Below are 57671 nucleotides of genomic sequence, written 5' to 3'. Positions count from 1 at the left end.
ACCGCAGCAGCTGATCCCCGGCTTTAAACACGTAGCGGTAAGCTTCCAGACTCCATTTTTCCGGAATGATCCGGTAGCCGTTGCGCGCCAGCGTCCCTTCGTCCGTAAACGAAATGATCGTAACAAACACGAAAGGAAATACGCATAGAAAAGCCAAAATTCCGGCAATCAAGTTGAAAATGACGTTCCAAAACGGAGACAGATGATGAAAATCCCGGCTTCGTTTCATCGTTCGTGCGGCCACAGCCACTCCCTCCTTTATCCGTAATGATTAATACAACGCGTTGTCTTTATTGAATCTGCGAACAATGGCATTGGAGGTAATGACGAGCACGAAACCGACGAACGACTGATACAGACCGGCCGCGCTGGTCATGCCGATTTCTCCGGTAAATTTCAAGCCGCGGTATACGTACGTATCAATGACGTTGGTAACCGAGAACAGCGTACCCGAATTGCGAGGTACTTGATAGAACAGCCCGAAATCCGCGTAAAAAATACGTCCGATCGCAAGCAGCGTCAGAATGGTAATAAGAGGCGTCAGCATCGGCACCGTAATGTGGCGGATTTGCTGCCATTTGTTCGCTCCGTCGATCATCGCCGCCTCGTACAGCGATTTGTCGATCCCCATAATAGCTGCCAAATACACGACGCTGTTGTAGCCGATCGATTTCCACAGAAAGACGAGCGTCAGAATAAGCGGCCAATACGTCGGATCGTTATACCACTGCGTGGCGGTGAGCCCGAACGCTTTGGCGATTTGGTTGACCATGCCTTTGTCGAAGCTGAGGAAGCTGAATACGAAATACCCGACGATAACCCAAGACAAGAAGTAAGGCAGGAACATCCCTGTCTGATACAGCTTGGCCAGCTTCTTATTGGCGATCTCCGCCAAAATAATAGCCAGCCCGACGGCCAAGACGAGGCCGATTACGATGAACACGGTATTATACAGCAGTGTGTTCCGTGTAATGAGAAAAGCGTCCTTCGTGCTGAACAGAAATTCGAAGTTTTTGAGCCCGACCCACTTGCTGTTCACAATGCTGGCCAGAAACCCGTCACGGTGGTACCGGTATTCCTTGAAAGCGATAACCGTCCCGGCCATCGGCAGGTAAGAGAAGAAAAGAAACCAGATCGTGGCGGGAAGCACCATGATGAGCATGGCTTTGTTCCGGCTAATATCCTTGAGCACACCCTTCACATTCATCACACCCTCGCGTTCAAAGAGACGGGGCGAATGAATGCCATTCGCCCTGTGTCCCGTTCTTATCGTTCACCCGAGAAAGCTTCCGTCAAGAAGCTCTGTTGCCTTTAGAAGCTTGATTACTTTTTGGTTGCTTTCCATGCATCGATTTGACGCTGTGCTTCTTCCATAATTTTGTCGAGGCCGGCAGCTTTAAGCTTTTGGTTGGCCTGCGGAATAATTTGATCCGGATCGACCGTACCGGTCATCAGCGGCGCCCAGAATTCTTCTTTGACGTTCTGAACCGCTGCGATTTCGCTCGTCACTTTGGACGGATCGAAGTTGAACCCGAGCAGCGCAGCAGGCTTACCGGTATCGTTGAATTTCTTGAAGCCTTCCCATTTGTCCTTCGGATCGGTCGGGTTCAGGTACGTGATCATCAGGTTACCCAGCGAGAACGTCGGCATATCGTAGTTTTTCGATTCCGGCAGGTTCTCCATCACGTTGTCGCTGACTTTTTTGTAGTGCACGTTTTCGATCCCGGAGTCGACCATGTTGCGCAGCACCGGATCGGTGTTCAGCAGGTTCAGGAACTCCATCGCCTTCTCCGGATTTTTGGAGTTCGCCGAAATCGCTTGCATCGAGCCCATAACGGACCAGTTGTAAATGTAAGCCGGGCTGGCTGGCGTGGAAACGACCGGATATCCGTAGCTGGCCGACCACAGGTTGTCCGCGAATGGCTGCGTCGTTGCTTTGTCTGCAAACCATTTGCCGGTTTTTTGCACGTCCGTCGAGGAAACCATCGTTGCCGCTTCCGTAGGAATGTAGCCGGCTTTGTAATATTTGTGCATCGTTTGGAGCGTTTGCTTCATTTCCGGCGTGTCCAGGATGTTGACGACCTTGTAGTCTTGGTTGTCAACTCTGACCGCCATCGGCATTTTCTCGATCACGTAATCGTACGGTACGAATACGCCGTAGTTTTTGTCGACGGAGAACGGAATAACGCCCGGATCTTTTTCTTTAATCGTTTTCAAGAGCGGCTCCAGGCTTTCCAGCGAGTTGACGTTCTTGATGTCGAGGTTGTACTTGTCGAGCAGCTGCTTGTTGAAGCGCCATACCTCTTGCGCCGGCAGCTCTTTGTTGGCCGGAATGCCGTAGTTGTGGCCGTCGACTTTGGAACCGCTTAAGAAGGCGGGATCAAGCATGTCCTTGATGCCTTTGCCTTGTTTCTCAAGCAGATCGTCGATCTTCATGAACGCGCCTTTTCTTGCGTTCTGAACGTAATCGAACGCCCAGGAAGACGTGAACATAATGTCCATCGGCGTACCGGAAGCAGTCATGACCTGCATTTTTTGCGAGTAATCGCCAAAGTCGATCATGTTCATTTTGACGGTAACTCCGATTTTTTCTTTCGTATATTTGCTGACCTCTTCCATGACCCGGTCAACGTCCTTTTGAGGCGTGCCGATCGTATACCAAATCAGCTCAACAGGTTTGCCCGCGGCGCCCCCTGCGTCCTGCGCGCTGTCCTTGCTGCCTCCGCATGCGGTCAAGACGACCGAAGCAGACAGCATGAGCGCGAGTCCGGCAAACAGGCTTCTTTTTTTCATTTTCATGTTCGCAGATACCTCCCTTTTTCTTTCAAGCAGCCGTTGAATCGTTTCAATGGCTACCTTTACATTAACTCAAGAAAGCATTTACAAATAGGCAAGAAACTAAAGGTATGCTGTACAAAATAAAGAAAGGGTCTGCTGGATTTCACCCTTCACAGCAGCCCTTTGTAATCCGTCGGAGAAATCCCGACATATTTTTTGAATTGTTTGTAGAAATAACTGGTTTCCCAATACCCGACGGTTTTGGCGATTTCCTGAACTTTCAGATGCGTCTCCTTCAATAAGGCCTTCGCCTTCTCGATGCGGTACTTGTTGATATATTCCGTAAAGTTCTCGCCCGTTTCCTTATGGAACAAGTGGCCGAGATACACCGGATGAATATTGAACTGCCCGCTGAGCGTCTTGAGCGACAGCTCTTCGGCATAGCTATCGTGAATCAGCTTCAGCACCTGCTGTATGACGGGGCTGCGGACGTCCTGGATCAACGAGTCGACGGTTAATCCCGCCACCGTCTTCACGGCGTCGGCCATCCGGTCCACCGTTCCGGCATGCAGCACGCGGTCGAAGGCTTCCTGGTAAAGCTCGGACGAATCCGTATGCTTAATCGCTTTCAGCTCCATCTTGAAGCGGATCATCAGCTCGATGGAGATTTGCTGGAGCCGGGCAGGCGTCATGCCCTCCTGTGCCAGGAGCCGTTCGTAATCCTGATCGATGCGGGCGAGTAAGCTATCTTTATCTTTGGCTAAAATAAGCTTGGAATATTCCGCCCACTCCAGCGGAAAATCGAGTCCGGCCGTCTCGCCGGACACCGCGACCTCCGCGTAATCCAGAATGTCACGGTCGGGATAGAGCAGGAAGAACTCCTGCGCCTTCTTCGCATGCGCATAGCTTTGCGCCGCCTCGTAAGGCAGCCGCTCCACGCTGCCAAGCGAAATGCGGCAAGCCGCGGCGCAATCCGCCTTCATCCGGGCCAGCATCTCCAGCGCAGCGCGCTTGCCCTCCGCCGGCTCGTCCAGCGTAAAGACGACGACCAGTTCGCCGTCCATATTGTGAAACGGGATGACCGACAAGCCCGGCCGCCTCTGTTCCGTGGCGAGGTCGGCGTCTCCCGCGTCACCCTCTGGAAAACGGACGAGCGCCACAAGCACAAAGGGACGGTTCAGCTGCAATTGCAGCAGCTCGGCGCGCTCGTCGAATTCGTTCGGCGCGATCTGGCCGGTCAGCCACCGGTGCATAATGTGCTCCTTCAGAATGCGCATGTCCTGTTCGCCCAAGACGCGCTCGGCCTGCGCGGCGTTCAGCTTGTCCGTCGTCGTGGTCAGCGTGGAACGAAGCTCCTGCACGTCGATCGGCTTGAGCAAATAATTTTCGATCCCAAGGCGCATGCCTTCCTTCAAATAATCGAACTCGTTGAAGCCGCTCAAGATGATAACCTTCAGACCCGGATTCCATTCCCGGACGGCGCGGACAAGCTCCAGCCCCGTCATGACCGGCATCGAGATATCCGTTATCAGAATGTCGGCGGGCGTGCGCTTCAAGGCGTCCAGCGCCTTCTGCCCGTTCCCCGCGTGACCGACGATTTCGAGCCCCAACGCGGCCCAGTCGATAATATCGTACAACCCTTCAATAATGAAAGGTTCGTCATCCACCAAAAACACTCTATACATTGGATTCTCCTGCTCCTTCCTTTTCCGGGAACCACACGGTCACGGTCGTACCGGTCCCGGGCTTGCTCTTCAGCTCCATCCCGGCCCTATTTCCATGCAGCAGCTTGAGCCGCTCGTAGACGACCCGCAGTCCGAACGATCCGCCGACCTCTTCGGGCGCTCCGAGCGCTTCCTTGATCTCCTCGAGCCGCTGCGGCTCGATCCCTCTGCCGTTGTCCTCCACCCGGACGCGAATCGTCCCGTTCTCCCGAGAGAACCGGATGACGGCGCGGTTATCGTCCCGGTCCGCCTCAATGCCGTGAACAATGTAGTTTTCGATGATCGGCTGGAGGAACATTTTGACGACGGGAATTCCATACAGCTCCCGGTCGCATTCGATGGCGTAAGTAAATCGATCTTTATACCGGATACGGAACAGCTCCAAATACAGGCGGCACGCCTCCAGCTCGTCCTTGAGCGTATAGACGGCCTTCTGCTGCACCACGTTGCGGAACAGCGCCGACAGGCTGAAGATCATCTCGCCTACGTCATGCGCGCCTTGGGAGATGGCCCGCATCCGGATCACTTCGAGCGTGTTGTACAGAAAATGCGGATTGACCCTCGCCTGAAGCGCGGCGAATTCCGTATGCTTTTGCCGGATTTCGGCTTTATACACCCGCTCGATGTAGCGGTTCAGCTCGTCCAGCATATCGTTGAAGCTGCGGGAAATTTGGCCCAGCTCATCTTCCTTCGGCTCGATGATGCGCGAGGTCAGGTCTCCGGTCTCGACCTTTTTCATGAACCGGATAATTTTGTTCGTCCGCTTGGCGAAATTGATCACCACGAGCGACGGGAACAGGATGGCGATCAGAATCCCCAGCACGCTGGCGATAATAATCGTTCGTCTCCAGCCTTGGGAGGCGGCCGCGATCTCTTGCTTCGGAATCGCGCCGACTACGACGTAGCCCGCCTGGTTTTGCGCCAGCGTCGTAATATACGATTCCTGCTCCAGCATGCCCGTCTCCTGCTGAATTTGGTTCATATAAGGATAAGACTTGCCGTAATACGTGCCCGAGGAATCGAAAATGACATGCCCGTCCGGGGTCAGCACGAGAATCGTCCCCTTGAGCGTCTCTTTGTAGCTGGCCAGCGACTTCCAAATGCCGTCGGAGTCGAAATAGATCAAAAGCTGCCCGATATATTTCAGCGAGTTTTTATCGTTCATGGCAGTCCGGACGGCAAACAGCCGGGGGTCCCATTGATCGATTTCCTTGCGGATCCACGGATTGGGCACGGAGACGTTCTTGTTGTCCAACGCCATCGCGTCCGGGACATACGAATGGACGGCATTGGTCACATGAAGCTTCGCCGATTTTTGCCGGTTGTACACATACAAGGACTGCTTCTCCGCGCTGTACAGCATCAGATTCCGGATATCCGGATCGTCCTCCAGCCGGTTGGCGAAATAGGACAAGCCGTACGGAGCGACATCTTCTTCATAATATCGGTTCAAGCCGTGCTCGATATAATCCCGAAAATCATGCTGCAGGAAATACGAGATGTCGGCAGCCAGCCTCGGATCGCGGTATACGCCAAGCACCATCGATTGCACCGACTCGTATTTTTCGCTCAAAAATGCGTTTACGCTTTCCATCGCCTTCTTCTGGTTGTCCATCTCCCGCTGTACGACAGATTGCGACATCACGTGATACATCATGTACGAGAGCGTGATGATGGTCAGAATCGTAATGAGGGCAAACGAAAGCAGCAGCTTCATGAACAAGTTGTTTTTAATATATCTCCGGTATACGCTTCCAATCATTCGTCCCACCCCCTGCTGCCGTTCCTATGCTACGATCCCTAAATTATAGCATGTCTGAAAATGAATCGGGACATGTTCCAAAATAGTTCAAAAGTTCGGATTTTCACAAACATAATCCCGGGACTACTGTGATCTAAGTCATATTTTCCGGGACAAGCTTTCCTCACAATAGAGATAGACCATGACAATCCTCACAGCAATCCGTGACGGTTTGCCAAAACAACAAGTTCAGGAGAAAGGTGGAATAGGAATCCCATGGATGTAGTGATGCTCTCGCGCATACAGTTTTCCGCAACGACGATTTTTCACTTTATTTTCGTGCCCATCTCGATCGGATTAGCGCTGATGATTGCGATTATGGAGACGATGTACGTAGTCAAAGGCCAGGAAGAATATAAACGGATGGCTAAGTTCTGGGGCAAATTGTTTCTGATCAATTTCGCCGTCGGCGTGGTCACCGGGATTTTGCAGGAATTCCAGTTCGGCATGAACTGGTCGAGTTATTCGCGGTTCGTCGGGGACGTCTTCGGCGCTCCGCTGGCCATCGAGGCGCTGCTGGCGTTCTTCATGGAATCGACGTTCATCGGCTTGTGGATCTTCGGATGGGAGCGGCTGTCGAAGAAGGTCCACTTGGCCTGCATCTGGCTGGTGTCCATCGGCACGACGCTGTCAGCGTTCTGGATTCTCGCGGCCAACTCGTTCATGCAGCGTCCGGTAGGCTTCACGGTCAATAACGGACGAGCGGAAATGAACGACTTCCTCGCTCTGATCACGAACGGCCAGCTGTGGTGGGAATTCCCGCATACGGTGTTCGGCGCTTTTCTGACCGGTTCCTTTCTGGTGGCCGGGATCAGCGCCTGGAAGCTGCTGAAGCGCCAAGACGTGTCTTTCTTCAAAAAGTCATTCCAACTCGCGATCGTGATCGCCTTGATCTCCTCCGTCGCCGTCGCGCTGTTCGGTCACCAGCAGGCGCAATACCTGGTTGCCACCCAGCCGATGAAAATGGCGGCCAGCGAAGGCCTCTGGGAAACGAGCAGCGATCCTGCGCCTTGGACGGTCACGGCGTTCATCGATCCGGTGAAGCAGCAGAATACGATGGAAATCAAGGTTCCGTATCTGCTCAGCTATTTGTCGTACAGCAAGTTTTCCGGCAGCGTGCCGGGGATGAAAGACCTTCAAGCGGAATACGAGCAAAAGTACGGTCCGGGCAACTACATTCCGCCGGTGCGCACGACGTTCTGGAGCTTCCGCATTATGGTAGCCGCCGGCTCTCTCATGATTTTGCTGGGCCTGTACGGCTGCTATCTCGCGGCCCGCAACAAGCTGGAGCAAGCGGGCAAATGGTTCCTGCACGCGATGGTGTGGGGGATCTCCATGCCGTTCATCGCCAACACGTCGGGCTGGATTATGACGGAGATCGGCCGTCAGCCGTGGGCCGTATTCGGGCTTATGCGCACCGAGGACGGGGTGTCCCCGAGCGTCAGCGCCGGACAGGTGCTGTTCTCGCTGATCTCGTTCACCGCCGCCTATACGGTGCTCGCTATCGTCATGGCCTACTTATTCATCCGAGTGATCAAAAAAGGGCCGAATGCCGTCGATCATGCCGAAATCGCGCATGCGGACGATCCATTCGACAGGGAGGGACAACATGCTTTCTCTAAATGAGCTTTGGTTTATTCTTGTAGCGGTTTTGTTCGTCGGCTTCTTCTTTCTGGAGGGCTTCGATTTCGGGGTGGGCATGTCTGCGTCGCTGCTGGGCAAAACCGACGGACAGCGCCGCGTACTCATTAATTCGATCGGCCCGTTCTGGGACGCGAACGAAGTCTGGCTGCTGACGGCGGGCGGCGCGATGTTCGCGGCTTTCCCCAACTGGTACGCCACGCTGTTCAGCGGCTTTAACACGCCGCTTGTCGTTCTTCTGCTGGCCTTGATCGGCCGGGGCGTCGCCTTCGAGTTTCGCGGCAAGGTCGACAATCAGCGCTGGAAGAAGACCTGGGACGGCGTCATCTTCATGGGCAGTCTGCTGCCTCCGTTCCTGCTCGGCGTCGTCTTCGCCTGCCTGCTGAAAGGCCTGCCGATCGACGGGCAGATGGAAATGCGCGCCGGATTGTTCGATATCGTGAACATCTACAGCGTCATCGGCGGAGTGACGGTCACGGTGCTGTGCCTCGTGCACGGCCTGATGTTTACGACGCTGCGGACGACGGGAGACTTGCAGGAGCGGGCGCGCGCGCTGGGCGGCCGGCTGCTGATCCCGCTTGCGGGGCTGCTGGCGGTATTCGGGGCGATGACCTACGCGATGACGGACGTATTTCAGGTCCGCGGCGGAATTTTGACGGTCATGGCCGTTGCCGGGGTCGCCGCGTTCGTACTGGCCGGCGCCTTTAACGCCAAGAAGAAGGACGGCTGGGCGTTCGGCATGACGGGAGCCGTGATCGCTCTGGCGATCGTTGCCGTGTTCATCGGACTGTTTCCAAGGGTGATGATCAGCTCCATCGACAGCGCGTTTAACCTGACGATCCACAATGCGGCTTCCGGTCCGTATTCGCTAAAAGTGATGACGTATGTCGCTTTGGGCCTGCTTCCTTTCGTGCTCGGCTATCAGATCTGGAGCTACTTCGTCTTCCACAAACGCGTGCACGAAAAGCAGCACCTGGAGTACTAATATGGGAAAGGCGCTGCTCGGTTATCAAGGAATCAAGCCGGTTCTCGTCATCATGACCTTGCTGACTTTGGTGCAGAGCGCCGCCATCCTAGGTCAGGCGGCATGGCTGGCGGAGGTCGTCTCCGCCCTTTTTGCCGGTACGCCGCTGCAGGAGCTGACAGGGACCGCGCTGCTGTTTCTGCTCGCATTTCTGCTCCGTCAGGCGACGGGACTCGTCCAGCAGAAGATCGCCTATCGCTATGCCGAAAAGACGGGCGCGAGCCTGCGCAAGCAGCTGATGGAGAAGCTGTTCGAGCTCGGGCCAAGGTTCGCCAAAACGGAGGGCACGGGCAATCTGGTTACGTTGGTGCTGGACGGCATCTCGCGGTTCCGCACTTTTCTGGAGCTGGTGATTCCCCGCATGCCTTCCGCGGGGGTTACCCCTGCGGTCGTGCTGGCGTACGTGTTCTGGCTCGATGCCGTATCAGGCGTCATTTTGCTCGTGACGATGCCGATTCTCATCGCGTTCATGATCTTGATCGGACTCGCCGCGCGCAAGCAAATGCAGCAGCAGTGGCAGTCCTACCGCGTCTTGTCGAATCATTTTGTCGATTCGCTCCGCGGGCTGGAGACGCTGAAGGTGCTCGGCCGCAGCCGCTCGCACGGCAAGACGATCGGGCGGGTGAGCGACAAATACCGCTCGGCGACGATGCGCACCCTGCGCGTGGCGTTCTTGTCGTCGTTTGCGCTCGATTTCTTCACCATGCTGTCCGTCGCCTCGGTGGCTGTCAGCTTGGGGCTGCGGCTGGTGAACGGCGACCTCATGTTGGTAACGGGGCTCACGGTGCTTATTTTGGCGCCGGAGTATTTCCTCCCCGTCCGCTTGGCGGGGGCCGATTACCATGCCACCTTGAACGGCAAAGAAGCCGGCGAGGCGATCCGGGCGATTCTGGATCGGCCGTCCGGGGCAAAAGCCGCACCCGGGCTTCCGGCCTCGTTCGTCTGGGGCAGCGACAGCGAGCTGACGCTTTCCCGGATTCAGGTGCAGCATGAGCCGGAAGGACCGCCATCGCTGCAGAACGTGTCCGTGCGAATCCGGGGCTTGCGGAAAATCGGCATCGTCGCCGAAAGCGGTGCAGGGAAATCGACGCTGATCGACGTGCTGAGCGGGTTTCTGCATCCGACGGAAGGAAATATTGAACTTGACGGCTGCAAGGTTCGTTCCATGCACGCAGAGGCATGGCTTAACCAAACGACGTACATTCCGCAGCATCCGTATTTGTTCCACGGCTCTTTGGCGGACAATATTCGCTTCTACGCCCCGGACGCGCCACAGGAAGAAGTCGACCGGGCGATCGCCGCGGCCGGACTTGCCGAACTCGTTGCCGGCTTGCCTGGCGGCAGCGGGGAAAACGTGGGCAATGGCGGGCGGCCGCTGAGCGGCGGGCAAGAGCAGCGCGTCGCCTTGGCCCGTGCTTTTCTAAGCCGGCGGCCGGTGATGCTGCTCGATGAGCCGACCGCTCATCTGGACATCGAGACGGAGTACGAGCTTAAAGAGACGATGCTTTCCTTGTTCGAGAATAAGCTGGTGTTTCTTGCAACGCACCGCTTGCACTGGATGCCGGATATGGACTGGATCATCGTCCTGCATCAGGGGCGAGTCGCCGAAACCGGCACGCACGAGGAGCTGCTGGCGAACAAAGGGATTTACTATGAATTGATCACATCGCAGCGGGAGGGGATATCATGAAGCGGGAAGCTTGGCTGCGCCCGGAGTCGCGGGCCTTTTACTGGCGGTTCGCGGCGATTGTGGCATTAGGGGCGTTAACGGCCGGGTGCGCCGCTTCCCTGATGTTCACTTCCGGCTACCTCATTTCCAAGTCAGCGCTGCGGCCGGAAAACATCTTGATGGTCTACGTCCCCATCGTCTTGGTCCGAACCTTCGGGACGAGCCGGGCGGTCGGGCACTATGTCGAACGCCTCGTCGGACACGATACGATCCTGCGCATGATCTCGCACTTGCGCGTCCGGCTGTATCGGCTCCTCGAACCGCAGGCGCTGTTCATCCGCTCCCGCTTCCGCACGGGCGACATGCTCGGCGTGCTGGCCGACGATATCGAGCATCTGCAAAACGTTTATCTGCGCATCGTGTTTCCGGGCGCGACCGCTTTCATCGTGTTCGTATTGTCGGTTGCGGCGCTGGGCTGCTTCGACGGAAGGTTCGCGCTGTTGATGGCCGCTTATTTGTTGATTCTCGGCCTTTTGCTGCCTGTCGCTTCCTTAGCCGTAACGCGGAGGAACCATACGCTGATCAAGCGGCAGCGCGGCGGCCTGTACCGGAAGCTGACCGATGCGGTGCTCGGGATGAACGACTGGGTCGTCAGCGGAAGAGCGGCAAGCTTTATTCAAAGCTACGAAACGGACGAAGCGGAAATGGCGGGAGTGGAGCGGCGAACGAGCGATTGGACGCGGCGCAGAAACGCGATCGCCCAAGGGGTGGTCGGGCTCATGGTCGTCTCCATGATCTATTGGGCAGGCCAGCAATCGGCCGACCAGCAAATCGCCGCGACCTTGATCGCCGCCTTCGTGCTCGTCGTGTTCCCGGTGGCGGATGTGTTCTTGCCTCTTTCGGAGGCCGTGGAGAAGCTGCCGCAGTACCGGGAGTCGCTGAACCGGCTGTCGGAGATTGGCGGGCAGACTGGAAGCCCCCCTGCCCCGGTGCGGGACGAGTGTGTAGCCGCGACGCTCTGCAAAACGGCGCATATTCAGGTCGATAGCGCCAGCTATCAATATGAAGCAGGAAGCCGCCGGGAAATCGACCACGTATCTCTGGATCTTCCGCAGGGGAAGAAAATCGCGATCATCGGCCGCAGCGGCGCAGGCAAATCGACCTTGCTGAAGCTCATTCAAGGGGCGCTCGTCCCCACGGAAGGCCAAGTAGCTGTGAACGGCATGCCGACACATTCGCTTGGCGACGGCATCTCCGGCGTCGTCTCGGTCTTGAACCAGAGCCCGCACCTGTTCGATACTTCGGTAGCGAACAATATCCGGCTCGGGAAGCCCGACGCCTCGGACGAGGACATCCGCCTGGCCGCCAAGCTCGCCAAGCTGGACGCCCTGATCGAATCGCTTCCCGCAGGCTATCGGACGCCCATGCACGAAACAGGGCAGCGCTTCTCGGGCGGCGAGCGTCAGCGGATCGCGCTTGCGCGCATCCTGCTGCAAGATACCCCGGTCGTGCTGCTGGACGAACCGACGGTCGGCCTCGATCCCCGGACCGAGCGGGAGCTGCTGGCTACGATTTTCGATACGCTGCGGGACAAATCCTTGATATGGGTTACGCACCATCTGGTCGGGGCCGAGCAGATGGACGAAATTATATTTATGGAAAACGGCCGCGTCGAAATGAGAGGCACGCACGCCGAACTCATGGAGCGCTATCCGCGCTATCGCAATTTGTACCGTCTGGATCGGCCAGACGACCCGGTTCTATAATTCCAGCCAGCAACCGCTAAAACGATGAGTACAATGGAAACAAGGACCACCTAAAAAAGGTCGTCCTTGTTCTTAAAACGATGGGAAAGGGAATCGTGACCGTCGAGATCTTCAGCTCTTGAGGAACGCTTGCATGCATGGACATGCGGGCACGGGCTACGAGATTTGTATGCCTTTCTTGAGCGACTTCAGGTCGCCATTCGGATTGACCAGCAAGGGCAGCATCTTCACACTACGAACCATCGAGGAATGGCACTGCCGGCATACCGGCACATTCTCGAACGCAAAGTTGTCCCGCATCCAGCCCTTACATCCTTCCTTGCTGCAAGACCAGATCGTCGTGATTTCCTCAGGGATATCCTCTAACGATTTCTTTTGAAAGTTCACAGTTAACCCCTCCCTTGATTTAAAAACCCTTGATCCTAAAAAAACTGCCCTCAACACAAGTTAAGGGCAGTTTGCTTGGGCTTACATTACAGCTTTACAACATTTTCGGCTTGCGGTCCGCGGTTGCCTTGTACAACATTGAATGTAACACGCTGGCCCTCATCCAACGATTTGAAGCCGTCACCTGTAATCGCGCTGAAATGCACGAATACGTCGCCGCCGCCTTCCATTTCGATAAAGCCAAAACCCTTGTCTGCATTAAACCATTTTACTGTACCTGTTTCCATTGTATGACCTCCAAAATTTGATTTAACATGTCTTTTTTATCCTTCAAAGAAATAAAAAATTCACATATTGAAAAAGGTTCCATCACACAAATGATAACCCTTTACAATATGTGAATTCACAGGTCAAATTTATGATTAACCTAAGCTTACCATAATTAGATCCAAAAGACAAGTTTGTTACCGGAAGTAAAGTTAGAAAAATAGTAAATGCCCGTTAAGCTCGGGGCAGCCGAGTTGAAGGACGAGTTTTACGGATTCTTAACTTGACCCTTCGCCTGATTAACCTTATAGTTACTACAAATGTATGAGGTGAGAACAAATGTTAGGCGGTCGTTCATGTTAAATTCCGAGGAAAAAAAGCTAATCGTGAAAATCGCGAAGCTGTACTATTTTGAAGCTTGGACCCAGGAAAAAATTGCGGTGAAATTCGGCATTTCACGGCCCGCCGTCTCCAAGCTGCTCCAGAAGGGACGCGACGAAGGCGTCGTGGAAATTCTCATTCATGACGATACGCTGGAAACCGGCGATCTGGAGAAGGAAATTGAAGCGGCCTTCGACCTCAAGCAAGCGATCGTTGTGCCTACCCGCGACTTGAAGCAGGAGCTGGTCTACAGCACGGTCGGCAAAGCGGCGGCCGGTTTTGTGCTCAAGGCGATGAAGCAGGCCGAGCGCATCGGCGTATCGTGGGGAACGACGCTGTTCCACGTCGTGAAAGAGTTTCCTTTTGAAAAGAAAGAAAACCTCAAGATCGTCCCGCTTGTCGGCGGGATGGGCAACGACAAGATCGAAATTCATTCCAACCAGATCGCGTACGAGCTGTCCAAGAAACTGGGCGTAAAATGCGAATCGCTGTATGCTCCTGCGGTGGTGGAAACCGAGGAGCTGCGGGATAAAATCGTAGAGCTGCCGAACATTTCTTCCGTTCTGGAGGAAGGCAAGCTGATCGATCTGGCACTGGTCGGCATCGGGAATCCGTTTGCCATGTCGACCATGGAAGAAATCGGCTACTTGAACCAAGAGGTGCTGCAGCAATTGAAGGCCTTGAACGCGGTGGCCGATATCAATTCCCGCTTTATCGATCAAGACGGGGCCCTTTGCAACCACCCTATCAACAATAAAGTGATCGGCATCGAGCTGGAGCATCTGAAAGCCGTAAAGCTGGTAATCGCCATCGCGGTCGGACTGCACAAGGTGGACAGCATCCTTGCTGCGCTGAAAGGCGGGTACGTGCATGTGCTGATCACCGACGAGCCGACCGCATCCAGCCTCGCCGCGAAGTTAAAATAGAACCTTGAGCGCAGCCGAACGAACCGCTAACGGAGGGAGCCTCATGAAAGAGACACGGCTTGAAACTTTTCTGTACTGTAACGATTGCAAGCAGGAGCAGGATCATGTGATCAGCTACCTGAACAAACGGATCTCCGAGATTGAGTGTCAGGCGTGCCATCGGCGGCTTTCCATGCAGATCGATCTTTCGCATGAGCTGTACGATGAGCTGTTTACCAGAATCCGCACCAAGCCCGCCAGAATGACCGAAGAGTACAGGCGTCATGTCAGCCAGTTTCTGCTCACACTTCCGGCGAGGGTCGCCAGCAAGCCTTACCGGGTGTACCGGGAATGGAAGGAAATCCGCGGCTTTTTCCATAAGTACCGGGTAAGAAAAGGCTGAGCGCGGCCGCCAAAAGGCTTTTTCCCATATCCGCACATAGAAAGAACCTTCAACCCACGCAAGCGGATTGAAGGTTTCTTCTATATATACTGCCTACAACAAGCCCACAAGCTCAAGCCCATACGCAATGCCGTCATGACCGACATCCTTTGTTATGTAACGCGCCACTTTTTTCACGGATTCCGGCGAGTTCCCCATCGCCACACTGTGGCCTACATATTGGAGCATCTCCAGATCGTTCAGGTTGTCGCCGAAGGCGTACACCTGCTCTCGCCGAAAGCCGAGCTTGTCAATGAACCGCTCGATGCCCTGCGCTTTGGAGCCGCCGAAAGGAAGCACGTCCATGGACAGCCGGTGCCAACGGACAAAGTCCAGCTTCCGGAACCGCTCGATGTAGCCGGATTCGTCCTGCTCGGTGCAAAACAGCATCGTTTGGTAAATGTCCCGGTCTGCGTAAAAAAGCGGATCGTATTCGGGATGCGGATACTGCAGCGTTCCAATGCTTTCCTCGACGTACGGATGACGCCTGCTGCTACTTCTCATGCCTTCCTCGTCCAAATAAACGAGCGGATGACCTTGCTGCAGCGCGTATTCGGATAACGAACGGATGACCTCCGTCGGAATCGGATTCGTATAAATCAGCTTGCCGTGCAGCATCACATATTGGCCGTTGAAGCCGACGAAGGAATCGATGCCGAGCTCGCGGCGCAAAGGCTCAAGCATGAACGGAGAGCGGCCTGTCGCAAAAGCGACCTCATGCCCCGCCTCCTTCAGCGCAAGAATGGCTTCCTTCGCGGAAGCAGGCAGCCGCTTGTCATGATCCAGCAAGGTCCCGTCGATATCAAAAAAAATCATGCTTCGCGTTCGGGTCACATCAACACCTCGGTGCAGTAAAATTCTATAGCTGTTCTTCCGCCGGCAAGTGGAGAGAGACCTTATCGTGCAGTTGAAATGGCAGCGGCGAGCTGATTTCCCATTGACCGTCCTCGGACCGGACATGGTAATGGAATTCTTTCCCTTGAAACTGCACGTTCGTCACTTCACCCGAAATCCCGGCTTGCTCCGGAGTACCGAGCTTGAACTGGTCGGGCCGGACCGGGTACATGCCGCACGACTTGAAATAATCGGCGACGCGGCCGCCCTGCCACTGAACGGTACCGTCCGAGCCTACCGGCACAAAGCTGTCGCGGTTCCAGCGGCCGCGGATCAAGTTGGCCTTCGACACGAACTTCGCGACAAATTCGGTTTCCGGGCGAAGGTAAATGTCCTGCGGCGTCCCGATCTGCTCAATGCGACCGTCCTTCATCACAACGATCCGGTCGGCCATGGCGAGCGCTTCGCCCTGGTCATGGGTCACGTACACGATGGCTGTTCCGGTCTGCCGGTGAATCGCTTGAATCTCGCGGCGCATATCCATGCGCAGCATCGCATCCAGGCTGCTAAGCGGCTCGTCCATCAGCAGCAGCGACGGCTCCGCCGCAATCGCGCGGGCAATCGCCACCCGCTGCTTCTGCCCGCCGGACAGCTCGTGCGGCATGCGGGTGCCGTGCTGCGCCAAGCCGACCATCTGGAGCACGCTCGCAATCCGCTCCTGCTCCCTCTCGCGAATATACGATGGAGTTTCCTTATGATGGCGGATCGGAAACCGGATATGCTCCGTCACATTCATATGCGGCCAGAGGGCAAAAGCCTGAAACACCATGCCAATTCTCCGCTTCTCCGGCGGCAGGCTGAAGCCCGGCTTCGCGACCGTCGTCCGGTTCATGCGGATCTCCCCGGCGGTCGGCTGCTCGAAGCCCGCGAGCATGCGCAGCAGCGTCGTTTTGCCGCAGCCGGAAGGACCGAGAATGGCGACGAACTCGCCCTTCTCAATCGTTAAATTTAAAGGCTTCAGCGCCTGAAAGGCTCCGAACGTTTTGCTGACTTCTACTAATTGAATGCTCATGAAGACTGGACTCCTTTTTGGGCTGAGAACTTCCGGATCAGATGCAGAAGGCCCATCCCCACCATAATCAAAAGGACGATCAGGCTGGACAATGCGGTAGAATACAGCGTATTACCGGCTTGCTCGAAGCCGAATATCGTCACGCCGATCGTCTGCGAGCCGGTCGACCATAATAGCGCGGACACCGTAAGCTCCGTGAACGCCGTCAGAAAGACGAGGAATGCGCCGCTCAGCAGCCCCGGCAACAGAAGCGGAAGCAGGACGAAGGCCCACTTTTTCCAGAATCCCGCGCCGAAAATATGCGCCGCCTCCTCCATCGAAGGATCGATTTGCGTGAAAGCCGTAATGCCCGCCCGCACCTGCAAAATCATGAACCGGCATACATACGCGATAAACAAAATGCGGATCGAGCCGTAAATGCCGGGATTCCAGCCGGGAATGGGCTGCATCCACGCGAAGATCATCGCTAGGCCGAACACGATCCCCGGCAGCGTGTAAGGCAGGGCCACGGCAAGCTCCGCCGATTTGGTCAGCCACGACGGCTTGCGCACCCGCACATAGGCGAGCAAGGAGCCGAACACGAGACAAATAACCAGCGTCGTTGCCGATAGCGTCAGACTGTTTTGGATCGACTGCCACACTTTTTCGTTTTCGAGCAAAATGTATTTATAGTTCGAAAGCGTCAAATTCGCCGGTTGAAACGGAAGCCCGTACGCCTTTTTCAATGAAAGGGCGATCATGGATACAAGCGGCACGACCGTGATGACCGCGAGAAACGTCCATACGGCCGCTGTGACCCAAGTTCGGTGCTTCCCCAGCGCAAAGCGCGGGCTGTGATCGACGACGACCGTATCGGCCGCCTTGATTTTGCGGACCGCTAGCCATTGCAGCAGCGTGCCGATGATGGCGATCACGCCCAGCATGACGGATAAAGCGGCGCCGCGGGAGAAGGCGGATGGGCCGAAGCCAATAATCTCCTCGTAAATGAGTGTGCTGAGCACGGAAATCTGCTTCGGAATGCCCAGGAACGCAGGGATTCCGAAGTTGTCGAGCGAGGCCAGAAACGCCAGCAGCCCGCCGGCCGTCAAGCCGGGCAAAGCCAGAGGAAGGGTGACCAAACGGAACGTTTTCCATCTTCCGGCCCCGCTGGCTCTTGTCGCCCACTCCAGATCGCGCGGGATTTTTTTCAGCACGTCCACTGTCAGTAAATATACAAGCGGAAAATGATGAATTCCCATGACGAAAATAATGCCGCCGTAGCTGTACATGCTCCACGGCTTCGCGTCCGGGTTCACCAGATGCAGCAGGCTGGCCGCAAGCCCTTGGTTGCCCATAAAAGACGACCAGGACAGCGTCAAAACATAAGACGGCAGTATAAAAGAAAGCAGCATAGCCATGTGCAGCGTTTTTTTGTGCTTGATGTCGCTGTAGGCCATCAGCCAAGCCGCCAGCACGCCGAGCGCAATCGAGACGAGAGAGGAGCCGGCCACGATCACGAACGTATCGTTTAACGTTTTCCACAGGTGGCTTTGCTGCAGCATTTCCGAGTAGTGCGCAAGCGTCGGACCGGCGCTGCCCTGCATGCTTAAAACGATCAGCTTGCCGATCGGCAGGACGAAAAAGACGAGCAGAAGAACAAGGGTGACGCCTATAAGCATTCGTTTCAAAAGAAAGGAAGGAAAAGACAAGGGGACGGGCTTGTCTCCTTTCCCCTCATGGGTCCGTTCGAGCCGAATCTGTTTGGAATCGATCATAGACTATGCGCTCCGCTTCTTATTGCCCGAAGACGGAGGTGAACTGCTTCTTGTCCGCTTCGCGCGCTTCCGCCAATTTGGAAATCTCCGAAGAAATGACTTTAAATTGATTGATGCTTTTCAGTCCTTTTGGGGCTTCGACGCCTTCGCGGATCGGCGTGTACCCGATGCTGGAAGCGAGCTTTTGGCCATCCTCGGACAGAACGAAGTCCACGAACGCTTGGGCCGCTTTTTCGTTGGCCGCATTTTTCAAAATGCCGATCGGCTCGGTAATGACCGGAACGCCTTCCGAAGGATACACCAACTCAACCGGGGAGCCTTTCGCCTTCTCGCGGGCGACGAGATAATCGACGACCATGCCGTACGATTTTTCCCCGCCGGCTACGGCGTTCAGCACGGCGCCGTTTCCTTTGACGACTGAAACGTTGTTCGCTTTCAGGCTCTTGAAGAAATCCCAGCCGAAGCCGTCCGTACGGGACAGAACGCCGACGTTATACGCCGCTGCGCCGGAGTACAGCGGGCTCGGCATGATGGCGGCATCTTTGCTCTCGGCCGCGGCGAGCGCCTTCCACGAAGTCGGCGGCGTTTTTACCTTCTGAGTGTTGACCGCGAGCACGGTGGCCATCACTTTCGTACCTGAATAGGCGCCGTCCGGATCGACGAGATCTTTCGGGACTTTTGCCAGCTCGGGCGATTTATAGGAAGCGAGCAGATTTTGCTTTTTCAAGCCTTCGAACGTCACGGCGTCGGCCAGCAGGAGAACGTCGGCCTGCACTTTGCCCGCTTGATTCTCCGCTTGCAGCTTCGCGGTGACTTCTTCGGTGCCGGAACGGAAGCTTTCCACTTTCACATCCGGGTATTTCTTATTGAAAGCCGAGACGAGCTTCGAGACATCGTCTTCCGGCTGGGACGTATAGAACGTAAGCTTGCCCGAGGGCCCGTTCGCTTCTTGCTTGGCAGGCTCCTGCTTCCCGCCGGACTGCGCTCCTTGGTTCGCCGCCGGCTGCCCGCTCGTGCCGCAACCGCTGAATACGAGTAATGCCGTCAAGCTCACCAGTAAAGAACCTTTTTTCAACAACCTCATTCTCTCCCTACGCGATGGATTTGTATGTGTATATGTTCAGTATATAGAGCATTTGTCAAACGGCTGTTAACTTGAATATCAACATTTATAAACACCTTATGAACCGATCCGGTAACTCAGGATAAAAGGTAGCGCCAAACCGCTTCAGCCACGCCGTCTTCCTCGTTGCTTGCCGTCACCGCGTCCGCGGCTTGCTTCACCCGGTCGCTGCTGTTCGCCATCGCAATGCCAAGCCCCGCCCACTGGAGCATGGCCATATCATTATCGTAATCGCCGATCGCCGCGATTTCAGCCGTATGCATCCCGTACATCCGGCACAGCGCTTCGAGCGCCGTTCGCTTGCTGACGCCGGCCGCATTGATATCGAAGCGCCGCTGTCCCGTTTTCGTCAAAGCCAATTCGTCCCACGACCGCAGCTCGTCGTATAGCCTGACCAGCAATTCGGGGTCTTCGCTAATGATCGTCGCTTTGTATAGCGGTTCGGACACGGCTTCGGCGAAGGCGGCCAGAGGGCCCGCCTGCTTCACTTGGATAAGGTCGGCTTGCTCCCGATAGTTCTCGTAGATCAACGGCAGGTCCGGGTCGATGACGACATTAGCCAGCGGCCAACTCGCGTTCATCTCATTTATTTGCTCTACAAACAGCGTACGGTAACCGTAAAAATGTACATATGCGCCCGCTTCAGCCGCCAGCTCCGCGATACGTCTTGCCGCATCGGGCTGGATCGGAAAGCCTTGCACCCGTTCGCCGGATTCCGCATCCAGAATGACTGCGCCGTTGAAGGCAATCAAGCAGCCGTTCATCCCTATATGCCGGGCGTGGAGCCAGACCGATGCGGGGAAGCGCCCCGAAGCGATGGTGACGTTCACCCCCTCTCGAATCGCTGTTTGCAAAGCGTCGCAAACGGCGGGCGTGATGATTTTGCTGCGGTTCAGCAGCGTGCCGTCCATATCCAAGGCGAGTAGTCGATACATGGTTTCGCTCCGTTTCAATGTGTAGGTTAGACCGTGTACATGCTGGCCGAGTCGGGCAGAAACACCGGACCGCCGAAGACGGCGCTTGCCGTTTGTTTCATCAGCTCGAAATTCCCGTCGCTGGGCAAATGCACGAGCACCAGCTTCTTCACGCGTGCTTTCTCGGCAATCGCGGCCGCTTGACCGGCGTCCATATGTCCTTGTCCCGTCGTATGGTAGCTGCCTTCGCAGATCGTCGCTTCACAGAGAAAAATATCCGCGTCCCTGGCCAGCTCAATCAACGATTCGCAATAAGAGGTATCGCCCGAATAGACGAGGACCTTGCCTCTGTACGTGATTTTGACCGCAAAACAGGAAATCGTGTGCTCGACAGGGACGAATTCGATGTCCGCGCCCGCGAGCCGGACTTTCAAATCCGGGCGGATTGGCGTGATATCCGAATGCGGACCATGCAGCTTGGCGAGCATGTCCGACGGCTCCTCCGGCGCGAAGAGCTTGAGCTTCTCGCTCATCCGGTTCGTGCGGAGAGCTCCGACGGCGGCGTATTGCAATATCCCGATATCCGCCATATGATCGTGATGCAAGTGGGACAAAATGACGCCGGACAGCCGCTCAACACTCGTATGGTAAGAAAGCCGGCTCATCACCCCGCTTCCACAATCCAGCAAAATCTGCCCCTCGTCCGTTGTGACCAAGTATCCCGCAGTTGCTCCGCCGGCAGAGGGATACCCTCCCCAGTAGCCTAAAATCGTTACCTGCAATGCCCTCACCTCAAGTTGTCGTTTTCCATCGCTGTTTACATTTGTTCTTGTCGTGTACATTTGTCATAAATATAGGTCTAAAGGGGTGGAGGGTCAAGTTAAGATACTGTAAATGACCCGGACAAGCCTTGCATAGACAGGAGCATTGGAGGAAGCACATGTAAGGTTTAAAGCATGAAAAAGAGCTCCATCATGGCGTCATGGCGGAACTCTTTTTCGCTACCTATCCGATTCGGACAATCGATAAACGGTGCTACTGGCTTTATTCGGCTCCGACTTAACTTGCTGTTTCTTTAAGACGACGTCCCCTTGATTGCGGGCGGCGTCTCTTATCCTTTGCACGGTAAACTTGGAGATGGGCGCAGGGAGCTTATCCACCAGGAAAAATCCGACTTCGGCGATTTCTTTACCGTCCGGCACCGGCGTCCCCTCCCATTCCGTTACTTTAAAGTCAAAAACATAGGTGTTGCGCCCGGATAAATAATAGATGCCCGACAGCGTAAAATCAACGGGATGCATCGCTACCTGGATTTCTTCCTGGCACTCGCGGATAGCGGTCTCCCATGCCGCCTCTCCCTCTCTTTGCCGGCCTCCCGGCAGCCCCCATTTCCTTTTCCCGTCCGCATGACGAACCAGAAGAACTCTGCCGGCATCGTCGAAGATGACAAAGCCTGCCCGAATGCTTGTTTTCGACGGCATAACCGCTCCACCTCCTATGGGAGTAGTGTATGCTGCCAAGGTCCAAAAAGAGCGAGGCCGACTTTTCCGTCCTCCTAAATCCTGTGTCTAACAAAATCACAGCGTGGTATAATGCTTCAAGAGGGGCAGACCTACAAAGCCTTGAAGAAGTGCGTCACGATCAATATTTTAAACTTTTCAATCCTGCCCAACGACCGTTACCACAGCGTCTTTCACCTGCGGGAGGATCATACGCTGATTCCCCTGATCGACGACATCGAGGTACACTTTATCGAGCTGCCGAAGCTTGACGATCGCGCCGTTCCGGTGGAAGGCGGCCTGGTCAACTGGCTGTTGTTCCTGAAAGGCGCGGATAAATCCAACTGGGAGGTGCTGGCCATGAACGAACCGACTTTGAAAAAGGCGATGACGACGCTCGAATTCCTGAGTCAGGACGCCGAAGCCCGCAGGCTGTACGAAGCGAGGCAAAAATATTTGCACGACGAAGCCTCGATGATTGAAGGAGCGAAGACGGAAGGAAAAATTGAAGTCGCCAAAAACATGCTGTCGATGGGCCTCGATGTTCAATTGATCGTTAAAGCGACCGGATTAACGGAAGAAGAGATTCACGCCTTGAAACCGATGTGAGCCATCTTCGGATACGAAACCGCCAGCCTTTCGAGGTTGGCGGTTTTGCTTCTTCCTAATTATATCGCTTCAAATGCACCAGGAATGTTGTATAATACTATACTATACGTAAAAATATAGGGAGCTTGTTCTCCTGGCACAATGAAAGGTACAGAAAACAATGCGAAAAGTTTCTCTACGGACGGTTTTGCGCATATATACTTACGATATCCGGCGTATTGTTACGAATTGGGTCACCCTGACGGTGGTTTGCGGGCTAGTTCTTTTGCCATCGCTTTACGCTTGGATTAACATTTATGCTTCCTGGGACCCCTACTCCAATACGAAGGGCATCAAGGTCGGAGTCGTCAACAACGACAAGGGTGGCACGCTCAAAGGGATTACCTTCAACATCGGGGACGAAATCATTCATTCGCTGCAGCAGAACGAAAAGCTCGGCTGGACCTTCTATAATACGAAGGACGAGGGCATAGCCAAGGCGGAACATGGCGAGGTGTACGCCACCATTGTGATTCCCGACGATTTTTCGCTGAAAATGAGCACGATGCTCAGCGACCAGCCGGTTAAGCCCGAACTGGAATACTATGTTAACGAAAAAGAGAATGCCATCGCCGCGAAAATGACGGATGCGGGCGCCTCGACGATCCAGCGGGAGATCAGCACCTCCTTTGTCGAGACGGTGACGGGAAAAGTGTTCGAAACGCTGAATAAAGCCGGCGCCGAGCTGGATCAGCAGTACCCGCAGATCGAAAAATACAAAAATTTGCTTTACACCCTGAATGAAAATATGCCGAAGTTGAATCAAAATCTGGACGAGATGCTGAATCGGGCAGAGAACGGTTTTACCCAGATGGATAAGACGGCAGGTCATGTTCCTGCGGTTCAGGATACGCTCGGCAAACTCATCGAGCTGAACGACGGATTAAGCAAGGATATGTACAAGGCCAGCGACGACTTAAAAGAAATCGCACCGAATGTGAAAGAGAATTTGTATCTGCTTCAGACGATTTTCAACAAATTAACCGAGACGACCGAGGACGTGAACGACCAACTGACATTGTATAAACCGGAGGTGCTCACCCAGCTCGACAATGCCGTCACGGATCTCGATCAGTTGCAGCAGCGGGTGAAGGATACTTCGGAGCAGCTTGAAAAAGCGGGTGTAACGGTGCCCAATGAAACTCTTGCAATGGCGACGGATATCGTCATAGAGCTGGATTTGTACCGGGGGCTTCTGTCGGATTTGAAAGCGAATATCAAGAATGTGAATGCGGCAGAGAAAATTTTAAATAAAATTCAGCCGGTCAATGACCGGGTTTTGGATAAAATCACCAAATTTCAGACGACCGTCAATGAGCTGCTTGCTCCGATCGATGAAGCGTTGAACATCCGGACGTTTGCCCGTCTCCGCGACAATCTGGAAAAAATGCGGCAGCTGTCTGCCGAGATCAGCTCGTTTACCAGAAATTTAAATACGACGCTGGCCTATAAAAAGGCCGATGTGGACGGCAAGCTATCCAGAAGCATCGAAGCGATGATGGACATGGAAAACAGGATTCTTAAAAATGCCAATTCGTTGGCCCAATCCTCCGCCAAAGGCTCGTTTCAGCTTAGCAAGGACTTGAAACGTCTGGCCCAAAGGCTGGAGGAGTGGAAAGGCAAGACTGCCGAACTCCGGAAGAACATCGCAAACAATCAGAACCTGGAAAAGCTGCTGCCGGATCTTACCCGGATGAACTTTGCGATTGCGGGAGATATCGGCAAAGTGTCACTTGCGCTCGACCAGACCCTGCTTCCGAAAACGGAATCCTATCTGCAAAAGGGCTCCATCCTTCTCGCCGATGTGAACGTGATTCTTGGCAACACGCAGGACGATTTGGCTGCGGCGAAGGATTTGATGACAAGCATGTCATCCGGAGGCAAAGTGGCGGTGGACGATATCCGGAATTTCAAAGAGCGCGTGCCGGACCTTCAGCAGCGCCTGAGCGACCTGACGGCGGTCTTCCAAAAAATCGACAGCACGGTTGATGTCAAGGACATGATCAAGCTGCTGCAAAACCGGGGCATCGCAGATAGCAACTTCCTTGCTCTTCCGGTGACGATGAGCACGCACCCGTTATTCCCGATCGCCAACTATGGAGCGGGTATGACGCCTTTCTATACGACGCTGTGCTTGTGGGTCGGTTCGCTGCTGCTCACGTCTCTGCTCACTGTCAAGTTTCAACCGGCGGATTTCAGCTTTACCTCGCACGAAGAGTACTTGGGCAAATACCTATTGTTTGCCACCTTATCCGTGCTGCAGGGACTCATCGTAGCGCTTGGGGATATCTTTTTGCTGAAAATCCAAATTCAGGAAGGCCTCTTGTTCATCGGACTTACGCTGTTTTACTGTGTTGTATTTTCCATGATCGTGTACACGCTGGTCACGCTCTTTAACAATATCGGCAAATCGATCGGCGTTGTCCTGCTGGTGCTCCAGCTCGCCGGCTCGGGGGGCACGTTCCCGATTCAGGTGACACCGGCTTTCTTTCAAACGATTCATTCCATGCTGCCATTTACCTATGCGATCAGCGGGCTGCGGGAAGCGCTCGCCGGGGTAAGCTACCCGACGCTGATGAGGGATATCTGGACGTTGGTCGGATTTTTCATCGCCTTTTTGGTCATAGGTTATCTATTCAAGCCGGCGCTCACGTCCTTCTTGGGCAAGTACTCCAAGCAGTTGCATCATTCAGGTGTTATTGGACACTGATTTCTGGAAAATTCAATGGAAACGCCAGCCCCTGGGGGTTGGCGTTTTTGCTTGTGCGCCTGAATGACCCTAGGTATACTATCGATAAATAGAGCTCGGGAAACTGGCCGAATAGAAAGGATGATTGAATTGAAGCCGAACGTCGGAGATATATATTGCGTATACGTCGAGCAGTTGCAGCGCTATGCCGCGTGTCAGGTCACCGGAATCGAGGAAAAGGCTAAGCCGCTGGCCGCCGTGCTGGAGCTTGACTGGACCGGGGACAAGCTGCCCACGGAAGAAGAGCTCGACAAGATGAAGCCGCTGTACTGCGATTATTACTTCTGGAACAACCAGCTTGAACATTCATATGTCACTGCGCAGATCCCCAAACATTACATTTTGGCAGGAAACCGGCCTCCGCTCGTCACGGAAGAAACAAACAGCTATAGCGCCAGTTGGCATATAGGCAGAAGTACGGTCAACCAATTGAAGTGGCGGAGCATTCCCGAAGCTCGACGCCGCTCGTTCAAGGAAGCGGCAAAGGACAATACGCCGGTGGTCGTGGGCGGCGTGCAGTTGGCCCGCTCGACCAGCGCAGTCAATCATGTCGCGTTCCGGGAGTTCTCCGATTTGTCCATGCTGGAACAGCTGCCCTGCCTGACGCGCATCGCCGCCGACCGCCCCTATGAGTCACTGCTGCCGTATGTTAACGGCAATCCGTTTATTTACGAGCTTCAACTGGAGAACCACGGCTGTACGTCGATCGACCTCCGAAGCAGCAGCTTGGAGCGCCTGATCCTTCAGGCGGATGGATTGGAGGAGCTGTTTTTAAATAAAGGGCTGACCTTTCTATCGTTAACGGGCACACTTTCGCCCAAGCTGAAAATCCACGCCGAAGACGGCGGACAATGGCTGACGGCCGCCTTTACGGATAACGTGCCGCCGGTATTCGGTCTGGAACGTTTGGCGGGGCTGCACGTGACACAGGCGAAGGATCTGGATCTTGGACCGGTCGTCCGGAGCTACCCTGGGCTGAAGGAGCTGCGTCTATGGGGCAAACCCGGCAACATCGTTAATCTTCAACAACTCGAACAATTAACGAGCCTTAGAATATTCAGTACCTACGATATGTTCGGCTTCTCCGGCGAAGCATTTCCCGGTCCGGACCGGCTGCCGAACCTTACTTGGCTATGGATGACCAGCCTGCCCGCCGACGCGGCCAAAGCGATTAAAGACAAATACAAAAAAGAAGTCTCCAAAGGTCTGGACCTGTCGATCACCAAACCGCGCAAGCCCGAATGGCTGGCTGAAAATCTCAATAATCCATTCCGCGACTGGGACGGACGGGAGCACATCACGGCGGCCCAAGCCAAGAAAGCGATGAATCTGTACAAAAAGACACTGGCGGCCATGACGACGTTACCAGAGCAAATCCAAAGCGGCGGCATGACACCAGCCGATGCGGAGTATGCGCTGCACACGTTAGTGTCCGGCTATACCGAAACGTTCAACAAAATGGACCGCAGCAGCGGCTTTATCGAAACGGTGGAGCGCGAGGAAATTTATACGGTGCTGGAGGATCTGCTCAGCGGAGCGAAGGAGCAGTTGTCTGCCGCAGGCGTCGAGTTGGACATGGATAAGCTGTTCGACACTTTCGATAAGCTGCGCGATTTTTAACGCCGGTAACCTTTAACACAGTAAGCAAAAAAGGGAAGCCCCGCTATAGCAGCGAGCGCTTCCCTTACTTCATTCCGTTTAAAAAGGATTCATTACGTGGAAAAAGACATTGGGCGACGCCATCCGGTAATAGTAGCTGCACCAGCCGACGCCGCGGTTGTTGAACCGGTTGGACGAGCTGTATACGAGCCGCTCCTGCTCCAGCTCTTCGATCTGCCCGATCCGGCCCTCCACATAATCGAGCAGCCTTAACGATGCCGTATCCAGCCGGTTGACGACCCCGCCGTAGCGGATATCGATGACTTCCCAGCCGAACGGCTTGAACATCCGCAGCCACTGGGCGCGATGCGCGGCCCGCAGCTCCCGTACCGCTTCCGCAATCTCCGGCAGCACTTCCGTCGCAATGCGTCGCAGTGTCCCCGTATCCTTGGCGTCGTACGCCCGCTTAAGCTCGATGCCGATCTCGCTCTTCCGCTTCAGCACGCCGCACAGCTTCTCCGGCACCTCGAACAAGTAATCCAGCTCGGCTTCCTTGACGCGCCGGCTGCGGATGTCCTGCTCCACCTTCGTATAATGCACGGACAGTTCCAGTCCTTCGATCTGCTTGTCGAACAGCCCGAGCAGCACGTCCTGGTACAGCAAAAACTTGGAAGGATTGCTCTGCATCCGGTTGTTCGGCTCGGAGCCGGGCACCTCGTCCAAATCCTTGAACGTCAGGAAGGCGTCGGCCTCTATGCCGGTGCAGAACTTGACCCGCTCCGCGAGCTTCGCCTGATCCGGCTTCGCTTCCGAATACGCGTGCTCCGCGTAGAGCTGCAGGCCGAGCAGCGCCGCAAAAGGATTGCTCTCCATGCCGTCGTCGCCCCACATGGTCGCATAGACCTCGCGGATGCCTTCTCTTTTGCACACCTGCAGAGCGGCGTCGGAGGCATTCAACGACAAGCCGTAATTGACCCCAAACGTGTTAAACACCCAGACGGCGCCGGCAAACACCAAGTTGCAGCCGAGCGGACGGTGCTTGGCAATGAGGTTCTCGTAGTCCTCCTGCTCCATGTGGTTATAATCCCAATACACCATGTCCACATCTTTCGGAATGCGGCGCGCCATCTCCTCCGGAATTTGCGTATCCTTGTCATAGTAATCGCTGCCGTTCTGCGAAGCCAGCTTCAGGAACATATCGCTCCACATCATCGCTTTCAAACCGCGGCGGCGCGTCATATCCAGCACTTTGTCCAGATGCGCAATCATAATCTCGAACCGGCTTGTGTAGCCGTTGCGGTCCAAATATTTGCCGCGGCCGAGCTCTTCCGCCTCGTCCATGCCGATGTGGATTTTGCGGCTGCGGAACGGAGCGCTGGCGGCCTCGATCATGTTTTCAACCAACCGATCCGCCCGCTCATCCCCGACCAGAAGCGCGCCTTTCGTATCCTTGTAATGCTTCACCGGCTCCCACTTCAAGAACTCTTCCAGATGCGCCAAGGTCTGGATGCTCGGGAACGCCTCGATGCCGAATTGGTCGGCGTAATCGTCAATCTCTTTCAGCTCCGCTTGCGTGTAGCGGCCGCGCATATAGCCGAAATAAGGCTCCTCGCCAATTTCGTACGTATCCTCCAAATACAGCATGACGCTGTTTAATCCCATTAAAGCCATCTTGCGAAGCATGAATTTGAAGCTGTCGAGCGTCAATACCGCATTGCGGGACAAATCGAACATCGGCCCGATCGTGTCGAACTGCTGCTTCTCCCGAAGATGAAACGGCTCTCCATGCAAACCGTGCTGCACGAGAAGCCCGAGCCCGCGAAAGAACTGATGCTTTTGACCGTAGCGAATGTAGGCCTTACCCTGCTCCATGCCGACTTCCAGCTCGCCGGACGACGGCTCGACCCGGACAACGATACCGTCTTCCGCCTCGGTAATCCGAAGCTCCTGCGACAATTCGCGAATTCCCGGCAATAAAACGTTTAAATCCCCTTCAAACCGCAGCTTCATCTCCTGCTTCCTCTCCTTGGTCAAGTATCCTATCTGCTTCTATTATAAGAGAAAGCTGCGGTTTAGGGAATGCGTTACAAGGATGAATCGTAGGTATAAAAGCCTCTGCCCGTTTTGCGGCCGAGCCGGCCGGCTTTGACGTATTGGCGCAGCAAGGGGCATGGGCGGTATTTGCTGTCCCCGAAGCCGTGGTGAAGGATCTCCATAATGGACAGGCACGTGTCCAGCCCGATGAAATCTGCCAGCTCCAACGGCCCCATCGGATGGTTCATTCCCAGCTTCATCACCTTGTCTACCGCCTCCGGAGCCGCAACGCCTTCATAGACGGTATAAATCGCCTCGTTGATCATCGGCATCAGGACGCGGTTCGATACGAAGCCGGGAAAATCGTTCACCTCAACGGGCGTCTTCCCCATACGCTCCGCCAAATCGCGGATGTGCCCGAATACCTCGTCGGAGGTCTCCAGGCCGCGGATAATTTCGACCAGCGGCATCACCGGAACCGGATTCATGAAATGCATGCCGATTACCTGCGAAGGCCGTCCTGTCACGGCGGCGATCTCCGTGATCGGGAGCGAGGACGTATTGGTAGCGAGAATCGTATGCGGCCGGCAAAGGTCGTCCAATCGCTTGAACAGCGTCGTTTTATGCTCCATGCTTTCAATAATCGCTTCAACGACGAGATCGGCCTGAGCCGCTTGGTCCAGATGGGCGCAAGGGACTATCCGCTCCAGAATGCTTGTTTTCTCTTCCTCGGCGAGCTTTCCTTTCTCCACGCTCCGGGCAAGACTTTTCGTCAGCCGGGCGATGCCTTGATGAAGGGACGCTTCGGCAATATCGTGCAGCAGAACGTTCAATCCTGCCGCTGCGGCAACCTGTGCAATGCCGCTGCCCATTTGCCCTGCGCCAATGACCATAACCGTTTGAATCGCTATGCTCTCCACCTCCAACTCTTCTATATTAAAGAAATATATTTCCATTATATATTATTTATGACATTCAATAAATCGGGCTGTCCAAATCATAGCTTTCCAGATTCCGCTTGACCTGCTGCATGAATTTGCCGCATATCATGCCATCCAGGATGCGATGGTCGAGCGATAAACAGAGGTTCGCCACGGATCTTACCGCGATCATCTCGTCCACGACGACAGGCCGACGGACAATGGATTCGACCGTCATCAGAGCCGCCTGCGGATAGTTGATGATCGGACATGTCAGAACCGTGCCGAAGGCCCCCGTATTATTGACCGTAAAGGTGCCGCCTTCCAAATCGGATAGCGTAAGCCTTCCCTTTCTCGACCGTGTGACCAGATCATCCAACTCCAGCGCCAAGCCGGCAACGCTTTTGCGGTCCGCGTGCTTGATCACCGGCGTGACCACGGAATCCTCGGAGCCTACGGCGACGGAAAGATGAATGTCTTTCTTGACGATGATTTTGTCCTCCGCCCAGACCGAATTCATCATGGGAACTTGTTTTATGGCGGCCACTACCGCCTTCAGGACAAAAGGAAAGTAAGTCAGCTTCACGCCCTCTTTGCGCCAAAACTCCTCCTTCCACTTGTGCCTCAAGGAAACAAGACCGCTGACATCCGCTTCGATCATCATCCAGGCATGCGGAATTTCCGACACGCTCTGCTTCATGCGTGCGGCAATCGTACGACGAATCGGCGTCAAAGGGAGCACTTTGTCGCTCGCAGCGGGCTGCGGCGTCGGCAGGCTGCTCCCGGAAGCAACGGGCTGTACGAACGCATCGGAAACCTCCGGAGAAGAAGCATTTTCAGCCTCAGCGAGGGCATCCTGCCTGATCCGGCTTTCCCGTCTCCTTTCCCCTTCAGCCTTACGACGTTCTTCCAAATAATTCAACACGTCGATTCTCGTAATTCTGCCGTTCATGCCCGTTCCTTTGACCTGCCGCAGATCGACCTGATGCTCGCCTGCCAAGTGCAGAACGGCCGGGGAATATCGCATTTTCTGCTCCACGAGACCGCGACCGGCTTCCGCCTGAATCGTATGATCGGCGGAGACTTGCCCGGAAGGCGCGATGGCCTCGGCGGCTGCCGGACGTTCTTCGTCAACCGCGGACCGATTCGGCTCCCGAATGATGCAGATGGGGGCGCCGACATCGGCTTCTTGCCCTTCCTCTACCAGGATATCGACCAATTCTCCCTCCACCGGGGAAGGCATCTCCACGTTCACTTTATTGGTCATCAGTTCACATAGCAGATCATATTCCTCGACGTAATCTCCCGGGCGCTTCAACCATTTGCCGATCGTCGCCGAAACAAGACTTTCCGCCAAATGAGGAACCGAAATCACGGTTCCCCCCTTCTCCTTGGTCGCCATGGGACCCCTCCTCAAGCTTTTCAAGGGAAAGCGCCGGCCGCCCGGATCGCAGAGCCCGCCAACCAACCTTCCCCGGCATCTCCCGGGCTCTCCCATTTCCTGAAAACTCCAGGTTTTACATTTCCGCCAGCCGCCGCATCGCTTCCTTAACCTTATCCGGATTGAGCAGATAAAACTTTTCCATCGTCGGCGCCATCCCTACGGCAGGAACATCGGGAGGACACAGCCTCATAATGGGGGCATCCAGCCGGTACAGCATCTCTTCGGCGATCATCGCGGATACCTCCGCCCCGACGCCACCGGTCTTGTTGTCCTCATGCACGATGAGGATCTTGCCTGTCCGGGCAGCCGCTTCCAGAATGGCCGGCTTATCGAGCGGCTGCAGCGTCCGAAGATCGAGAATATGTGCGCTGATGCCTTCCGCTTCGAGCTCGGCTGCGGCTTTGAGCGCATAATGCACTGTGATGCCGTAGGTGATTACCGTAATATGGCTTCCTTCCCGCTTCACGTCGGCTTTCCCGATCGGCACGATATAATCTTCCTCGGGCACCTCGTCGGAAACGGACAGGTAGCATTTCTTGTGCTCGAAATAAAGGACCGGGTCCTCGTCCCGCACGGCCGCTTTCAGCAAGCCTTTGGCGTCATAGGCCGTCGAGGGCGCGACCAGCTTGAGCCCGGGCGTGCCAAAGAAGACGGATTCGGGACACTGCGAATGATACAAGCCTCCGCCTCCCGTAGCGCCGTAGGGAGCGCGGATGACGATCGGACAGCTCCAGTCGTTATTCGAGCGGTAACGGATTTTGGCCGCCTCGCTGATGATCTGGTTCGTCGCAGGAAAAATAAAATCGGCGAACTGCATCTCCGCAATCGGCCTCATGCCGACCATAGCCGAGCCGATGCCGACACCGACAATCGCCGACTCGGCCAAGGGCGTATCCAGTACCCGCTGCTCTCCGAAACGGTCGCGAAGGCCTTTGGTCGCGTTCAGGACGCCGCCTTTGCCGACATCTTCCCCGAGCACGTAGACCTGCTCATCCCGCTGCATTTCCTCCGACATCGCCGAGCGGATAGCTTCCAAATAAGTGATAATGGCCATCGATCCAACTATCCTCCTTGTCGTTCCGCATACACGTGCAGGAGCGTATCTTCCGGTTTGGGGTAAGGCGCTTGCTCCGCATATTTTGCCGCCTCGTTCACTTCCCCCTTGACGGTGTCGTGAATGACGCGGTCTTTCTCCTCGTCCAGCAGGCCGCAGTCGAACAAATAACGGCGGAAACGAAGAATACCGTCCTGCTGCTTATGAAATTCGACCTCTTCCTTCGTCCGGTACAGCATGTCGTCATCGGACGTGGAGTGAGGAGATATACGGTACAGCATCGCTTCGATCAACGTCGGCCCTTCCCCGTGGATGGCGCGTTCCCTTGCTTCTTTGACCACGCGGTACACCTCGAACGCATCGTTGCCGTCGACGCGGATTCCGGGAAAATCGTAGCCTGCGGCACGGTCGACGATCCGTCCGGCCACCTGCTTGTGAGCCGGGATGGAGATGGCGTATTGATTGTTTTCGCACATGAAAATGACCGGCGCCCGGAACAACCCGGCAAAATTGAATGCTTCGTGCACATCGCCCTGATTGCTTGAGCCTTCGCCGAAGGTCACGAACGCGACGCGGTCCTCCCCCCGCATTTGGGCGGCCATGGCGATGCCGACGGCATGCGGAATCTGGGTGGACACCGGACTCGACATCGTCACGATATGATGCTTTTTGCCCCCGAAATGCCCGTTCATCTGCCGCCCTCCGCCGCCCGGGTCCTCCGCCTTGAGAAGAGCGCCGAGCATGAGCTCCTTCAGGGTCATGCCGACCGACAAGACGAAGGCATAATCCCGGTAATAGGGCAGGAAGTAATCGTGGCGCTTCCTGAGCGCAAAGGCAGCCGCCACCTGCGTCACCTCCTGGCCGATGCCGGAGATGTGAAAGGCATGCTTGCCCGCGCGCTGCATCAAATAAATGCGTTCGTCCGCCTTCCTCGCCCGCAGCATGCAGGTATACATCTCCAGCACATCCTCATCCGTCAGTCCGAGCCGCCGATGCTGCCCAATCGAATCGATTGTCATAGTATCGCTCCTTGATTGAACGTATGGCTTTGCTTCGCCTTGCGGGTCACGGTACCTTCCGCTCCCCACAGCGATCACATATTTCGGCGGTACTGCCCGCCCACTTGATAAAGCGCATGCGTAATTTGTCCCAAGCTGGCGGTCTTGACGGTTTCCATCAGCTCGGCAAAAATATTGCCCCCGTCCAAAGCTACCTGCTGAAGCCTCGCCAAGGCGGCCGGAGCCTCGGCTTGATGCTTCGCTTGAAACGCGCGCAGATTGGCGATCTGCTGCTCCTTCTCCTCGGTGGTGGCGCGGGCCATCGGAATTGGCAGATCGTCCGTCGGCGGGTTCGGGTTCCGGAAGGTGTTCACGCCGATGATCGGAAGCTCGCCGTTGTGCTTTTTCGTTTCGTACAGGAGCGACTCATCCTGGATTTTCCCGCGCTGGTACTGCGATTCCATCGCCCCGAGCACGCCGCCCCGGTCGCTGATTCGCTCCAGCTCAAGCAAAACGGCCTCCTCCACCAGATCCGTCAGCTCTTCGATCACGAAAGAGCCCTGGAGCATATTTTCGCTTTTGGCGAGTCCGAGTTCTTTCGTGATGATCAATTGAATGGCCATGGCCCGGCGCACCGATTCCTCCGTCGGCGTCGTGATCGCCTCGTCGTAGGAGTTCGTGTGCAGCGAATTACAGTTGTCCATGATCGCGAGCAGCGCCTGCAAGGTCGTGCGGATATCGTTAAAATCGATTTCCTGCGCATGGAGCGACCGGCCCGAGGTTTGGACGTGGTACTTCAGCTTCTGGCTGCGCTCGTTCGCCTTGTATTTCTCCCGCATCACCGTGGCCCAGATCCGCCTGGCCACCCGGCCGATCACGGTGTATTCGGGATCGAGGCCGTTGCTGAAAAAGAACGACAGGTTCGGCGCAAAATCGTCGATGTGCATGTCCCGGGACAAGTAGTATTCGACATACGTGAAGCCGTTCGCCAAGGTGAAGGCGAGCTGCGAGATCGGATTCGCCCCCGCCTCGGCGATATGGTAGCCGGAGATCGACACAGAGTAGTAGTTCCGCACCTCGTGATCGATAAAATATTGCTGGATATCGCCCATCATCCGCAGCGCGAATTCGGTGGAGAAGATGCACGTATTTTGCCCCTGGTCCTCCTTCAAAATATCCGCCTGCACGGTTCCGCGAACCTGCTTCAGCGCTTCCTTGGCGAGCTGACGCCGCTCTTCGCCGGACGGCTCTCTCCCTTGCTCCTCGCGGAATTTGTCCATCCGGCCGTCGATCGCCGTATTCATGAACATCGCCAGAATAATGGCCGCCGGGCCGTTGATCGTCATCGAGACCGAGGTCAGCGGATGACACAAATCGAAGCCGGCGTACAGCTTCCTCATATCGTCCAAGGTGCAGATGCTGACGCCGCTCTCCCCGATCTTGCCATAGATGTCCGGCCGGTAGTCCGGGTCCTCGCCGTACAGCGTGACCGAGTCGAAAGCGGTGCTGAGCCGTTTGGCCGGATCGTTCTTCGACAAGTAATGAAACCGGAGATTCGTCCGCTCCGGGGTTCCTTCGCCCGCGAATTGACGCTTCGGGTCCTCCTCCGTCCGTTTAAAAGGAAACACCCCGGCCGTGTAGGGGAACGTCCCCGGGACATTTTCGCGGTACAGCCAGCTCACCAGATCGCCCCAGTCGTGGAAGCCGGGCAAGCATACCTTGGGAATCTTCAGCCCGGACAAGCTTGTGGTCGCGAGCTCGGTGACGATCTCTTTGTCCCGGACCTTGGTGACCAATTGCGTGGCCGCATAGCGGCTGCGCAACTCCGGCCAGCGGTCCAAGAGAGTCCGGGTCCCCGGATGCAGGCGCTGCTCGTACTTCTCTTTCAGCTCCTGCAGCATGGTTATGCTGTCCTCCGGCGCGTGCTCCCGCTTCAGCGCTTGCATCGTTCCTTCGATTTGGTAGCAGGCGCGCGCGAATTCCGCTTCCTTGTCGACGAAAGCTTTGTAGCTGCGGACGGTCTGTACGATCTCTCCCAAGTACCGGATCCGGTCGCCGGGAATGATGATCTGCTTCTTGAAGCTTTTCTCCGTTGAGAAATCCGGAACCGGCCAGTCGCCGTCGCATTTGCGGTTCATCTCGGAGATGAGCGCGGTAAACAGCCGGTTGACTCCGGCATCGTTAAACTGGCTCGCAATCGTCCCGTACACCGGCATCGCTTCGTAAGGCTGCTCGAACCATCCGCGGCTTCGCTGCACCTGCTTTTTCACCTCGCGCAGCGCATCCTCCGAGCCTCTTCGCTCAAACTTGTTGATCGCGATCAGATCGGCGTAATCGAGCATCTCGATTTTCTCCAGCTGCGAAGGCGCGCCGAATTCGCTGGTCATGACATACAGCGTCACATCGGAGATTTCCGTAATCTGGTGATCCCCCTGCCCGATTCCGCTCGTTTCGACCAGAATCCAATCGAAGCCCGCCGCCTGGACCACCGCCAACGCTTCGCGGATCGCCTGCGACAGCTCCTTGCCCGAATTGCGCGTCGCCAAGCTCCGCATATAGACACGGTCCGAATGCACCGCATTCATGCGGATGCGGTCTCCCAGCAAAGCGCCGCCCGTCCGCTGCTTGGTCGGATCGATGGACAGGATGGCGACGCTCTTGTCGGGATAATGCCGCAGGAAGCGGCGGACCAATTCGTCCGTAAGCGAGCTTTTTCCCGCGCCGCCCGTACCGGTAATGCCGACGACCGGAGCGTCGGACGGCCATTCCTTCATCTGCTCGAACGCAGCATGCAGCTCGGGGCTGGAAGGAACGGACTCGCTGCTCAAGCTCTCGGCGGCCGTGATGCTTTGTGCAATAGCGCGGTGATTTCCCCGCTTCAACTCCTCAAGATCGGGCACGTAGCCCGCAACCGTCGAAAAATCGCATTCCTCCAGCATGACATTGATCATGCCTTGCAGACCGAGCTTTCTTCCGTCCTCCGGCGAGAAAATACGGGCAACGCCATAGTCATGCAGCCGCTTCATTTCCGAAGGAATGATGACGCCGCCCCCGCCTCCGTATACGCGGATATGGCTTGCGCCCCTCTCCTTTAACAGATCGATCACATATTGGAAATATTCGACGTGCCCGCCTTGGTAGGAGGAAATGGCGATGCCCTGCACGTCCTCCTGGATCGCCGCTTGCACAACCTCGCCCACGGACCGGTTGTGGCCCAGATGAATGACCTCCGCTCCGCTGGCCTGCAATATCCGGCGCATCACGTTAATCGAGACGTCATGACCGTCAAACAAAGCGGAAGCGGTAACAAACCTGGCCTTGTGCTTTGTTCGATACACTCGTGCAGTTTCCAAACAAATCTCTCCTCATAGCGAAAAATCGAAGCATGCAAGCGGAAAACGAAGTTAGCCGTCCGCTCATTCGGAGCCATACATAACACAAGGTGTAAGACTGGTTGCAGGCAGCATGCGCCCCTTCCGCTCCAGAACAATCAAAACTCCCTCATTTGTTTTTCCTATAAAAATTATTTTCATTATATATTAGACCAATAGAATGAAATGCCATATCATGGATTCATCCTACTACCGTAATTAAAGGAGGAACGATCCGATGTCTGTTTATGATTTCAAGGTGAACTCAATGGATTTACGCCGGCGACGGCATCAAGTGGAATTTCTCGAAGTTTCTGATCGATCGTAACGGCCATGTCTACGCCAGATACGAAACGAGGACGGAACCATCCGAAATAGAATCGGTTGTTGAATCCCTGCTTTCGGCAGAGCCGGTCTAGGATTTATTTTCGCCAGACAACTTCCGCCGCTTACGACTTCAGCAGCTCGTTGGAAATGACGATCCGGTGAATCTGGTTGGTCCCCTCGTAAATTTGCGTCACTTTCGCATCGCGGAACAATCGCTCCAACGGATGCTCGTTCGTCCATCCGCTGCCGCCGAGCAGCTGCAGCGCTTCCGTCGTGACCGCCATGGCGGTATCGCTGGCGAACATTTTGGCCATGGAGGCTTCCTTCGTACAAGCCTTGCCGTTCTGCCGCAACCAGGCAGCCCGGTACACGAGCAGGCCTGCGGCTTCGACCCGGGCCGCCATCTCCGTTATCACGGGCTCCATCGCACGCTGCCGCTCTTTTGCATACCGTGCTTTCACCAAAAGCTCGGTATGCTCCAAGGCGGCTCCGGCAATGCCGAGCGCCTGTGCGCCGATGCCGATCCTCCCCCCGTCCAGAATCGACTTGGCCATGAGAAACCCCTGTCCTTCCTGCCCCAGCCGCTGTGCGGCGGGAAGACGGACCTGGTCAAAGGTCAGCTCGCATGTATTAGAGCCGCGCAGCCCCATCTTCTTTTCCTTCTTCTCTACCCGGAAGCCGGGTGCAGCTTTCTCGACAATAAAGGCGCTAACTCCGGAAGATCCTTGTCCCGGACCGGTCACGGCAAAAACGATATACACGTCCGCTTCGCCCGCGTTCGTAATGAACACTTTCGATCCGTTCAGGATGTAGTCTGTGCCGTCCCAAACAGCAGACGTCCTGATCCTGGCCGCATCGGAGCCGGCATGCGGCTCCGTCAGGGCGAACGCCCCGAGCCATTCCCCCGAGGCCAATCTTGGAAGGTATTTCTTTTTTTGCTCCTCCGTCCCGTAATACAGAATAGGCAAGCTTGCAACCGAAGTGTGGACGGACAGAATAACGCCAACGGTGGCGCTCGCTTTGGATATTTCCTCGATGGCGATCATATACGAAATCATATCCGCTCCGCTTCCGCCCCATTCCCGGGGAATCGGCAGCCCCAGAAGGCCGCAGCCGCCCATTTCGTTGACGAGCTCTCGCGGAAAAGCATCGGTTTCCTCCATAGCCGGAACGGACGGGGCGATCCGGCTAACGGCGTATTCGCGCACCTTGCTCCGGAAGCGCTCCTGTTCGTCCGTGAAGCACAGCTCCATCAGGCGTCAACTCCCCCTTATTCGTCCACCCGAAGCAAAATCGCATCCCCTTGTCCGCCTCCGCTGCAAATGGCCGCGATTCCGAGCCCGCCCCCGCGGCGTCTCAGCGCATGGATCAAGGTCAGAACGATTCTTGCCCCACTGGCTCCGATCGGATGCCCGAACGCGATCGCCCCGCCGTTGACGTTGACCTTCTCCTCGTCCCAGCCGACGAGGCCGCCGCTGGCAAGAACGACCGCTGCGAACGCTTCGTTGACTTCGAACAAATCAATCTCCTGCAACGATTTTCCGGTTTTTTGCAGCAGCTTTTGAATGACGAGTCCGGGCGTTATCGTATAATAAGGCGCTTCGGCGGCAACGGTCGTGTGCCCGATAATGCTTGCAAGCGGCGAGTAGCGCTCGCGGACCGCTTTTTCCTCGGACATCACCACCAGCGCGGCGGCGCCGTCGCTAATGCCCGAAGCATTGCCTGCGGTCACGGTACCTCCCTGCACAAAGGCGGATGGCAGCTTGGCGAGCTTCTCCGCACTCGTATCGGCGCGCGGAGCTTCATCCGTATCGACGTCCGCGTAAGAGCCTGCCCCGCAAGCGACGGGCACGATCTCGTCCTTGAACAGCCCTTGCCGGATGGCCTCCATGGCACGTTTATGGCTCCGCAGCGCCCATTCGTCCTGAAGCTGGCGGCTGATGCCTTTCTCAGCAACGATTCTTTCGGCGTACTCTCCCATATGGACATGCTGAAAAGCACAATGCAGCCCGTCTCGCAACATCAGGTCCGTCACTTTCTTGTCCCCAAGGCGGCAGCCCCAGCGCGCATCCGCTGCCGCGTACGGCGCGTTGCTCATGCTTTCCATCCCGCCGGCTACGATCGTTTCGGCATCGCCGGCCCGGATGATTTGATCGGCCAGCGTAATGCTGCGCATGCCGGAGGCGCATACCTTGTTGATCGTCTCCGTCTGCACGCGCCAGTCCAATCCGGCCAGCCGCGCCGCCTGACGCGACGGGATTTGTCCGGCGCCGCCCTGCAGCACCATGCCCATAATGACCTCATCGACTTCGGAGGGAGTCACCTTTGCTTTGTCCAAAGCCCCTTCGATAGCGATGCCGCCAAGCTCGACGGCTTGCTTGCTCTTCAATGCGCCGCCGAATTTCCCGAATGCCGTGCGGGCACCCCCAACAATCACCGATTCTCTCATCGCTTCTCCTTCCGGGCTCTCCGCAAGAAAGCCGCGTGATCATAAAAAATTGTCGCTTCCGGCCCATACACCCATACCTTTGACCATGTGCAGCGCTTTGGCATCGCGCATGTACCGTTCCACGCGGTACTCCTTCATATAGCCGTAGCCCCCGAGGATCTGCACCGCATTCGTCGTTGAACCCATGGCGGCATCGGCCGCATATGCGAGCGCCCGGGCGGACGGCTCGGCAAAGGCCAACCCCTTGTCCTCATTCCACGCAGCCTTGCGGGCAAGCAGACTCGAAGCCTCGGCAGCCGCACACATCTCGGCCAGCATGAACGCCACCGCCTGATGCCGCGCAATCGGCTTGCCGAACTGCGTCCGCTCCTTGGCGTAAGTCAGCGACGCCTTCAAAGCGCCTTGCGCAATCCCGGCCGCCAGCGCCGCCAAGCCGTACCGGGCACTGGCCCACGTCTCCCCGGCGATGGCGGCCCCTTGTCCGACACTGCCGATCAGCTGTCCCCCGGAAATGCGGCAGCGATCGAAGGCAAGATGGGCTATGCCGGAGGAGCGTAGGCCAAGGGCTTCGGTGACGGGCCGTACCTCCAAACCGGCCATCCCCCGCTCAACGAGAAATGCGGCGGTTCGTTCGTGCTCCCTCTTGCCTTCGCCTTTCACATTCGCATAAACCAGAAACAGATCGGCTTCTTTGCCATTGAAAACAAACGCCTGCGTCCCGTCGAGAACGTACTCGTCCCCATCCGGCTTCGCCTCCAGCGTGAAGGCAAGCGGAGGCAGTCCTCCAGGCCGCGGGGGAAGCGCCCCGGCCCCGAGCTTCCGGCCCTCGATTAGCGCCCGCAAATGCTTCGCTCCGCCATTTGGCCCGAACCTGTACACCGGCCACGTCACAAGCTGAACATGTGTCCACAGCGCCGCCCCTAGCGAAGCGCTCCCTCCGGCCAGCTGCTCCAGCAGCAGGACGTAGCTTGCGAAGCCTCCCCCGGCCCCGCCGTCCGATTCGGGCCAGGGCAAGCCGGTAAAGCCCAGCTCCGCCATCCGGTCGAACAGTTCGCGGTCAAACGCTTCCGCTTCGTCCAACTGCTCAGCCTTCGTTTCCACTTCCTTGGCGACAAAGTTGCGCACCACGTCGCAGATCATTTCCTGCTCTTCCGTAAATTCGAACCTCATGAAATCTCTCCTTTGAACATACAAAGGGACTTACGGCAAAACGGCATTCTACCCCCATGTTATGAAATATTCGGGATAAATATGATGTCATAATGGAAATAAAACGTTGGATTGAGACAAGCACACCGAATCTGCGCCAACAAAAAAAGAAATTATGCGAGGCGTCTGCCTGCATAATTTCTCCTTGTAAAAACATCCAGCCCCGGAGTTATTGGGACTTATCCGCTTGTTTTTGCTTTTCGATCTCCCTCAACATAAATACGGTTTCCATAATCGTATAAAGTTCATCGTTATTTGGCTTGCTCCAGCAAAGCGAAGAGATGATTTTTCGTGAAATCGTAGGCAGGTTTGTCTCCCTTCTTCGCGTAAAACCTCAAGCCGTCCAAGCCTTTGAAGAGCTGGTACCCGAGCAATCTCTCTTCGAAGTAGGGGATGGAACGCCCTTCTTCCTCCCATGCCTCGCGGACTCTCTGCGGAAATTGCGCTTTCGGTGCCCACAGGTGCAGGACGGCCAAATCAAACATGAAATCCCCGTACATCGCCATCTCCCAATCGACAACGCCGGTTACGACCTGATTCTGCGATAACATATTCCCGAAGTGAAAATCCCCGTGAACCAGGTAACGCTCCTCAGGCGCATAGCCGATTCGTTTCATCATCGCGTCATAGATTCGTTCGAACACGTCTTTCTCCAGAAAGCTGCTTTCAAAAAGGGAAGTCCAATCCTGGTAAAACCCTTCCTGTTCCTCATCAAAAGTCGAAGCCAGAAATTCCGTCCACGTCTTAGCCGAAGCCTCTCCCGTAGGTGTGATCCACCCGAAGCCTGCAAAGGGTTCTACCCGGATTTGGTTCATCCGTGTAAACTGCCGGACCAGATCAGGCAGAACGCCGCGGATATCCGGTCCGACCTGGGAGATGATCGGGGCCCCCGCCACTTTTTCCGCAATCGAATAATGGGCGCCGCCGCAGGTTCCAACTTCGAAGATCCGGGGCATCGGTACCCCGCAAGAGGCATATTGGTCCGAAATAAATTTGACCTTCTTCAGCGTCTCCGGGTCGTTCTTAAAATGAATGACCAAGTCCTTGCCATTCTTCGTGTAGCTGTACACCTTGCTTAGCTCCCCCATGTCAATCGGGGTCACATCGGAAACACCCTCCCCTTCGATTTGCCGCAAATAGCCGAGAGCCGCTTCGGTATTCATTTCCGGTTTGAATGAACGCATAGTCATTCCGCCTTTCTCACTTGTGTTATTGAATTCTGGCACGAAAACCAAAAAAAGCCGCAGATGAACATTGTCCATCCACGGCTTCCTATGCGTAAGAATACGGAAACAAAGCACGCCAAAGCGGCCTTGGTTCATCGATTCATGCATAGACGGTGATGATCGGGTTCATAACAGGAGTACACAAGCGGACACACGGCAAAGCAGCCCTGCCAAATCCGGCAGAGGGCCCGGTCACGCTTATGGTATTCGGTTAGAACTTAACCGTTCACTTCTGTCAGGAACACAGCCATCATCATCACTGCACGTATCCCACCATTTCCACGTTTTTGTTTTATTATAGAACAACGATTCGGAAGGAAGCAAGGCCGAAATGAAGCGACGGGCTGTCCCGGCCCCATGCCATTATTCCGAAGTTTTCTTTTCATGTATTGCTTCCCGGTATTTGCCGGGGGGCATTCCCATTTTCCGGGAAAATGACCTTGTGAAGTAATGAATGCTTGAAAATCCGGATTTCTCGGCAATTTCGATCAAGGATAAATCGGTGTGCTTCAATAAATACACAGCCCGGCGAATTTTTTCTTGTTGAACGAAGTGGATGTAGCTCATTCCGAGCTCCTGCTGAAACAACCGGGACAAATGGCGGCTGGAAAGATGAAGATAAGCGGCCACTTCCGCCAACGTCATCGATTGCGAAAGGTTGTCTTTCACGAACCGGATCGCCCGATTCAACGCGTAAGCGGCTGGTTTATAACTGGAAGTGCCAAAGCCCGAAGACGGAGCTTCAGCTTGAAAAGCGGAGCAGAAAGAGAATAACAGCGACAGGGCAGCGCTCTTCACGTAATGCTCCGTGATGGGGACCGGTTCTTGTAAATGCTTAAGAAGCGCGGTCCAGATAAGTGTCGCGGGATTCGCGTACGCATCGGTGATCAAAATACGATCGGCAACCGCAAGCTGCCGAAAGTGCCGGACAATAGCAGGGTCCGTATTCTCTTCGTCGACTTCGAAAGCGACGTACAGGAGAAACATCCCTTTCTTACTGCGAATTTGGTGGCGGATGCCAGGCCGCGATAAAAATAATGTCTCCTTCTGCAGGGGAAAGAGATCGTCACCGTCCATGTACATCCCCTCTCCTTCCCGGACATAGCAGATTTCAAAAAAGGAATGCTGATGCACGGGGTTGTCAAAATGAGCGGGGTCGATTCCCCAATAATGGATGGTGAAGGAGGCGGATTGGTTCTGGAGACGCGGGACGATTTCATTCAAATAGGCTTGAATTTTATGCGGATGATCTAACATGATCCGGCTCCCCCTTGGCATGGATGTCCGAAATGTGCAATGACTTGACTGATTTGATCAAATACAACCAGCCGGTTTCTCTCTACAATAACATCATGGATAGCGATTCATCAATTTGGGGGAGGCTGACAGGATGATTACCCAGGAGCAAGTTGATTTTTATCATGAAAACGGATATTTGCTGGTGAAAGGCGTATTCAACAGCGAGGAAGTAGAAGCAATGCGAACCGCCACGGATGCGATTATCGACCGCGCGGCCAAATCGAAGTTCGATCGAAGCGACACGTGGCAAGGCGATTATTTGCCGCCGGAGCAGCTGAAGAAGCTCGTATTAAAGGGCTTTCACGATGTACATTATCATGACGCGGTATTTACCCGGGCGCTGTGCCATCCTAACATGGCGGCCGTCTTATCCAGATTGATTGGCCCAAATGTGCAAGTCCACCATTCGAAGATGCTGGTCAAGCCCCCGGAAAAAGGCGCAGCGTTCCCGATGCATCAGGATTACCCGTATTTCCCGCATGCGAATCATTCGATGATCGCGGCAAGTATCCACTTGGACGATTCCGACATGGAAAGCGGTTGTCTGTGCGTCATTCCCGGAACGCACAAAAATGGCCCGATGCCGCACGTAGGAGCCCATTATCTCGATCATAAAGAGTACCCGATCTCTTTGGGGACGCCTTGTCCGGCAAGCGCGGGAGATGTTCTGTTCTTCAATTACTTGACGATTCACGGCTCCGACGTCAATCGAAGCACACGGCCGAGAAGAAACGTGCTGGTCCAATACCGTGATCCCGAGGATTTGCCGACGGAAGAAGTTCACGTGAACTGGGGACAGGGGCTTATGGTTTGCGGCCACAATCCGATATTCAAGGAATATAAAGGGGCTCACTAGGTTAGCTTTTGCAAGCAGAGCAAGAGGCTGTCCCATCAGCCTCAGAGTGTTGAAAAAGAGCTTTTTGATTGAATAGAGAAACATACGGTGGTGGGGTATCTACTGGAGGAACGATAGCGTTCGCCTTTGTCTGTGGGAAATACCTGCTGCTAAGCGGATTCCAATAAAAATTTCCTGCAGACAAGAGCGACCGGAAGTAGATACCCCACCCCCTCGTACACCTCTATTACTTCAGCTGATCACTTTCACAACACTCTAGGGCTGTCCCATCTGGACAGCCCCTTTGCTCGACACCTTCACAGGGAAGCGGAAGCTTGACTTAACAGCGACGCTAATTGATCGTAATCGACCGCTTGACCGCTGCGCAGCTTGATCGTTTTTCGCTCGGGAGGGCCGTCCAACGGGCCTTCGGGAAATTCAAATCCGCCGGGATTAAAAATCGTAAAGCTAACCGCATCCTTCGACGTCGAGATCACGGCAGCGTACTTACCGTTTTTCAAGAAGTGAGGCTTCTTGTATTGGAGACGCTCTTGAACGTCCGGTAACGTTTGAAGGACCATCTCGCGAAGACGTGTCGAAATTTCCGCCTGCCACGGTTCTTTGATTGCGTTAATAAATTCAATAACTTCCTGACTCATCATGTTTTCCTCCTTTATTTTCCCTGCTTCACAATCTGCCAAGTGATCCCGAACTTGTCAATGACCTCGCCGTAATACGCACCCCAAGGCTGCAGAACGAACGGATATTTGTCCGTGCCGCCCTTTCCTAAATTGGCGTATGCTTCCCGCGCTTCGGCTTCGTCGTCGAACGATAGCGCCATTGCGATTCCTCCGTTCGTGCTTACCGGTCCGAAGGAGTCGGACATGAACAAGACATTCCCTCCGGCCACCGTCATCGCCATGTACATCACTTTATCTTTATTTTCCTCCGGTGTGCCGGGGATTTCGCCGAAGGTAATCATGGATTGAATCTCCCCGCCAAGCGCCTGCGCATAAAATTCGGCTTGGGATCTGGCATCCTGCGAAGAAATGAATGGGGTTAGGTTGGCTTTCATAAGCAACATCCTTCCAGGGATTGGTTGAACCGGGATTCAAAATGGAATGTTGAAAACCGGCCTTTATTCATACGACGATCGGGATTCGACGAAATCGACACGATCACAAAATATTTTTTTAAAATAGCAGCCTCATCTCTAAAAACGGCTTTCCTCCGTACCCGATACGCAATCGGAGGCACGCCTGAGCAGCAGCGCCCGCTCTCGCGCGTTATGGGTCAGCGATGCGGCACGCTTGAACTCCTCGCACGCTTCCTTGAACCGGCCCAGCTTGAACAAGAAATCGCCGCGAACACTCGGCAGCAGGTGGTAGCCTTTCAAAGACGGCTCCGATGCCAGCGCATCGACGATCTCCAGCCCCACCTCCGGGCCAAACGCCATCGCGAGCGCAACGGCGCGGTTCAGCTCGACGACGGGGGATGGCGCTACCTGACACAGCGCTTCATACAGCGCTGAAATACGAACCCAGTCGGTCTCCTCGGGCGTGCGGGCCCGCGCATGGCACGCCGCAATCGAAGCTTGCAGCGCATACGGGCCGAGCATGCCGCCGATCCGTTCGGTGCGCTGCAAGGCGGCCAGGCCGCGGCGGATCAGGAGGTGATCCCACAGCGCCCGATTTTGATCCATGAGGAGGATCGGCTCTCCCGTTGGGCTTACCCGCGTCTTCAGCCGCGAAGACTGAATTTCCATAAGCGCGACCAGACCGTGAACCTCCGACTCTCCGGGGACGATTTCCGCGAGAATCCGTCCAAGACGCAGCGCCTCCTCGCAAAGCACCGGGCGAATCCAGTTCTCCCCGGAAGTGGCGGAATAGCCCTCGTTGAACATGAGATAAAGGACCTCGTAGACCGACTGAAGGCGGGCCTTAAGCTCGGTTCTCTCAGGTACCTCGAAGGGCACGCGCGCGGCTGAGAGGGTCCTTTTGGCCCGGACGATCCGCTGGGCGACGGTCGCCTCCTGAACGAAGAAGGCACGCGCAATTTCCTCGGTGGTCAGCCCTCCCAGCAGCCGCAGCGTAAGCGCCACGCGCGCCTCGGACGAAAGCACCGGATGGCAGGTCGTGAAGATCAAGCGCAATAGATCGTCACTGACGTTGCCGTCCATGATCGCATCGAAGTCGTCTTCGTGCCGGGACTCCATCTCGCGGCCCAGCTCTTCGTACTTGCGTCCGAGCAATTGATTCCTGCGCAGCCAATCCAACGCCCGGCGTTTCGCGGTCGTCATAAGCCAAGCGCCCGGGTTATCCGGTATTCCCGCCTCCGGCCATTTTTCAAGCGCGACGACGAGCGCATCCTGCGCGAGATCCTCGGCCACCCCGACGTCACGCACGATTCGTGCGAGGCCTGCGATGATTTTGGCCGATTCGATTCTCCAAATGGCATCGATCGTACGATGAGTCGAGGACGGCTTCACGATCTCTCCGGCTTCCCTTGCTCGCGGATCATGGCGTGTAAAGCCAGATTATCCGGGTCCTCGGTCAACTCTGTCGTCTCGATCACCTGACGCAGCTCAATGACGCCCTCGCCGTTGCCGTGCGGGTCCGGCATGCGCATCGCCCATTCAATCGCCTCTTCCCTCGATTTCACCTCGATGAGCGTGAAGCCGGCGATCAGCTCCTTCGACTCGGTGAACGGGCCGTCGACGACCTTGGGCTTGCCGCCGGGCTCCGGATAGGAAATGCGAATCCCGTTCGAGCTGGCATGAAGTCCTTCGGCGGCCAGGAGTACGCCGGCCTTTACCAATTCCTCGTTATACTTCATCATCGCGTCAACGAGCTCCTGGCTTGGCATGACGCCCGCTTCGGAGTCTGTCGAAGCCTTTACAATCATCATGAATCTCATGGGTGGTTCTCCTCCTTTTTTTGGCCCAGAGACCTGAATTAGGTCTCCCGAATTTCGCCTCTATTTACACGACGAACGAATCGCGATCAAATCGACACATCCTCAAAAAAATATTTTCAGAGAAGGTCGAATGTTCCTCCACGTACTCCCAATGTAAGATTTACTAAAATAAACTACATGTTGATTCTATCAAATCGTCGCTGGAAGTGTGAAGGGTGATCGTACTTGTCAACGAAGCCCGACGCTTAAGGGAATCTTTAAGATAAATAGTAAATTATATCTATATATAATAGATTTTGGATCAAATATACTAGAAAGTGAAATTAATCCAATCGTAATAGGAGGTTAATGATGAAATCTAAATTCACCCGCAAGAAGGCGGTGCAAGCAAGCGTCGCCGCGCTGTCCGCCCTGTTGGCGCTCGCACCTTTGGAACCGGTTACAGCTATCGCTTCCGCCAATGCCGGACAGCAAGCGGCCTTAGCCGCCTCGCCTTGGGTCTCCACCCAAGTGTACGTGTCCGGCAACGAGGTCAGCTACAACGGCAATATATACCGGGCCAAATGGTGGACGCAGGGCGACACGCCGGGCACGGGCGACCCGTCAAGCTCGCCGTGGCAGCTGGTCGGTCCGGACACGGGTGGCGGCAGCGATGCTATCCCGCCGACGGCTCCGACGAACCTTGCATCGACCGGGCAAACCGCGGACACGATCACGCTGGCTTGGACTGCGGCTACGGACAACATCGCTGTGGCCGGCTACGATATTTACCGCAACGGGACGAAGGTCGGCTCCTCGGCCAACGCTTCCACGCTGACCTACACCGATACAGGGCTGCAGCAGGATACCGAATATACGTATTACGTTGCCGCGAGGGATGGCGCCAACAACACGACGGCAAGCGCAAGCCTCAAAGTAAAGACATCGCTGGGCGGTCTGAACGTCGGCCAAAGCCGCGTCCTGACCGATTCGCAAATCGCGTCGATCTGGGGCGGCATCGATCCGCAATATTCGCCGGCCAATGCCGTTGCCGCCGTGCAGAGCGCGCTGCCGCAGGCCGAGTACGAAGCGCTGTTCCCGATCCGCATCGGCTCGCCGGAGTGGCATACTTTCGCCGCTTCCAAGCCGTATTACAAGCCCGGACAAGGAGACTATTATTCGTACAGCAACCTGATTGCCGCCGTAACCGAGGTGGCGAATATCAAGTACAAGCTCGAATACCGGCAGGGAGCGACTTGGAATCATCGTATTTTCCGACTGGACAAGGCGGCGAAGACGGAAACGCTCATCTATCAAAATGCCGATTTCAACGCTTCGTGGAACTTGACGGTACCGATCGTCTCCAAAACCGTCGATTTCGGTTCATTCCTCAAAGAAGGCTCTGCCGCAAACCGCAAGCGGGAGCTGGCAGCCTTCCTCGCCAATATTGCGCATGAAACGGGCGGGGGCTGGGCGACGGCGCCCGGCGGCGAGCTTCGTTGGGGCTTGTTCTGGAACGAGGAAGTATCGTACATCAATAGTACCAACATCGGTTACGTGCAGACCCATGCCGATTATCCGCCGGTTGCGGGCAAATCGTATCATGGACGCGGGCCGATCCAACTGAGCTGGAACTACAACTACGGCTTGTTCAGCGGCATTATCTACGGCAATAAAAACACGCTGCTCCAGCAGCCGGAACTCATTACGAGCGACGGTAAATTGGGCTTTATGACCGCGATCCTGTTCTGGATGACGCCGCAGCCGCCGAAGCCGTCGGCCCATGACGTCATGGTCGGCAATTGGACGCCTTCGGCGGAGGAAACTGCCAAAGGGTTAACCCCGCCGGGCTTCGGAATTACGATCATGATCATCAACGGCAATCTGGAGGGCAATAAGGACGAAACCGACAACCGGATCGGCCGCCGGGTCGGTCATTATCGCGACATTACGACAAAAATGGGCATCGACATTACGGGTGAGAAGCTGAACACGCTCGGCATGAGTCCGTTCTAGCGCACTCCCCTCGAGCGCAGCATGGGAACACCGCCCGTTCAATATAGGAATATCTATAAATGAAGAAGATCGCCTTTCATCCAGCCTTCTTGGCCAGGATATGGGCGATCTTCTTTATGTTCTGACAGGCCGCGTGCCTTTGTAATCGCGGTAGGCACAGAATTTATTGAAGCGTACCGTGAAGCAAATCCAACAGATGAAGTTGTTCATTTGGATCTGTACAAAGAGAATATTCCGCAATTTGATGCTGATGTTTTACGTGGTTGGGGAAAGCTTCGGTCGGGTTCGTCTTTCGATCAACTGTCTGATGCTGAGAAATCAAAAGTAGCTCGTCTTGAAGCGATTGTTGATCAATACGTGGCTGCTGATAAGTACGTGTATGTTTCCCCCATGTGGAATTTCTCGATCCCACCGGTTTTGAAAGCATACACTGATGCGACTTCAGTTGCGGGTAAGACTTTCAAATATACCAAAAAATGGTCCTGTGGGTCTGTTGTCCGGCAAGAAAGCCTTACACATTCAGGCTAGTGGTTCCGTTTATTCGGAAGGTCCTCTTGCTGCAGTTGAAATGGGATACAGCTATCTTAATAAGGTTTTACAGTTCTATGGGCTTCAATCTATTGAAGCAATTCTTGTTGAAGGAACGGCATCATTAGAGCAAGCTCCAGCTATTAAAGAAAAAGCAATTGCACATGCTAAGGAAGTTGCCAAACGTTTCTAATAGGAGGTTTGGCATCGTTCTCGAACCGGAATCCACAAGAATAAATCCCCAAAAGTGAAGCAATGCTTCGAAGCTGATTCCGATTACTTTTGGGGGAGCCCCCGTTATCCATAGGGAATCAAGTCGCATAATTTCCTAAATAATAAGGCTATGTTAAACCTCAATGTTGATTTTGGATTAGAAGAAACCCGTCTTCCTGAGAAGACGGGTGGTTTTGAGCAACGTTCCCTATTAGTTCAATCTGATTCATCCAAATGATTTAAATTCCAATTGGATTAAAATTTTTTTAATACTCACCATTATATTCTACGTAGCTCGATTTTTTAAAGCGAGCTACGTGATATGGCATATATCTATTCTTTGCATGTGGTAATAAATCTTCTATGTAATTAATTGCGGCTTCTACCATATCATCAGTTACAAAAATACCTTCATCTAAAAATCCGCTCAATAATGCTCCTTCACCCTTGATTTTCAAGCAAAGATACCCATAACCTGGATCAACAATAACAAGATCAATAATTTCTTCTTCATTTTGTTCTTTTGTTTTATCAGAAAATCTTACTACAACATCGTCTTTATCTTTATTAAATATCTCAACATCACATGTGAAATTATTAAATGTGAACTTCATAGGTCGTCTCCCTTATTCATGCAATTCTGCCCGTTAATTAAATCGACGCTGTATTTTCATATTCCTTGTTATCTATATATCGGAACCAAGCCAAATAATGTTGCAAATACTTGGTTGCAACGCCATTAAAGCGGTCAATCCATCGCTTCAAACGACTATGGTAACTGTTTACATTTTGAATATGGTAAATCCCTTTTTAGACGTTGCCGCTTTACCTCTCCAGCACGAGTTTTAATGACATACCTTCCAAATCATACAACAAAATGGCTGTCACAGTGAGGACAAACAAGCCCATCTTTATGCTTTTGTAGCCGTCGCTATTGCGACGGCTTCCGTTCTTCTATAAGCCTTTCCCTCCATTGTCAGGAACGGGCATTTATACGATACTCTCCACTCGCGCTAATTCAATGGCTTCTTCACGGTTGCTGACACCGAGCTTCGAGTAGAGCGTCGAGCAATAATTGCGTACCGTCCCCTCCGATAAAAACAGCTTGGCGGCGATGGACTTGTAACGCAGTCCATCCGACAGATGCTGTAAAATCTCCATCTCCCGTTTCGTAAGCCCGTACGGATAATTTTCTTGCCGCGGGCTGTACTTCTCCAGCTGCTCACGCTGACGCTTCATCTCCTCGAATACTCGCGTGGCGATCGACTGATCGATCCACGTTCCTCCGCTATAGATGAGCTTCAAGGCTTCAGTCATCTCTCGCGGATGAATCGACTTCAGCATATAGCCTTCCGCCCCGTGCTCCAGTGCGGTTGCCGCCTGTATGGAATCCTCAAATGTCGTCATGAGCACAACCTTCATGTCAGGCCAGCGTTGTTTCATCTCAAGCAAGGCTTCAAGCCCGTTCATTCCCTGCATTCGAATATCCATTAGCACGATATCCGGCCGGGATCGCTCGCAATGTTCCAATGCCTCGTGCCCGTCCCCGGCCGTACCAACGACGATAAAATCAGCATGCTGCTCTAAAATATGCCGCAAGCTGTCGGCAATGACCGCCTGATCGTCAACAATCAGCAGGCGGATATGGCCATGCAGAGGCTCTTCCTGCAAAGGAATACTACATATGACAACAGTTCCTTGTCCTAATTGTGAATGAACGGACAGCGTGCCATGAAGTTGATCAAGCCGTTCCTTCATCCCATTTAGACCGAATCCGAACCGGATGGATTCCGTGCCGGTGCCGTTATCTTCGATTTGTAACCGGAGCTGGCGACTATCGAAATACAGCTGAACGGATACCGCGCTCGCTTGACCGTGACGAACCGCGTTGGTGAGAGATTCTTGCAGGCAGCGATATAAACAAAAGTTCATTTTCTGTATTACGAGAGCCTCGTTGCCGATCACGCGGAAGCTGACCGTTACCCCTGTAGACTTCATAAATTCTTCGGTTAATTGCAGCAACGATTCACTTAACGAATAGCTTAACGGACCATGAGAGAGCTGGTGCAGATGGTTTCGAATATCATTCAGACTGCGCTGTGCAATGCCGACAAGAGAATCGATCCGTTCGATCTGTCCAGCGGGTACGGATGAGCGGAGTGATTCAACGCCGACGATCAGCGAGGTTAGCGCATGGCCAATCGTGTCATGCAGCTCGTGTGACAGCCGATTGCGCTCCTCCCTCAGCGTAAGCTCCTCGATTTGTGTAATGTGCTGCTCCAGCAATTGCTTCTGCTCTTGAATGATTCGGGCCTGCTTGTGGGACTGAATTAATATACTGAACGCGAAGCCGATGGCGAAACCAAAGCTGCAACTAAACATAAACTCGTAGGGGAGACGATCGGCGAGCCAGCCGTTCAAAGCCGGAAAAACGACGCCGCAAGGGATACCCGTCCACACATACGTTTGCCTACTGCTGGACAAGCCGATAATCATCGCGAATAAAACGAAAGACCACAGCAACCCCGGCGCTGCATGCGCTAAATAAAGATGGAAGAAGCCGGCAGCTAGAACTTCGACTGCCAGATACCAGTTTCTTTTCCGATATTGAACGATTGGCGGAATGACATAAACCAGGAGCGCAAACATCAAGACAATCCATAACGGCACAACGATCAGAGACGGATTGATGAAATCGGAGATGACGATAATGGCCAGCCAGACCGTCCGTATAGCAAAAACCACCCAATCATACCAAAACCATTTTTTTAGTATGGATAACACGGATCATGTACACCTGCTTGCTTTTTTTATAATAAGAAGAGTTCCTATGATTTCAAACCTATCATGCTATTTTCATCCTCGTCAAGCGGAAGAATACGGGGCTTCTTAAACGACTAGACCAACTGGAGTCGTGTCACATGGGTAGCTCACAGCTTGCCAGGCCTTCTACGCGAAGGGATGAAGCACGATGTCATTCGAACACTGTGCAAGTTTTGTCACTATAGGAATTGACGCTGAGAAATGAAATCATTCAACATGCAAAAAGGAGCGGCACTTGCTTTGTCAGCTATTTTGGCGGGGGCGCTGATCTTCGACTGCTTCTTTCTTCTACTTTTCAGTACAAAAGAAAAGTGGCCCTCAACGAGCCACTTCTTAACCCAGTATCACTGGGAAAATTCTCGACTTAATACAATCTTGCCGCGCGTTCGTCCGGTCTGGCTGGCAAGATGGGCTTTCCTTACTCCGTCTACGGTCATCGGATAGACTTCCGAGATGAGAGGCTTCACTTTCCCTTCTTCCACAAGCTCACGAATACGATTCATATTTTTCCCATCCGGCCGGGTAAACACAAATTCCGTCCGAAGGCGCAGGTCTCGTTCAAGAGCATCGGCAACATCCGGACGTATAGCATCTCTGCTGCTGATAATCGTAGCCACTACCCCGCCGGGCTTCATCAATTTCAGGGCATCTCCATAAGCGGAGCCGCCTATGGTATCAAACAGGAAGTCAAACTGTACGGAAGACTGTATGCTCCCCGTGTCATAGGTCAACACTTCATCCGCTCCCAATTCACGTACAAACTTAGCGTTCCGCGTGCTGGTCGTTGCTGCTACATATGCGCCCCGTGCTTTCACTATTTGGATGGCAAGAGACCCGACGCCTCCGCTGCCCGCCAAAATCAGGACACGGGTTTCCGGCCCGACCTGTCCGACCTCCTCGATGGCCTGCAAAGCCGTGAGACCGGCCAACGGGAGAGATGCAGCTTCCATATAAGATATACCCTTGGGTATCTTCGATACGATCGAGGCGGGAACTACGATTTCATCTGCGTAAGTCCCAAAACGATCAAACAACGGGCGGAAAAACACATCGTCCCCGACGTGGAAATCTTGTACGTTTGCTCCCGCAGCCTTGACCGTTCCTGCCGCATCCCATCCCAAAATTAGAGGAAGCTCAAACGCGAAGTCTTGCTTTAGCTTGCCCTCTCGCACCTTCCAATCTACCGGATTCACACCGCTCGCCTGAACGGAAATCATCAAATCATCGGGTCCAAGCTGCTTTGTCGGCAATTCAATGGTTCGCAATTCGTTGACATCGCCATATTGTTCGATTCCTACGCCCTTCATAAAACAGCCCCCTTCATCGTATCATTCTCTCCTTTATTATACATTTCCTGATACTGAGCGCACACTTCACCGGGATTCTGAATTCTCTGGCCTTAATGAAGAACATAAGGAGCCGTATGAAAAAGGAATAAGCGCAAGTTCCGTCGAACTTCTTCGTTATGATGCGAATGAAAAATAACACCACGTCTAAGTATATAGCGACCATTATATTATTTCTCGGCATCCTCCTCGGCCTGCGCTGGACTTGGACCGAAATTTTCCCCACATTAGAGCACCCCCGAGCCGTCCATGGCGTGCTCGATTTGCGCGGTGTGGACCTGGATCAATCCCCTACCATCTCCTTGGATGGCGAGTGGCAGTTCTACCCTGGAAAATTGGCTTTTCACCGGGACGCAGCGTCGGCGGAAAACGAATTCCGCCCTATTCAGGTTCCGGGAGATTGGAGCAGCCAACTGACGAATGGCCCGGACTCCTCGTATGGCTACGGAACGTATCGACTGCGCATTCTGGTCGATCCGCTGAAGCAGCCTGTCGCTTTTTGGTTGCGGGGCATACAGGCCTCATCCGGTGTGGAAATCAACGAGCAGGTTAAACCCAATATCGGAAAGCCTGCCGAACATGCGAATGAGTATAGGCCCGAAAACGTCTCCTACACGGCCTCCTACGATGCAGTGGGGGCCACAGAGCTTGAATTGCTTATCCGGGTGGCGAATTTCGACGACCCTTATAACGGTGGGATCTTGCGCCCCATTTACTTTGGCTCCCAAGCAGCGATCGACTATGCACGCTGGTATTCCATCGGGTTTCAACTGGTTACGTTTATCGTCTTGATGCTTCACGGTATGTATGCTTTTATCCTGTATTCGTTTAACCCTCATGAACGGGCGTTGGTCATTGTCTTTCTGTTGATGCTGACAACCGGAATTTCCATTATGACCGGTCATGATAACCTGCTTTTGCTATGGCTGCCGATCAACTATACATGGGCGCTGAAGCTCAGACTGATCGCCCTGCTGTGGCATTCGTATCTTATGCTTCTACTCTTTAGGAGATTCTCTTCGGCTCCTCCGAAGAGTATAGGCTTGCAGGTACTTACCGCGGTGCTCCTTGCTTATACGGGTTTTCTGTTCGCTGCCAATGCGGCATGGGTGAATGGATCGGTTGACCTGGGGATATTTGCTTGCTTCTATTTGCTCCCCTTCGTCTGGTTTGCTTATACGGCGGGAACCATGATCTTCGGGAAAAGAGCCGTCAACGACGGCGTCTTTTTAGTGATGTCCGCGGCCGGCATTATGTCGAGTTTTCTCTGGAGCCTGCAGAGCTCCTATAATCCCGTTTACTATCCGATCGATATTATTGCGGCGATTATCGGTTTTTCGGCCTACTGGTTTAAACAATATTTCCGCAATGCCAGGGAAAACGCCGTCCTCAACGATCAGTTAAGGAAAGCCGACAAATTGAAGGACCAGTTTCTCGCCAATACGTCGCATGAGCTGAGAACGCCGCTGCACGGCATTATCAATATCGCTCAAAGTGTCGTGATCAAAGAAAAAACGAAGCTGAACGAGCGCAGCCTGAAAGACATGGAGCTGCTGATTACCATCAGCCGCCGCATGTCGCATATGCTCGGCGATCTTCTCGATGTCGCACGGCTCCAGGAACACCGCATCGTGCTGCAGCAAGAGCCTCTGCACATTCAAGCCGTCGTGCCCGGCGTCATCGGCATGCTTCAATTTATGCTTGAGGGCAAGCCTGTCCGACTGCATATGGACATCACGGAATCGATGCCGCCGGTCATGGCCGATGAGAAAAGGCTCGTGCAAATTTTATATAACTTGGTGCATAACGCGCTCAAATACACGGAGAAAGGAACCATTTCCGTTTCCGCCGAGACCCGGGAAGGGCACGCCGTGATCCATATCTCCGACACCGGGGTCGGCATGGATGAGGAGACCCAGGCGAGGGTGTTTCTCCCTTACGAACAAGGATCTTATGGCATAAGCGACGGACGGGGCATCGGACTTGGGTTAAGCATATGCAAGCAGCTGGTCGAATTGCACGGCGGTGCATTGACCGTCCGCTCCGAACTTGGAAAAGGTTCGGTATTCAGCTTCGACCTTCCGTTAGCTAACGTGTCGCATCTCCCGTCGCTGCCGCAAAATCCGCTTCAGCTTCCACAGATCTCGGACGCAGCGGAAAACGTGCTCGCCGCGGTAATAGCTTCGGATGCCTCCATCGGCGAATTGGCTGCTTTTGCACTTGTCCCGCCGCTTGAGAATGACGGGAAGGCGAATATTTTGGCCGTGGATGACGATCCTGTCAACTTGAATGTGCTTGTTGGCATCCTTTCGTCGGAGCCGTACCGCATCACGACCGCTCATTCTGCCCGCGAGGTGCTGGAGCTGCTGGGTACCCAGCAATGGGATCTGCTGATCGCCGATGTCATGATGCCGCAGATGTCCGGCTACGAGTTGACGCAGAAGGTAAGGGAGCAGTACTCCTTATCCGAGCTTCCGGTGCTGCTGCTGACCGCGCGCAGCCAGCCTGCCGACATCTATACCGGCTTCAAGTCGGGAGCCAACGATTACGTGACCAAGCCGGTCGACGCGCTGGAGCTGCAATACCGGATTAGGGCATTGATCACGCTGAAGCAATCCATCCAAGAACGTTTACGCATGGAGGCCGCCTATCTACAGGCACAAATTCAGCCTCATTTTCTGTTCAATACGCTGAATTCCATTATGGCGCTGAGCGAGATCGACACGGAAAAAATGCGCCAGATCGGCGATGCGTTTGCATCCTTTTTGCGGATCAGTTTTGATTTTCTCAATACCGGAAAGCTTGTAGAGCTATCCCACGAGCTGGAGCTTGTGGAAGCCTACCTGTTTGTTGAACAAGAGCGGTTCGGCAGCAGGCTGTCGGTCTTGTGGGAGGTTGACCCGGGCATCGACCTGCTTCTCCCCCCGCTTTCGATCCAGCCGCTGGTCGAAAATGCCGTCAAGCATGGCCTTCTCAGCCAAATTAAAGGCGGTACGATCCGTATCCGGATAGCCAGACAAGACGGGTTCATCCATGTTGAAGTCGCGGATGACGGCAAGGGTATGGAACCGGACAAGGTCAAGCAGCTGTTGAATTCGGCGGCCAAAAGCAGACGAGGAATCGGACTTTCCAATACGAATCGGCGCTTGACCCAATTGTATGGTCAAGGCTTGTCCATTCGCAGCAAGCCGAATGAAGGGACTACGGTGTCCTTTGTCATTCCGGACAATATGAACAAAGGTCTTGACCTTTCCCCTGGGGCAATCTTGTAGGATGGGATCAGACCGATGCGAAAGGAGAATCCGCCATGCTTACCGTTGGGCAATTGGCGCGCATTTTTAACGTGTCTGCCAAAACGCTCAGACACTATGATGCCGTCGGCTTGTTCACACCCGTCAAAGTCGGCGAGGAAAACCAATATCGCTTCTACTCGCCTGAGCAGTTGCCCGAGCTGCGCCGAATTTTGTTTCTGCGCTCCATGGGACTCGGCATCGAGATCATACGCGAGCTAAAACAAAACGGGACGCTGGGGGATGCCGAAAAGCTGAAGCCGATCCTCTTGGAGCACACAAACAGCATTCGTGACGAAATTGGGCGCCAACAAAAGCTTCTGGCTGCGGTTCAGCGCATGGTCGATTATATTTCCATTACGGGAGGAACGAACATGGAACCGAAGCTGGTGAAGAAAGCCGCTTTTACCGTTGTCG

General features: G+C 54.6%; 44 protein-coding genes and 4 pseudogenes (1 of these 48 running past the window's edge). 15 read left to right on the top strand and 33 right to left on the bottom strand.

The window, feature by feature from the left end:
* The 5 genes from QJ48_RS15075 to QJ48_RS15055 all read right to left on the bottom strand — a co-directional run.
* Nucleotides 1-244 carry the start of a carbohydrate ABC transporter permease gene (locus tag QJ48_RS15075; protein ID WP_054974388.1) on the bottom strand. Its footprint begins 677 nt before the window's first position, so 244 of the gene's 921 nt are visible here — the first part of the coding sequence; its start codon is at nucleotides 242-244; its stop codon lies off the left edge, out of view.
* 27 nt (nucleotides 245-271) lie between these two features.
* On the bottom strand, nucleotides 272-1207 hold the full coding sequence (locus QJ48_RS15070) for a sugar ABC transporter permease (protein ID WP_054974387.1): 936 nt from the start codon (nucleotides 1205-1207) through the stop codon (nucleotides 272-274).
* A 116-nt stretch (nucleotides 1208-1323) separates the two neighbouring features.
* On the bottom strand, nucleotides 1324-2799 hold the full coding sequence (locus tag QJ48_RS15065) for an ABC transporter substrate-binding protein (RefSeq protein ID WP_054974386.1): 1476 nt from the start codon (nucleotides 2797-2799) through the stop codon (nucleotides 1324-1326).
* 149 nt (nucleotides 2800-2948) lie between these two features.
* A complete protein-coding gene (locus QJ48_RS15060) occupies nucleotides 2949-4463 on the bottom strand; it encodes a response regulator transcription factor (RefSeq protein WP_054974385.1) in 1515 nt (504 codons plus the stop codon).
* Nucleotides 4456-6264, bottom strand: coding sequence for a sensor histidine kinase (locus QJ48_RS15055; protein WP_054974384.1), 1809 nt, complete (start codon nucleotides 6262-6264; stop codon nucleotides 4456-4458). Before QJ48_RS15055 ends, QJ48_RS15060 begins: the two co-directional genes overlap by 8 nt.
* 255 nt (nucleotides 6265-6519) lie before the next feature.
* On the opposite strand from QJ48_RS15055, the gene QJ48_RS15050 reads away from it, so the two are divergent.
* The 4 genes from QJ48_RS15050 to cydC are packed head-to-tail and all read left to right on the top strand — an operon-like array spanning nucleotide 6520 to nucleotide 12403.
* Complete coding sequence (locus QJ48_RS15050; RefSeq protein ID WP_054974383.1) at nucleotides 6520-7929, top strand: cytochrome ubiquinol oxidase subunit I; 1410 nt, start codon at nucleotides 6520-6522, stop codon at nucleotides 7927-7929.
* Nucleotides 7913-8929 carry a cytochrome d ubiquinol oxidase subunit II gene (cydB, locus tag QJ48_RS15045; protein WP_054974382.1) on the top strand — a complete coding sequence of 339 codons (1017 nt, stop codon included), beginning with the start codon at nucleotides 7913-7915 and terminating at the stop codon, nucleotides 8927-8929. Before QJ48_RS15050 ends, cydB begins: the two co-directional genes overlap by 17 nt.
* Nucleotide 8930: 1 nt before the next feature.
* Nucleotides 8931-10658, top strand: coding sequence for a thiol reductant ABC exporter subunit CydD (gene cydD / locus QJ48_RS15040; RefSeq protein WP_054974381.1), 1728 nt, complete (start codon nucleotides 8931-8933; stop codon nucleotides 10656-10658).
* Complete coding sequence (gene cydC, locus QJ48_RS15035) at nucleotides 10655-12403, top strand: thiol reductant ABC exporter subunit CydC (protein WP_054974380.1); 1749 nt, start codon at nucleotides 10655-10657, stop codon at nucleotides 12401-12403. The genes cydD and cydC overlap by 4 nt, the downstream gene beginning before the upstream one ends.
* A gap of 156 nt (nucleotides 12404-12559) precedes the next feature.
* Here cydC and QJ48_RS15030 read toward each other — a convergent pair whose 3' ends face one another.
* Together QJ48_RS15030 and QJ48_RS15025 are read right to left on the bottom strand one after the other, a co-directional pair.
* Entirely contained in the window at nucleotides 12560-12790 is a 231-nt protein-coding gene (locus QJ48_RS15030) for a cold-shock protein (protein ID WP_054974379.1), read from the bottom strand.
* An 86-nt stretch (nucleotides 12791-12876) separates the two neighbouring features.
* Complete coding sequence (locus QJ48_RS15025) at nucleotides 12877-13077, bottom strand: cold-shock protein (RefSeq protein ID WP_054974378.1); 201 nt, start codon at nucleotides 13075-13077, stop codon at nucleotides 12877-12879.
* A 336-nt stretch (nucleotides 13078-13413) separates the two neighbouring features.
* On the opposite strand from QJ48_RS15025, the gene QJ48_RS15020 reads away from it, so the two are divergent.
* On the top strand, nucleotides 13414-14364 hold the full coding sequence (locus tag QJ48_RS15020; RefSeq protein ID WP_054974377.1) for a sugar-binding transcriptional regulator: 951 nt from the start codon (nucleotides 13414-13416) through the stop codon (nucleotides 14362-14364).
* Nucleotides 14365-14407: 43 nt separating this feature from the next.
* Nucleotides 14408-14746 carry a hypothetical protein gene (locus QJ48_RS15015; RefSeq protein ID WP_054974376.1) on the top strand — a complete coding sequence of 113 codons (339 nt, stop codon included), beginning with the start codon at nucleotides 14408-14410 and terminating at the stop codon, nucleotides 14744-14746.
* 93 nt (nucleotides 14747-14839) lie between these two features.
* Here QJ48_RS15015 and QJ48_RS15010 read toward each other — a convergent pair whose 3' ends face one another.
* The 7 genes from QJ48_RS15010 to QJ48_RS14980 form a co-directional block, all read right to left on the bottom strand.
* Entirely contained in the window at nucleotides 14840-15601 is a 762-nt protein-coding gene (locus tag QJ48_RS15010) for a Cof-type HAD-IIB family hydrolase (protein ID WP_054974375.1), read from the bottom strand.
* Between the two features lie 43 nt (nucleotides 15602-15644).
* Entirely contained in the window at nucleotides 15645-16691 is a 1047-nt protein-coding gene (locus tag QJ48_RS15005) for an ABC transporter ATP-binding protein (RefSeq protein WP_054974374.1), read from the bottom strand.
* Entirely contained in the window at nucleotides 16688-18445 is a 1758-nt protein-coding gene (locus QJ48_RS15000) for an iron ABC transporter permease (RefSeq protein WP_054974373.1), read from the bottom strand. Before QJ48_RS15000 ends, QJ48_RS15005 begins: the two co-directional genes overlap by 4 nt.
* A gap of 19 nt (nucleotides 18446-18464) precedes the next feature.
* Nucleotides 18465-19529 (bottom strand): ABC transporter substrate-binding protein, encoded by a 1065-nt coding sequence (locus QJ48_RS14995; protein WP_054974372.1) that lies wholly within the window; start codon nucleotides 19527-19529, stop codon nucleotides 18465-18467.
* Between the two features lie 116 nt (nucleotides 19530-19645).
* Nucleotides 19646-20503, bottom strand: a complete 858-nt coding sequence (locus QJ48_RS14990; protein ID WP_082420513.1) for a Cof-type HAD-IIB family hydrolase — start codon at nucleotides 20501-20503, stop codon at nucleotides 19646-19648.
* 26 nt (nucleotides 20504-20529) lie between these two features.
* Nucleotides 20530-21273, bottom strand: coding sequence for an MBL fold metallo-hydrolase (locus QJ48_RS14985; RefSeq protein WP_237762921.1), 744 nt, complete (start codon nucleotides 21271-21273; stop codon nucleotides 20530-20532).
* Nucleotides 21274-21483: 210 nt separating this feature from the next.
* On the bottom strand, nucleotides 21484-21963 hold the full coding sequence (locus QJ48_RS14980; RefSeq protein WP_054974369.1) for an NUDIX hydrolase: 480 nt from the start codon (nucleotides 21961-21963) through the stop codon (nucleotides 21484-21486).
* A gap of 114 nt (nucleotides 21964-22077) precedes the next feature.
* Between QJ48_RS14980 and QJ48_RS14975 the strand changes: the two are divergent.
* The 3 genes and pseudogenes from QJ48_RS14975 to QJ48_RS14965 all read left to right on the top strand — a co-directional run.
* A pseudogene (locus QJ48_RS14975) lies at nucleotides 22078-22590 on the top strand (Rpn family recombination-promoting nuclease/putative transposase); the annotation flags it as partial.
* Nucleotides 22591-22750: 160 nt separating this feature from the next.
* Nucleotides 22751-25339 carry a YhgE/Pip domain-containing protein gene (locus QJ48_RS14970; protein WP_082420511.1) on the top strand — a complete coding sequence of 863 codons (2589 nt, stop codon included), beginning with the start codon at nucleotides 22751-22753 and terminating at the stop codon, nucleotides 25337-25339.
* Nucleotides 25340-25468: 129 nt separating this feature from the next.
* Nucleotides 25469-26998 carry a hypothetical protein gene (locus QJ48_RS14965; RefSeq protein ID WP_054974367.1) on the top strand — a complete coding sequence of 510 codons (1530 nt, stop codon included), beginning with the start codon at nucleotides 25469-25471 and terminating at the stop codon, nucleotides 26996-26998.
* 78 nt (nucleotides 26999-27076) lie between these two features.
* On the opposite strand, the gene QJ48_RS14960 is transcribed toward QJ48_RS14965, so the two are convergent.
* From QJ48_RS14960 to icmF, 6 genes are all read right to left on the bottom strand, one after another.
* Nucleotides 27077-28987 (bottom strand): beta-N-acetylhexosaminidase, encoded by a 1911-nt coding sequence (locus QJ48_RS14960; protein ID WP_054974366.1) that lies wholly within the window; start codon nucleotides 28985-28987, stop codon nucleotides 27077-27079.
* 74 nt (nucleotides 28988-29061) lie between these two features.
* Nucleotides 29062-29922, bottom strand: a complete 861-nt coding sequence (locus tag QJ48_RS14955; RefSeq protein WP_054974437.1) for a 3-hydroxybutyryl-CoA dehydrogenase — start codon at nucleotides 29920-29922, stop codon at nucleotides 29062-29064.
* 64 nt (nucleotides 29923-29986) lie between these two features.
* Nucleotides 29987-31333, bottom strand: a complete 1347-nt coding sequence (locus QJ48_RS14950; protein WP_054974365.1) for a dihydrolipoamide acetyltransferase family protein — start codon at nucleotides 31331-31333, stop codon at nucleotides 29987-29989.
* Between the two features lie 115 nt (nucleotides 31334-31448).
* A complete protein-coding gene (locus tag QJ48_RS14945; RefSeq protein ID WP_054974364.1) occupies nucleotides 31449-32429 on the bottom strand; it encodes an alpha-ketoacid dehydrogenase subunit beta in 981 nt (326 codons plus the stop codon).
* 8 nt (nucleotides 32430-32437) lie between these two features.
* The gene (locus QJ48_RS14940; RefSeq protein WP_054974363.1) at nucleotides 32438-33448 is read right to left on the bottom strand and encodes a thiamine pyrophosphate-dependent dehydrogenase E1 component subunit alpha; all 1011 of its coding nucleotides are present in this window, start codon (nucleotides 33446-33448) and stop codon (nucleotides 32438-32440) included.
* Nucleotides 33449-33522: 74 nt separating this feature from the next.
* On the bottom strand, nucleotides 33523-36780 hold the full coding sequence (gene icmF / locus QJ48_RS14935) for a fused isobutyryl-CoA mutase/GTPase IcmF (RefSeq protein WP_054974362.1): 3258 nt from the start codon (nucleotides 36778-36780) through the stop codon (nucleotides 33523-33525).
* 290 nt (nucleotides 36781-37070) lie between these two features.
* Here icmF and QJ48_RS38710 point away from each other — a divergent pair.
* A pseudogene (locus tag QJ48_RS38710) lies at nucleotides 37071-37217 on the top strand (glutathione peroxidase); the annotation flags it as partial.
* A 30-nt stretch (nucleotides 37218-37247) separates the two neighbouring features.
* Here the strand turns inward: QJ48_RS38710 and QJ48_RS14930 are convergent.
* From QJ48_RS14930 to QJ48_RS14910, 5 genes are all read right to left on the bottom strand, one after another.
* Entirely contained in the window at nucleotides 37248-38378 is a 1131-nt protein-coding gene (locus QJ48_RS14930) for an acyl-CoA dehydrogenase family protein (protein WP_054974361.1), read from the bottom strand.
* Nucleotides 38379-38395: 17 nt separating this feature from the next.
* Nucleotides 38396-39574 (bottom strand): acetyl-CoA C-acetyltransferase, encoded by a 1179-nt coding sequence (locus tag QJ48_RS14925; RefSeq protein ID WP_054974360.1) that lies wholly within the window; start codon nucleotides 39572-39574, stop codon nucleotides 38396-38398.
* Between the two features lie 39 nt (nucleotides 39575-39613).
* Entirely contained in the window at nucleotides 39614-40744 is a 1131-nt protein-coding gene (locus tag QJ48_RS14920) for an acyl-CoA dehydrogenase family protein (RefSeq protein ID WP_054974359.1), read from the bottom strand.
* A 290-nt stretch (nucleotides 40745-41034) separates the two neighbouring features.
* Complete coding sequence (locus QJ48_RS14915) at nucleotides 41035-41967, bottom strand: phosphotransferase family protein (protein WP_054974436.1); 933 nt, start codon at nucleotides 41965-41967, stop codon at nucleotides 41035-41037.
* 405 nt (nucleotides 41968-42372) lie between these two features.
* A complete protein-coding gene (locus QJ48_RS14910; protein WP_054974358.1) occupies nucleotides 42373-43266 on the bottom strand; it encodes an AraC family transcriptional regulator in 894 nt (297 codons plus the stop codon).
* A gap of 133 nt (nucleotides 43267-43399) precedes the next feature.
* Between QJ48_RS14910 and QJ48_RS14905 the strand changes: the two genes are divergently transcribed.
* Entirely contained in the window at nucleotides 43400-44164 is a 765-nt protein-coding gene (locus QJ48_RS14905) for a phytanoyl-CoA dioxygenase family protein (RefSeq protein ID WP_054974357.1), read from the top strand.
* Nucleotides 44165-44460: 296 nt separating this feature from the next.
* Here the strand turns inward: QJ48_RS14905 and QJ48_RS14900 are convergent, their stop codons facing one another.
* The 4 genes from QJ48_RS14900 to QJ48_RS14885 form a co-directional block, all read right to left on the bottom strand.
* A complete protein-coding gene (locus tag QJ48_RS14900) occupies nucleotides 44461-44802 on the bottom strand; it encodes a DUF1801 domain-containing protein (RefSeq protein WP_054974356.1) in 342 nt (113 codons plus the stop codon).
* Between the two features lie 14 nt (nucleotides 44803-44816).
* Complete coding sequence (locus QJ48_RS14895) at nucleotides 44817-45218, bottom strand: VOC family protein (protein ID WP_054974355.1); 402 nt, start codon at nucleotides 45216-45218, stop codon at nucleotides 44817-44819.
* A 138-nt stretch (nucleotides 45219-45356) separates the two neighbouring features.
* Nucleotides 45357-46631 (bottom strand): RNA polymerase sigma factor, encoded by a 1275-nt coding sequence (locus QJ48_RS14890; RefSeq protein WP_054974354.1) that lies wholly within the window; start codon nucleotides 46629-46631, stop codon nucleotides 45357-45359.
* Nucleotides 46628-47059, bottom strand: a complete 432-nt coding sequence (locus QJ48_RS14885) for a YciI family protein (protein ID WP_054974353.1) — start codon at nucleotides 47057-47059, stop codon at nucleotides 46628-46630. Before QJ48_RS14885 ends, QJ48_RS14890 begins: the two co-directional genes overlap by 4 nt.
* A gap of 351 nt (nucleotides 47060-47410) precedes the next feature.
* On the opposite strand from QJ48_RS14885, the gene QJ48_RS14880 reads away from it, so the two are divergent.
* Both QJ48_RS14880 and QJ48_RS35945 read left to right on the top strand, forming a co-directional pair.
* Nucleotides 47411-49054, top strand: coding sequence for a glycoside hydrolase family 19 protein (locus QJ48_RS14880; protein WP_054974352.1), 1644 nt, complete (start codon nucleotides 47411-47413; stop codon nucleotides 49052-49054).
* 78 nt (nucleotides 49055-49132) lie between these two features.
* Nucleotides 49133-49775: pseudogene (locus QJ48_RS35945) on the top strand (NAD(P)H-dependent oxidoreductase).
* Nucleotides 49776-50061: 286 nt separating this feature from the next.
* On the opposite strand, the gene QJ48_RS14875 reads toward QJ48_RS35945, so the two are convergent.
* The 4 genes and pseudogenes from QJ48_RS14875 to QJ48_RS14865 form a co-directional block, all read right to left on the bottom strand.
* A complete protein-coding gene (locus QJ48_RS14875) occupies nucleotides 50062-50409 on the bottom strand; it encodes a hypothetical protein (protein ID WP_054974351.1) in 348 nt (115 codons plus the stop codon).
* 52 nt (nucleotides 50410-50461) lie between these two features.
* Nucleotides 50462-50611: pseudogene (locus QJ48_RS36895) on the bottom strand (IS1595 family transposase); the annotation flags it as partial.
* A 174-nt stretch (nucleotides 50612-50785) separates the two neighbouring features.
* Complete coding sequence (locus tag QJ48_RS14870) at nucleotides 50786-52579, bottom strand: hybrid sensor histidine kinase/response regulator transcription factor (RefSeq protein WP_054974350.1); 1794 nt, start codon at nucleotides 52577-52579, stop codon at nucleotides 50786-50788.
* Between the two features lie 383 nt (nucleotides 52580-52962).
* Nucleotides 52963-53925 (bottom strand): NADP-dependent oxidoreductase, encoded by a 963-nt coding sequence (locus tag QJ48_RS14865; RefSeq protein ID WP_054974349.1) that lies wholly within the window; start codon nucleotides 53923-53925, stop codon nucleotides 52963-52965.
* 161 nt (nucleotides 53926-54086) lie between these two features.
* Here QJ48_RS14865 and QJ48_RS14860 point away from each other — a divergent pair, with 161 nt between their 5' ends.
* Nucleotides 54087-57236, top strand: a complete 3150-nt coding sequence (locus tag QJ48_RS14860; RefSeq protein ID WP_054974435.1) for an ATP-binding protein — start codon at nucleotides 54087-54089, stop codon at nucleotides 57234-57236.
* A 35-nt stretch (nucleotides 57237-57271) separates the two neighbouring features.
* Nucleotides 57272-57671: helix-turn-helix domain-containing protein (locus QJ48_RS14855; protein ID WP_157261636.1), on the top strand; the 400-nt coding region annotated here is incomplete at its 3' end.

The organism is Paenibacillus sp. A3, assembly GCF_001399685.1.
Taxonomy (GTDB): Bacteria; Bacillota; Bacilli; order Paenibacillales; family NBRC-103111; genus Paenibacillus_G.
This window is presented reverse-complemented; position numbering and strand designations above follow the sequence as displayed.

Excerpts from the sequence above, each read along its gene's own strand:
- QJ48_RS15050 (WP_054974383.1), top strand. The coding sequence starts at position 6,520 with ATGGATGTAGTGATGCTCTCGCGCATACAGTTTTCCGCAACGACGATT.
- QJ48_RS15000 (WP_054974373.1), bottom strand. The coding sequence starts at position 18,445 with ATGATCGATTCCAAACAGATTCGGCTCGAACGGACCCATGAGGGGAAA.
- QJ48_RS14880 (WP_054974352.1), top strand. The coding sequence starts at position 47,411 with ATGAAATCTAAATTCACCCGCAAGAAGGCGGTGCAAGCAAGCGTCGCC.
- QJ48_RS14885 (WP_054974353.1), bottom strand. The coding sequence starts at position 47,059 with ATGAGATTCATGATGATTGTAAAGGCTTCGACAGACTCCGAAGCGGGC.
- cydD (WP_054974381.1), top strand. The coding sequence starts at position 8,931 with ATGGGAAAGGCGCTGCTCGGTTATCAAGGAATCAAGCCGGTTCTCGTC.
- QJ48_RS14940 (WP_054974363.1), bottom strand. The coding sequence starts at position 33,448 with ATGACAATCGATTCGATTGGGCAGCATCGGCGGCTCGGACTGACGGAT.
- QJ48_RS14865 (WP_054974349.1), bottom strand. The coding sequence starts at position 53,925 with ATGAAGGGCGTAGGAATCGAACAATATGGCGATGTCAACGAATTGCGA.
- QJ48_RS14910 (WP_054974358.1), bottom strand. The coding sequence starts at position 43,266 with ATGTTAGATCATCCGCATAAAATTCAAGCCTATTTGAATGAAATCGTC.
- QJ48_RS14895 (WP_054974355.1), bottom strand. The coding sequence starts at position 45,218 with ATGAAAGCCAACCTAACCCCATTCATTTCTTCGCAGGATGCCAGATCC.
- QJ48_RS14915 (WP_054974436.1), bottom strand. The coding sequence starts at position 41,967 with ATGCGTTCATTCAAACCGGAAATGAATACCGAAGCGGCTCTCGGCTAT.
- QJ48_RS14925 (WP_054974360.1), bottom strand. The coding sequence starts at position 39,574 with ATGAGAGAATCGGTGATTGTTGGGGGTGCCCGCACGGCATTCGGGAAA.
- QJ48_RS14945 (WP_054974364.1), bottom strand. The coding sequence starts at position 32,429 with ATGGCCATTATCACTTATTTGGAAGCTATCCGCTCGGCGATGTCGGAG.
- QJ48_RS15005 (WP_054974374.1), bottom strand. The coding sequence starts at position 16,691 with ATGAGCATTCAATTAGTAGAAGTCAGCAAAACGTTCGGAGCCTTTCAG.
- QJ48_RS14990 (WP_082420513.1), bottom strand. The coding sequence starts at position 20,503 with ATGTATCGACTACTCGCCTTGGATATGGACGGCACGCTGCTGAACCGC.
- QJ48_RS14930 (WP_054974361.1), bottom strand. The coding sequence starts at position 38,378 with ATGGAGCTGTGCTTCACGGACGAACAGGAGCGCTTCCGGAGCAAGGTG.
- QJ48_RS14950 (WP_054974365.1), bottom strand. The coding sequence starts at position 31,333 with ATGGCGACCAAGGAGAAGGGGGGAACCGTGATTTCGGTTCCTCATTTG.
- QJ48_RS14995 (WP_054974372.1), bottom strand. The coding sequence starts at position 19,529 with ATGAGGTTGTTGAAAAAAGGTTCTTTACTGGTGAGCTTGACGGCATTA.
- QJ48_RS14960 (WP_054974366.1), bottom strand. The coding sequence starts at position 28,987 with ATGAAGCTGCGGTTTGAAGGGGATTTAAACGTTTTATTGCCGGGAATT.
- QJ48_RS15065 (WP_054974386.1), bottom strand. The coding sequence starts at position 2,799 with ATGAAAATGAAAAAAAGAAGCCTGTTTGCCGGACTCGCGCTCATGCTG.
- QJ48_RS14980 (WP_054974369.1), bottom strand. The coding sequence starts at position 21,963 with ATGCCGTCGAAAACAAGCATTCGGGCAGGCTTTGTCATCTTCGACGAT.
- QJ48_RS15015 (WP_054974376.1), top strand. The coding sequence starts at position 14,408 with ATGAAAGAGACACGGCTTGAAACTTTTCTGTACTGTAACGATTGCAAG.
- QJ48_RS14860 (WP_054974435.1), top strand. The coding sequence starts at position 54,087 with ATGCGAATGAAAAATAACACCACGTCTAAGTATATAGCGACCATTATA.
- QJ48_RS14920 (WP_054974359.1), bottom strand. The coding sequence starts at position 40,744 with ATGAGGTTCGAATTTACGGAAGAGCAGGAAATGATCTGCGACGTGGTG.
- cydB (WP_054974382.1), top strand. The coding sequence starts at position 7,913 with ATGCTTTCTCTAAATGAGCTTTGGTTTATTCTTGTAGCGGTTTTGTTC.
- cydC (WP_054974380.1), top strand. The coding sequence starts at position 10,655 with ATGAAGCGGGAAGCTTGGCTGCGCCCGGAGTCGCGGGCCTTTTACTGG.
- QJ48_RS14905 (WP_054974357.1), top strand. The coding sequence starts at position 43,400 with ATGATTACCCAGGAGCAAGTTGATTTTTATCATGAAAACGGATATTTG.
- QJ48_RS15020 (WP_054974377.1), top strand. The coding sequence starts at position 13,414 with ATGTTAAATTCCGAGGAAAAAAAGCTAATCGTGAAAATCGCGAAGCTG.
- QJ48_RS14875 (WP_054974351.1), bottom strand. The coding sequence starts at position 50,409 with ATGAAGTTCACATTTAATAATTTCACATGTGATGTTGAGATATTTAAT.
- QJ48_RS15060 (WP_054974385.1), bottom strand. The coding sequence starts at position 4,463 with ATGTATAGAGTGTTTTTGGTGGATGACGAACCTTTCATTATTGAAGGG.
- QJ48_RS15025 (WP_054974378.1), bottom strand. The coding sequence starts at position 13,077 with ATGGAAACAGGTACAGTAAAATGGTTTAATGCAGACAAGGGTTTTGGC.
- QJ48_RS15055 (WP_054974384.1), bottom strand. The coding sequence starts at position 6,264 with ATGATTGGAAGCGTATACCGGAGATATATTAAAAACAACTTGTTCATG.
- QJ48_RS14970 (WP_082420511.1), top strand. The coding sequence starts at position 22,751 with ATGCGAAAAGTTTCTCTACGGACGGTTTTGCGCATATATACTTACGAT.
- QJ48_RS15070 (WP_054974387.1), bottom strand. The coding sequence starts at position 1,207 with ATGAATGTGAAGGGTGTGCTCAAGGATATTAGCCGGAACAAAGCCATG.
- QJ48_RS14900 (WP_054974356.1), bottom strand. The coding sequence starts at position 44,802 with ATGAGTCAGGAAGTTATTGAATTTATTAACGCAATCAAAGAACCGTGG.
- QJ48_RS15010 (WP_054974375.1), bottom strand. The coding sequence starts at position 15,601 with ATGATTTTTTTTGATATCGACGGGACCTTGCTGGATCATGACAAGCGG.